Raw genomic sequence first — 57,671 nt, 5'->3', positions numbered from 1 at the left:
TCCCGTCGTTCATCCTCGACATCCGCGTCATCACCGAAGGCTACGACTCGCAGACCGGCACCCATCTCGAACGGCTGAAGTACCTGGCCGACGCGAACGGCTTCGTCTTCTATGTCGAACCCGGCCCCCTGCCCGGCCAGAGCATCGCCTACATGGGGCCGAACATCCGGGTGCCGGTGCCGCAGCCGGCGCTGTCGGTGAACATGGATGCGCACACCAACGTCGAATCCTTGAGCTTCTCGCTCGACGGCCTGGCGAAAGAGACGATGGTGGTGACGGTGCTCGACCCGATCACCAAGAAGATTCCGATCCCCCTGCCAATTCCCAACATCAGCATCTTCCAGCCGCCATTGGGCGCCCGCCCCACGCCGCCGGCCAAGATCAAGTTCACCAATGACAAGGCCGGCGTGGGCGTGCAGCGTGCGCTCAAGACGGTGGTGGGCCGCCTGCTGAAGGGCTCGGCCAATGCCATCACCGCGTCCGGCTCGCTGGATGTGCTGCGCTACGGGCATGTACTGCGTTCGAAGGCGCTGGTGGGTGTGCGCGGGGCCGGCATCGCCTATGACGGCCTCTACTACGTGGACAGCGTGACCCACAACCTCAAGCGCGGCGAATTCAAGCAGAGCTTTCAGCTCAGCCGCGACGGCCTGATCTCGATCACCCCGAAGGTGCCGGTATGACAGAACGCCAAACCTATCCTGGCCTCTACCGTGCCACGGTCACCTTGAACGTCGACCCCGAGATGCGTGGCCGCTTGATGCTCAGCGTGCCGGATGTGCTCTCGTTTTCTCCGTCGAGCTGGGCCGAGCCCTGCACGGCGCTGGCCGGGCCCACCGGGCCACCGATGGGTGTGTACATGGTGCCCCCGATCGGTGCCGGCGTGTGGGTGATGTTCGAGCATGGCGACGTCGATCGGCCGGTGTGGATGGGATGCCGCTTCGACATGACGGCCAACGTGCCGCCGCTCGCCCTGGCCGGCAACCCGGCGGATCCGAACATCTGCATCCAGTCGCTGCTGCAGCACATGGTGATGATCAGCGACATGCCGCCGTCGCCTGTGACGGGCGGGATCATCCTGAAGAGCACGACGGGGGCGATGATCGTCGTCAACGACTCGGGCATCTACATCTCCAACGGCAAGGGCGCCATGATGACGATGGTCGGACCGACCATCGACTTCAACCTCGGCGCGTTGACGATCACCTGAAGGGGAACGCAGCCATGCCCGGGTTCCTTCTTCACACCGGCGCTGTCGTGCAGTGCACACACGGCATCCCGGCGCAGATCCCGCCGGTGCAGCCGCGGGTGCTGGTCAGCGGCCAGCCGGTCGCCACGATGTCGAGCCAGATGCTCGTCACCGGCTGCCCCTTCACCATCCCCGGCCCGAAGCCGCAGCCTTGCCTGACGATCAAGTGGCTGATGCCCACCGCCCGCGTGCTGGTGATGGGCCAGCCCGGCATCGTGCAGCCCTCGCCCGGCACCGGCCCTGGGTTGTGCCTGAGCCCGGAGCAGATCCCCAACGGCCCGCCGATGGTGAGTTTCGTGCAGCCGCGCGTGTTCGCCACCTGATGCCGCCGACCGGAGGCCACCGCCATGGACATCGACTTTCCCCTGCACTTCGACGCCCGCGGCCGCACGGCCAGCGCCGACTTGAACGAGCACGTGCGCGACATGATCGAGCAGCTCATCTTCACCAACCACGGCGAGCGCGTGAACCGGCCCGATTTCGGCAGCGGTGTGATGCAGCTGGTGTTCGCGCCGAACAGCCCCGAGTTGGCCGCCACCGTGCAGTTCACGCTGCAGGCGGCGCTGCAAATGTGGCTGGGCGATGTGATCGAGGTGTCCGACCTGAGCGTGACGGCGGACGACGCACGGCTGACCATCGATCTGGCCTACGTGGTCAAAGCTACGGGCGAAACGCAGAACGCCAGCTTCAACCGCGGCTTTTGAGCAGGAGCAACCATGGACACCACCTGCCTCACCGATCTGCGGCGCCAGGCTGTACGCCGCACCGAGGGCTGGAACGGGCTGGACTATGTGGAGGTGGGCGATGACCCGACCACCTTGGTCGCCTACTTCCTCGGCAAACTGCCGCCCGAGCTGGCCGCGGATGCACCCGACCTGCCACGCCATCTGGCCATCGACGGCGGCGAAGTGATCACCGGCCTGCGCATCCTCGACGCCGATCCGCACGTGGACCCGGACCCGGAGCGCGATGACTACCTGGTGATCCATCTCGACCGCGAAGGCGACCGGTCGCGCTACAGCCTGCGGCTGGTCGACATCGAGCAGATCGACCCGAACTACGCCAGCGCTGATTTCCACTTCCGCATCGATTGCCCCGGCGAGATCGACTGCCGGCCAGTCTGCGAAGCGAGCGCCGCGCCCGCCGATGAGCCGCGCCCGAACTACCTGGCCAAAGACTACGGCAGCCTGCGCCAGCTGATCCTCGACCGGCTCTCGCTGCTGGTGCCCGGCTGGAAAGAGCGCCATGTACCCGATCTGGGCATCACGCTGGTCGAGCTGCTGGCCTACGTGGGCGACTACCTCAGCTACTACCAGGACGCGGTGGGCACCGAGGCCTACCTCGGCACGGCGCGCCAGCGCATCTCGGTGCGGCGGCATGCGAGGCTGGTCGACTACCGGCTGCACGAAGGGTGCAATGCGCGAGCCTGGGTGCAGGTGGAGGTGAGCGCGGACACGCCACCGCTGGCGTACGGTGAGCTCGCCTTCCTCACCCCCTGGCGCAACGATCTGGCAGACCTGCCCCGTCTGCTGAGCCCCGAGCAGCTCGACAACGTGGCGCCATCGGCCTTCGAGTGGTTCGAGCCTTGCGGGGCAGACCCGGCCGCCACCGCGGTGTTTCGCGAGGCGCACAACCGCATCCCGTTCTACACCTGGGGCCAGCGCTCCTGCTGCCTGCCGGCCGGCGCCACCGGCGCCACGCTGCGCGATGCCTGGCGATCTGATGGCACCCGCGCCCTGCAGTTGCAGGCCGGAGATGTGCTGGTGCTGGCCGAAGTGATGGGCCCTCGCACCGGTTTGCCCGGCGATGCCAACCCCACCCGCCGCTGGGCGGTGCGGCTCACCGAGGTGACGGCCGATGAAGACCCGCTGTACCCGCAGGTGATCGGCGGGGGCGAGTTCCCGGTGGAGCGGCCCACGCCGGTGCTGCGCATCCGATGGAGCCGTGAAGACGCCCTGCCCTTCCCGCTGCCCTTGTCGGCTGTGGGGCAGGCGCCAGAATGCCGGTACCTCGAATCGGTGTCGGTGGCGCTGGGCAACATCGTGCTCGTGGACCACGGGCGGCGCCAGCAGCCCGAGGCGCTGGGCCCCGTGCCTGCGCAGCCCGGCGAAGCCTGTTGCGAGTGCGAGGGCGAGCCTTCAGAGGTGGCTTTGAAGCCGGCGGCCTTCCGCCCAACGCTGGGCCGAGGCCCGCTGGTGCATGCGCAGGGGGCCCCCGGCGTCGATCGGGCGGCGGCGGCCTCCCTCGCGCAAGACCCTCGCGGCGCAGCGCCCGCGCTGTGGCTGGCCGAGGACGAAAGCGGCCCGGTGTGGACAACCCAACCCGACCTGCTGGCCAGCGGAAGCGACGACCGGCACCTGGTGGCCGAGATCGACAACGAAGGCGTGGCCCAACTGCGCTTTGGCGACGGTGAGCTGGGCCGCCGCCCCACGCCTGGCTCAACACTGCTCGCGCACTACCGGGTCGGCGGTGGCAGCGCCGGCAACGTCGGGGCCGGCGCCATCTCGTTCATCGTGTGGAGCGGTGGGCGGCTGGACGGCATCACCTTCACGCCGTGGAACCCGCTGCCGGCGCAGGGTGGCATCGACCCCGAGCCGATCGAACAGGCGCGGGAGTTCGCCCCGCTCGCCTTCCGCCGCCTGCTGCGCCGCGCCATCACGGCAGACGACTACGCCACCATCGCCGCCCAGCATCCGGACCTGCAAGGCGCGCAGGCTGCGCTGGTGTGGACGGGCAGCTGGTACGAGGCCGATGTGGCCCTCGATCCGTGGCGGCGCGAGGCGGACGATCCGAACCTGCTGGCCGAAGTCGAGGCAGCGCTGTACCGGGTGCGCCGCATGGGACACGACCTGCGGGTGCAGAAGGCCGCCTACGTGCCCATCGCGCTGTCACTGCACGTGTGCGCCTTGCCCGGCCACGAGCGCGGCCATGTGAAGACCGCCCTGCTGCAGCGCCTCACCGGGCCGGGCGGGCTCTTTGATGCCGACAGCCTCGGATTCGGCCAGAGCGTGCACCTCTCGCGCATCGTCGCCGCGGCGATGGCGGTTCCCGGCGTCATGTGTGTGGAGGTGCTGTCGTTCCACCGCCAGGGTCAGGCGCCGAATCAGGAAATCGAGAACGGCGTGCTGCCGCTGGCCGCGCACGAGATCGCCGAGCTGGCCAACGACCCCAATCACCCCGAACGCGGCGTGCTCGCGATCAGCGTCGAAGGAGGCTTGTGATGCGCCCCAGCCCCTGCTGTGCCCGCTGCGGCTCGGCTTGCTCGCCCAGCACCCCCTGCGGCTGCGGCGAGACAACGCCGACCACGCCGGCCCCCATCCACAACCGGGCCGGCCTTCCTAGCCTGGCCTACCGCGTCGGCACGCATTCGAGCTTCTTCGAGACGATGATCTCGAAGCTGGCGACCACCACGCTCGAAGATGGACAACGCCCGCTCGATGCCCTCACCACCCGAGACCGCAGCGACTTTTCCATCGCGCTGCTCGATGGCTGGGCCACGGTGGCCGACCTGCTGTCGTTCTACCAGGAGCGCATCGCCAACGAAGGCTACCTGCGCACCGCCACCGAGCGCCGTTCGGTGCTCGAACTGGCGCGGCTGGTGGGCTACACCCTGCGTCCTGGCGTGGCATCGAGCGTCTACCTCGCCTACACGCTGGACGACAACCAGATCGAGCCCACGGTCATCGCCGCCGGGGCGCGGTCGCAGAGCCTTCCTGGCCCGGGCGAGAACCCCCAGTCGTTCGAGACCAGCGAAGACCTGGATGCCCGGCGCGAGTGGAACAACCTGCAGGTGCGCATGACGCGGCCGCAGAACATCACCCTCGAGACCTCGCTGCTGATCGACCGCGTGGTGGTGTCCGACACGGTCAATGGCCTGAGAGCCGGTGACCCGCTGATGCTGCTGTTCGCCGAAGACGGCAGCCTGGCCGCGGTGCGCAACATCCGCGCCACCACCGCCCCATCGGCCGACGGCAAGTCCACCATCTTGCTGGACCCGGTACCCGAGGAGGTGGCGTTGACGATCGGCCTGCTGATCGCCACCGCCGCCGCCATGCCGACCCACCTGCCCAAGGCCGACGTGCCCACGGCGCGCGTCATCCTCGGATCGGCCGAGGTGCTGAGCAGCGTGCTGCTCGACCCGGCCATCACCGACCCGCGCGACTGGGCCTACGAGATCCAGAGCTACGACTGGGAAAGCGACATCGACGACGACGTGCAGGCGCTGATCGATACCCTGCGGGACGATGTGAACGACCTGCTGGAGGTGCCTGCGCCGCCTCCACCACCGCCCGTGCCGGCCAGCCCCGATCGCTTCGTGAAAGACCTGCTCAAGCCGCGCGTGCTTCAGGCCCGCAACAGCCTGCAGCTGCGCCGCGACCTGGGCCGTGCCTTTGCCCGCGGGGCCGACAGCGCGCCGCAGATGCTGCTGAACTTTGCGCCACCGCTGCGAGACACCTACTACCGGGCCTGGTCTGGCGCCAGCGAAAACCTGGTCCAGGCCGAGCTGGTGGGTGTCTTCGTGCTGAAGACCAGCGCCTCGCTGTTTGGCGCCAACGTGCCCAAGCTGGTCACCGTCACCAACGGCAACGTGCCGCCGCAAGACCAGTGGGTGGAGTGGACGCTGCAGGGCGAGACGAAGGACGGCCTCTACCTCGACCAGATGCACACCGAGGTCACTGCGCCGGGATACGCGATCGTGCGCCGGATGGAACGCTCCGAGCCTCTGACCCGCGTCTACCGCATCCAGCAGGCCACCACCACGCCGCGCACCGCCTACGGCATCAGCGGCAAATCAACGCACCTGAAGTTCGACCGCGAGTGGTGGGAGGCCCGCGTGCCGGACCCGGGCAGTGGATGGCCCAACGACATGCCGGTGCTGCGCGCCACCCAGGTGTGGGCGCAAAGCGTGCCGCTCTCGCTGGTGGAAGAGCCGATCACCGACGTCATCGGCAGCCCGCCGGATGACCCGGCCAATCTCACCATCGAGCTCGCGGCCCTGCACAAGGAGCTGCCCTCGGGCCGCTGGGTGATCGTGCACGGCGAGCGCTCGGACATCGAAGGCGTCAAAGGCGTGAAGGCCGCCGAGCTGATGATGGTGTCGAGCCTCGTCCACGGCTACGACGCCCATCTGCCCGGCGACAAGATCCACACCACGCTGCAACTGGCCACTCGCAGCGCCTTCCGCTACAAGCGCGACACCGTCACGGTGTTCGGCAATGTGGTGCGCGCCACGCACGGGGAAACCCGCCAAGAGCTGCTGGGCAGTGGCGACGCGACCCAGGCGCTGCAGAGCTTCACGCTGAAGCAGCCCCCGCTGACCTTCGTTTCCGCTCCCACCGCCGCGGGGGCCGAGAGCACCCTCTATGTCTATGTGGACGACGTTCGCTGGCACGAAACCGGCTCGCTCGCCTGGCTGGGGCCGAAGGACCGCGGATTCGTCACCCGCACGGACGACGCCGGCGCGACCCACATCACCTTCGGCGACGGGGAGCATGGTGCCCGCCTGCCGACCGGCGTGCAGAACGTGCGCGCCGTCTACCGCAGCGGCATCGGTGCTCCCGGCAATGTGAAAGCCGAGCAGATCAGCCTGCTGGCCACGCGGCCGCTGGGCGTGAAGGCGGTCATCAACCCGTTGCGCGCGTCGGGCGGCGCCGACCGCGAAGACCGCGACCTGGCCCGCTCGAACGCGCCGCTGGCGGTGATGGCGCTCGACCGGCTGGTGTCGGTGCGTGACTATGCCGACTTCACCCGCACCTTCGCCGGCATCGCCAAGGCCACCTCGCAGCGGGTGAGCGACGGCCAGCAGGAGCAACTGCTGCTGACCATCGCGGGGGTCGACGACACACCGATCGACCTCACCGGAGATCTCTACCGCAACCTGCTCGCCGCGCTGCGCGACCTGGGCGACCCCGACCTGCCCCTGCGCGTGCTGCCGCGCGAACTGCTGACACTGGTGCTGCAGGCCAAGGTGGCCCTGCTGCCCGATTTCGATTGGGAGCCGGTGGCTGCCACGGTGCGCAGCACCTTGCTCGACCGGTTCGGCTTCCACCAGCGCGCGCTCGGGCAGAGCGCACGCCTGGCCGAGGTCATCAGCGTCATCCAGGGTGTGCGCGGGGTGGCGTATGTCGATGTGGATGCCTTCGGCGCCGTGCCCGAGAAACGATCCCAGGCCGATGGCACGCGACAACTGGTCACCCAAGGCGACGTCACCAGCGCCGTCACCGCCATCTTGCACACCGAACAGATGAAGGGCCGACGCCGCGGCGGGCTGGCGCGGCAACTGCCGCCGGATGTCATCGCCTTCCCCGGCGGCCATGACCGCGGCGTGTTGCGCCCGGCCGAACTGGCCATCTTCACGGCCGCCGTGGCCGACACCCTCATCCTCAATCCGCTGTCATGAACATGACCACCACCGCCACCGACCCGGCCCGCGCCGACCGGCTGTACGCGCTGTTGCCGGTTGTGCATCGCATGCGCGATGCGGAGCGCGGCTACCCGCTCAAGGCCCTGCTTCGAGTGATCGCCGAGCAGGTGCAGGTCGTGGAAGACGACATCACCCAGCTCTACGACAACTGGTTCATCGAAACCGCCCAAGAGTGGGCCGTGCCCTACATCGGCGACCTGGTGGGCCACGTGCCGCTGGCCGAAGGCGGCCTGCCGGCCGACACCCCGGCCTGCGACAACGCCCGCGTGCTCGTGCCCCGGCGAGAGGTGGCCAACGCCATCCGCCATCGGCGCGCCAAGGGCACCCTCGCGCTGCTGGAACAACTGGCCCAGGACGTGGCCGGCTGGCCGGCACGGGCGGTGGAGTACTTCAAGCTGCTGGGCCGGCACCAGAACATCAACCACCTCTACCCCGAACGGCACCGGGTGGTGAACCTGCGCGACATGGACGCGCTCGATCGCCTGGGCGGGCCCTTCGACTCGATCGCCCATGGCGTGGATCTTCGCCGCATCGACTCGCATCGATCGACCGGGCTGTTCAACATCCCGAACGTCGGCGTGCACGTCTGGCGGCTGCTCAGCCTGCCCGTCACCGACACGCCCGCCTGTTGTGTGGAAGAGGTCGGCCCGCACTGCTTCACCTTCAGCGTGCTGGGCCAGGACGCGCCGCTGTTCGTGGCACCGCAGCCTGAACCCGAGCCCACCCACATCGCCGACGAGTTGAACCTGCCGGCGGCCATTCGACGCCACGCCTTCAATGCCGACCCCGGCGCCTTCTACGGCGAGGGGATGAGCCTGGCCATCCGGGCCGAAGGCTGGGCCGGATCGGCGGGCAGCGCGTGGGTGCCGCTGGCGCAGATCGTGCCGGCCGATCTGAGCCACTGGGCCTACGTGCCCCGCCTGAACCAGGTGGCGGTCGACCCGGTGCTGGGCCGCATCGCCTTCCCGCCGAACCAGTTGCCGCGCAAGGGGGTGCGCGTCAGCTACCGGTACGGCCTGCCTGCCCGCCTGGGCGGCGGAGAGTACGAGCGGCCGCTGCACCAGCCCGCCTCGGCCCACGCGCTCTACCGAGTGGGCGAAGGCGACGGCTACCTCTTCCACCGCATCGGCGATGCCCTGGCCCAGTGGCGGCAAGACGACCCGGACGACGCGGTGATCGAGATCGGCCACAGCGGCGTGTTCGTCGAGCCGATCGACATCACACTGCGCGACGGCCAGTCGCTTCAACTGCGAGCCGCCCAGCGTGCGCGCCCCGTGCTGCGGCTCATCGACTGGCAGACCGACCTGCCCGATGCGCTGACGGTCTCGATGGGCCAGGGCAGCCGCATCAGCCTGGACGGCTTGCTCGTCACCGGGCGCCCACTGCGCGTGCAGGGCCGCGCCGACGCCGACACGAGGGCCGATGTCTGCGGCGCCCGCGTGGTGATCAGGCACTGTACGCTGGTGCCCGGCTGGGCCCTGGAGGGTGATTGCCACCCGCGCCGCCCGGCAGAGCCCAGCCTGGAGATCAGCAACCTGCGCGCGTCGGTGAAGATCGAGCACAGCATCGTCGGCACCCTTCGCGTCATGCAGGACGAGGTGGGCCTGGACCCGATGCCGATCGAGATCTGCGACAGCGTGGTCGACGCCACGGCCCGCGATCGCCAGGCCATCGGCGGCGCGGGCGACGGCATTGCACCGGCGCAATTGACACTGTCGGACACCACCGTGCTCGGCATCGTCGACGTGCACGCCATTGCGCTGGCCGAGAACTGCATCTTCACCGGCTGCGTGAACGTGGCGCGGCGACAGATCGGCTGCCTGCGGTTCTGCTACGTGCCCTGCGGCTGCCGCACCCCGCGCCGCTACCGATGCCAGCCCGATGAGGTGCTGGCCGCGGTGCGCTCCCGCATCACCGACGCCGATCGGCTCTACGACGAGATCCTCAGCGAGCAACTGAGGCTGCGGCCGCAGTTCACGGCCGAGCGCTACGGGCAGCCCGGCTATGCCCAGCTCGCCACCACCTGCGCGCCCGAGATCACCCGTGGCGCTGACGACGACAGCGAGATGGGCGTCTACCACGACCTCTTCCAGCCCCAGCGTGCCGCCAACCTGCGCGCCCGCCTGAACGAGTTCACGCCGGCCGGCATGCATGTCGGCCTGCTGTTCGCGAATTGACCCGACACCCTCCAGGGAGCACCCCATGAAAGGCGACTTCACCCGCTTCGGCTTCGACAAGAGCAAGCACTTCAGCCGTGTGCTGCACCAACAAGGGCGCGTGACCCTGGACGCCGACCAGAACGACGCCACCCACATCCTGCTGCACCACCTGCGCACGTTGACGCGCGACCTGTACGGTGGCAGCGGCGGCCCACCCGACAGCGGCTTTGCGCTGAGCCTGGACACCTCGCGCAGCCCCGGGGTGCTGTCGATCTCGCCGGGCCACTACTACGTGGAGGGCATCCTGTGCGAGAACGAAGCCTGGGTCGACTACGCCCACCAGCCCGACCACATCCCCCCACCCGGTGACGACCAGCACCCGGGCGACCCGCTGCTGAATTGGCTGGAGAAGCCGCAGTACGGCCAGTTCTTCTGGGTGTACCTGGATGTGTGGGAGCGGCACGTCTCGTGGATCGAAGACGACTCGATCCGCGAGCCCGCCTTGGGCGGCCCCGACACCTGCACCCGCGCGCAAGTGGTGTGGCAGGTCAAGGCCCTGGCGTGGGACGAGAAGCAATGGGGTGACCCGCGGCAAAGCAACGACGCCTGCGGCACGCCGCTGGGATCGCTGAGCGGCCTGGGCACCGGCCGCATGAATGCGCGGCTCGACCCGGGCACGCCCTACACCGACGCCTGCATCGTCTCGCCCGAAGCCGCCTACCGGGGCACCGAGAACCACCTGTACCGGGTGGAGGTGCACCGAGGCGGCACCGCCGGGGTGCCCGGTGGCGCCACCTTCAAGTGGTCACGCGAGAACGGCAGCGTGGCCACCCGCTGGACCGGGGTGGGCAGCAGCGGCGATGCGACCACGCTCAGCGTGTCCAGCATCCGCGGCTTCGCCGCGGGCGACTGGGTCGAGCTGTCTCACGATGCGCTTGAGCTGGCTGGGCTACCTGGCCAGTTGGTGCGGCTCTCGTCGGTGGAGGGCGACCAACTGGTCGTGGACAGCGCCAGCATCCCGGGCGGCACGCTGATGGCCTGGTCGGAAGCGCTGCACAACCCCAGGCTGCGCCGCTGGGACCAACGCAGCAGCGACATCGTCGGGCTGGATGCCGGCGCCGTGCCGATCGTCGAATCCAAAGACGCCTCGGCCACCTGGCTCGACCTGGAAGACGGCATCCAGGTGGCGTTCGAAGCCGGCGGCCACTATGTCAGCGGCGAATACTGGTTGATTCCGGCCCGGGTGGCCACGCAGGGCATTCTCTGGCCCGCGCAGGGCACCGAAGACGGTCTGCAGAGCCCGCAAGGCATCAAGCACCACTACGCCCCGCTCGGCGTGCTGACCATCGACGACGCCGGCGGCGCGCAGATGCTGAGCAACTGCCGGCGCTGCATGAGCCTGGGCCAGACCGAGTGCGCCGTGATCGCGCCCCCGCCACCGTCACCGCGCGAAACACCACCGCCGGGGCGCCGGCCCACCAAGCCGCCACAGCCGCAAACTGACCGGGTCATCGACCGCACCAAGGCGGTGAAGCGGCGCAAGGCCGGCGGGTGAAGCGAAACCAGGTCGGCCTGGCGGGCAGCGCGGTGGCCCCCCGTCAGGCCACCATGTTGGACACGCGCAGGAAGCTGCCGTCGGTGATCTGCAGGAAGTCGCCCGGGGTGCCGGTGCGAGCGGCGACAAAGATCTTCTCGCCCGCCTGCAACATCACTGGCCCAGAGTTCAGGTAGCACCACGCGTCGTTGTTGTTGCCTGCGCTGGCCACTGCCGATTCAACCAACACGTTCATGCTGCCGCGCGGAACGTTGACCTTGCGCTCGCCGTACCGGTTCTCGATCAAGACGCGCGCCACGCCAGGGCCGACCATGCGGGCCGAGATCTGCAAACCGACGTTCTTGGCGCCGAGCAGGTCGTCGGCCAAGCTGCTGTGGCTGACCCGGACCAGATCTCCGACGGTGGGTACGAAACTGCCGGCCGGAAGCTGAAGATCGATGTACACCATCGAACCGGGCTGGACGGCGCCGGGCTCCCACTCGAAGCTGGAGCGCAAGGACTTCGGGGCACTGGACCCTGGCAGATCGTTCGCCGCCAGGCGATCGAATGGGCGCGTGTCCTTGATGGCGGTGACCTGCCCCTGGACGTACGGCGGCGGCTTCACGCCGACCCGCGCCCGCATGATCATCAGCTTGCGCATGTCGACGTCGTAGCCGTCCTGGCCCGAGCCGCGCGGCTGCGCGGGCCAGTCCATGTTGGTGGTCAAGTGGTAGAGATCGTCTTTCAAGATCGTCACCGTGCCATCGCCGCTCGTGGCGAATTTCGCGCCGTTGGATTCATCGAATACGCGTTTGGTGAGCGGGATCATGTACAGGCAATCGGCCTCGGGCAGGCGGATCACGTCGTATTCCTCGATGTGATCCGTCGCGGTGTACGTGAACATTCCGCGCTGGATGCCGCGAGTGCCGCCGGGTACGAAGTGCTCGTTGGGCTGGCCCTGCGGGACGGCCCTGCGGCTTGCGCCGGGCGTTCGAGCGCTCACCAGCGGCGCGGCCAGGGCTGCGGCCGCGGCGGCGGCCGCGAGAAAGGTTCTGCGGTGTGTCATGGTGTGTCCTTGGGTTCGGATGAAGGTTCATCAAAGCGCCATGAAGACGCGCCTGCGCTGCAGCGAAGGATTGCCAAGACGGTGATCGACATCGTGGTGTCTATGCGGCACTCCATATGCCGCCACACTAATTCGTTATGTCAATCCTCGTCTCAATGAATCAGACGCAAAATCCAGCGCGTCGACGACATCCTGGTGATCAGGCCTTCGCACTTCGCTCCAGCGCCGGAACACGCCTCCAGGCCGGCGCAGACATCTCTTTTGCAGACGGGGCCCGCCAGCGCCCCAAACGACACGGAGCGCGGTAGGCTTGCGCCATGAGCACCGAACACCTTCATGACGTGGCCATCGCCGGCCTGGGCGCCATGGGCAGCGCGGCGGCCTACCAGTTGGCCAAACGCGGCCTGGAGGTGATCGGCTTCGATCGGCACACGCCGCCCCACCCCTGGGGTTCATCGCATGGCGATTCCCGCATCATCCGCGAGGCGTATTTCGAGCATCCGGTGTATGTGCCGATGGTGCAGCGGGCGTATGAGCTCTGGCATGAGTTGGAAGCCTTGTCGGGCCACACGCTGCTGCACTCCACCGGTGGCCTGATGATCGGCCGGCCCGACAGCGTGCTCGTGCAGGGCGCCCGGCACAGCGCCGAGACCCACGGCCTGCCGCACCAGGTGCTTTCGGCCAGCGAGTTGAGCGAACGCTTTCCACTGCTGCAACCCGAGCCGGACATGGTCGCCGTGTGGGAGCCCCGCGCCGGTGTGCTGTCACCCGAAGTCGCCGTCTCGGCCATGGCCTCACAGGCACGCAGACAGGGAGCTCGGTTGCACCTGGGCGAAGCGGTCGAGCGCTGGCGTGCCCACGCGGACGGCATCCACATCGAGACGGCGGCCGGCAGCTACCGTGCTCGGCAACTGATCATCAGCGCGGGCGCCTGGGCAGCCTCGCTGCTTCAGGCGCAGGCGGTGCCGTTGCAGGTCGAGCGCCAGGTGCTGCACTGGTTCGAGCCATCGGCATCGCCAGAGGCCTTCACCCCGGCCCGCTGCCCAGTGCACCTGTGGCAGTTTGACGGCCATCGTTTCTTCTACAGCATCCCGAACATGGGGGCAGGCGTGAAGCTCGCGTTCCATCACGGCGGTGCGCTGAGCCCAGTCGACCAGGTACGGCGCGACATCGATGCGGCGGAGATCGACGACATCCAGGCCGCGATCCGCCGCTTCGTGCCCACGGCGGACGGGCGCTACCTGAATTCGGCTGTCTGCCTGTACACGAACACGCCGGACGAGCATTTCTGGATCGACCGCTGCCCGGGTCAGCCCGCCGTCTGGCTGGCCAGCCCGTGCTCGGGACACGGTTTCAAGTTCGCGCCGGTGATCGGGGAGGTGCTGGCCGATCTCGTGCAAGGTCGGCCGCCGGCATTCGACCTGGGCCTGTTCCGCTGGCGCTGAAGCCTCTCAGGCACTCAGCGCTCGTCGCGAAGACCTTGCCGCCTGTCTGGACGGGGCGCTTGCCTACACTCACGTCGACGTTCGGGCCGTGGTGCGGCGAGCCGCTGAAAGGTCTGGGCCGTCTGGAACGACCAAGCCCTGAGCTTCGGCGCTTTTCGCCGTACCGCCCGCTGGGCATTCTTGTTGAAAGAGCAGTGTTCGATGAGCCGCGATTCCTCTTCGCATCCGCATGACGACTCCCGCTACCCGGTTCGCAAGACCGACGCCGAGTGGCGCGCGCAGCTGGACCCGGTCGAATACCAGATCGCCCGCCATGCCGCCACCGAGCGCGCCTTCACCGGCCGCTTCTGGGACCACTGGGACAACGGCGTCTACAAGTGCATCGGCTGTGGCGAAACCCTGTTCACCTCCGACACCAAGTTCGACGCCGGCTGCGGCTGGCCGAGCTACTGGCAGGCGGTGGACGACGGTCGCATCGAGCGTGTGGTCGACCAGTCACACGGCATGACGCGCGTCGAGGTGCGCTGCGCCCGGTGTGGTTCGCACTTGGGCCACGTGTTCGACGACGGCCCGGAGCCGACCGGCGAACGCTTTTGCATCAATTCGGCCGCGATCAGCTTCGACGCGCAGAAATAAGGACGTCGAAAGGGCACAGGCCGGGCCAGGATTTGAGCCGAGTAGACTCCGGCCCGCGCCTGCCGCCGGTGGGCGAATTGCCCTGTCCATGAAGCTGTTGCTCGATTTCCTGCCGCTGGTCCTGTTCTTCGCGACCTTTCGCTACACCGAGGGCCACCCCGAGGCCGCTGCTGCGTTCGCCAACGAGCATTTCGGTTTCTTGATGGCGGGCGGCACCGTCGGCCAGGACCAAGCGCCGGTACTGCTGGCGACCATCGTGGTGATACTCGCCACCATCGCACAGATCGTCATCCTGAAGCTGCGCGGCCGCAAGGTTGATCTGATGCTGTGGGTGAGTTTCGTGATGGTCGTGGTCTTGGGCGGCCTGACCATCTATTTCCACAGTGAGACCTTCATCAAGTGGAAACCCAGCGGCGTGTATTGGACGCTGGGGCTGGCTTTCTGGATCAGCCAGGCGGTATTTGGTAAGAACTTGTTGAAAACGTTGATCGGTCAGCAGATCGAATTGCCGGACCAGGTCTGGCGGCGGCTCAATCTCGCCTGGGTGCTGTTTTTCGGATTCATGGGCGTGTTGAACCTGTGGGTCGTCTATCACTATTCCACCAGCACCTGGGTGAGTTTCAAGGCCTTCGGCACGACGGCGCTGATGTTCGTTTTCTTCCTCGGTCAGGGGCTGTATTTGAACAAGTACCTGCCCGATGAAAGCCAGCCTGCCAACCCGTCAGACAAACCCCGCTCCGAATCATGAGCCGGACCGACGTTTCCGCGGCCGCCGTGCAGGCACGGCTGGTTGAAACCCTCGAGCCGATCGAGCTGCAAGTGCACGACGACAGTGCGGCCCATGCGGGTCACGCTGGCGCGCGCGAAGGCAGCCATCTGTCCGTGCAAATCGTCAGTCACCGCTTCACGGGTTTGACACGATTGGCCCGACATCGCCTCGTGTATGATGCTTTGAGCACTTTGATGCCGCAGGGAATTCACGCGCTGGCGATCGACGCACGCGCACCCGGTGAAACCCTGAAGTAGTAGCTGGCGCAAACCGCCTGGAGTCGACGCGAGTCCCGTGTCGCGCGTTGTCCCCAGGTCGCGATTGACGCGGCATGCCTGACAAGCAAACCCCTTTTTCTCACAACCTTGACCCTGTCACGAGTCACCACTTGAAGGCGACACGCATGAACCTGAAATCCACCGCCGCCCTGGCCGCCGCTGCCATCCTGCTGCCCCTCGCCGTTCAGGCGCAAAACGTGGCCGTCGTGAATGGCAAGCCCGTTCAAAAGGCCCGCGTCGACATGCTGATCAAGCAAGCGACCAAAGGCGGCCAGCCGGCCACGCCCGAGCTGCAGGCCCGTGCGCGCGACGAAGTCGTGATGCGCGAGATCTTCGTCCAGGAAGCCGAGAAGAAGGGCATCCTGACCAGCGCCGCCTACAAGGAGCAGATGGAACTGCTGCGCCAGACGGTCCTGATCCGCGAGCTGTTCGAAGACTACAAGAAGAAGCACCCGGCCACCGAGGAAGAAGCCAAGGCCGAGTACGAGAAGGTCAAGGCCGCCCAGTCGGGCACCGAATACCGTGCTCGCCACATCCTGGTCGAGAACGAAGACGACGCCAAGAAGCTGATCGCCCAGATCAAGGCTGGCGGCAGCTTTGAAGAGCTGGCCAAGAAGAACTCGAAGGACCCCGGCTCGGCCGAGAACGGCGGCGACCTCGACTTCGCCAAGCCCGACAGCTATGTGCCCGAGTTCAGCGCCGCGATGACCGCCCTGAAGAAGGGTGAGATCACCGAGACCCCGGTCAAGACGCAGTTCGGCTACCACATCATCAAGCTCGAAGAGAGCCGCGAGGCCAGCTTCCCGGCCTTCGACGAAGTGAAGCCCCAGCTGATGCAGCGTGTCGAGCAGACCAAGCTGCAGAAGTACCAGGACGACCTGAAGAAGGCCGCCAAGACCGACTACAAGTGGGCCCAGCAGTAAGCGAAGCCGCTCGTTGAGCCAAGAGGGCGCCCCGCGGGGCGCCTTTTTCTTGGCCTCTTTGTTGGCCTCTTTGTTGGCCTTTTTGTCGGCCACCAGTCAAACACTTCGACGCACCGCACTGCAACGCACGGGGCCCGCACCATGCCCACCGACCACGCCGCTCAGACGCCTGCTCCCTCACAAGTCCTTTGGCGCGAGGCGTTCGCCTTCTGGCTCAAGCTCGGCTTCATCAGCTTTGGCGGGCCAGCAGGGCAAATTGCCATCATGCACGAGGAGCTGGTCGAGCGCCGCCGCTGGATCAGCGAGAAGCGCTTCCTGCACGCGCTGAACTACTGCATGGTGCTGCCCGGCCCGGAGGCGCAACAGCTGGCCACCTACATCGGCTGGTTGCTGCACCGCACCGCCGGCGGGCTGGTGGCCGGGGGCTTGTTTGTCCTGCCCTCGCTGTTCATCCTGATCGCGTTGTCGTGGATCTACCTCGCCTACGGCCAGGTGCCCGCGATCGCAGGCATGTTCTACGGCATCAAGCCGGCCGTCACGGCGCTGGTGGTGCACGCGGCCTGGCGAGTGGGCTCGCGCGCCTTGAAGAATGCGTGGCTCTGGGCCATTGCCGCGGCAGCCTTTGTGTCCATCTTTGCGCTGCAGGTGCCCTTCCCGCTGATCGTGCTCGCCGCCGGCGTGGTCGGCTACCTGGGCGGCCGCATCGCGCCACAACACTTCGCGGGCGGTGCCGGCCATGGGTCCGCCCAGGCCGCGTCAGGGCCGGCGCTGATCGACGATGACACGCCGACGCCCGCGCATGCGCGTTTCAGCTGGCGCCGGCTCACTCAGGTGGCGATCTGGTTCGTCGCGCTGTGGGGTGCGGCCATCGGCGCACTGGCCGTCGCCTACGGCTGGGATGCGGTGCTGACGCAGATGGCCTGGTTCTTCACCAAGGCGGCGCTGCTGACCTTCGGTGGTGCCTACGCGGTGCTGCCCTACGTCTACCAAGGCGCCGTCGATCAGCACCAGTGGCTGACCGCCACGCAGATGATCGACGGCCTCGCGCTCGGCGAGACCACCCCAGGGCCGCTGATCATGGTGGTGTCGTTCGTCGGCTTCGTCGGCGGTTGGACGAAAGCGATCTTCGGGCCAGATGCGCTGTCCGCCGCCGGCGCCGTGGCAGCCTGCGTCGTCACGTTCTTCACCTTCCTGCCATCGTTCTGCTTCATCCTGATGGGCGGGCCCTTCATCGAGACCACGCATGGCAACCTGAAAGTCACGGCGCCGCTCACGGCGATCACCGCCGCGGTGGTCGGCGTGATCGTCAACCTGGCCGTGTTCTTTGCCTGGCACGTGCTGTGGCCACAAGGCGCTTCGGGGCGATTCGACGGGGTCTCGGCGCTGATCGGGCTGGCGGCCGCGATCGCCCTGTTTCGCTTCAAGCTGGGCGTGATGACGGTGGTCTTCGGTGCCGCTGCGGCGGGCCTGGCCCTCCGATGGCTGCCGCCCCTTCTGGGCTGAACGCCTGGCGCCCCCCCGGTGGCGAGGGCCGATCAGGCGTCGATCAGACGTCAACCAGACGCCCGGCCTCGATGTGCAACTGGCGCTCGCAACGCTGCGCGAGCGCCCGGTCGTGCGTCACCATCACCAGCGTCGTCCCGACTTCGCGGTTGAGCTCGAGCATCAACGCCATCACCGTTTCGCCGGTGGCGAAGTCGAGGCTGCCGGTGGGCTCGTCGGCCAGCAACAGGCGCGGCTGCACCACGAAGGCCCGAGCCAGGGCCACGCGCTGCTGCTCGCCCCCGGACAAGACCCTCGGGTAATGCGACAGGCGCTGGCCCAAGCCCACCCGGCCGAGCATCTCGGTGGCCAACTGCCGCGCATCGCGGCGGCCGGCCAGTTCCAGCGGCAACATCACGTTCTCGAGCGCCGTGCGGTTGCCCAGCAACTGGAAGCTCTGGAACACGAATCCTAGCTTGCGGGCCCGCAGCGCGGCCCGCGCATCTTCGTCGAGCGCGAAGAGATCTTCGCCCTCGATCACCACCCGGCCCTCGGTGGGCACGTCGAGCCCGGCCATCAGCGCCAGCAGCGTGCTCTTGCCCGAGCCAGAAGCCCCCACGATCGCCGCAGACTCCTGCGGCCGAAGGGTGAAATTGATGTCGTGGAGAATCGTCAACGTGCCGGTTGAATCGGTCACCCGCTTGGTGAGGTGATCGACGGCGATGATGGGTTCGGACATGCGTGGATTGAAATTCTTTGTCGAGGCGTGGCAAGCCATCGCCCGCCGTCTGGTCGCCGACTGTAGCGTCTGCCTGTGGGTCGTGCTGGCTGTGCTGGCGGTGCCCGCACAGGCCGCGCCTGCCCCGAAGCTGCTGGTGGTCGGCGACAGCCTGTCGGCCGAATATGGGTTGGCACGCGGTACCGGCTGGGTCGCGTTGCTGTCGGAGCGGCTGGCGCGGGAAAAGTTCGCCGTCGAGGTCGTCAACGCCAGCATCAGCGGCGATACCACCGCGGGTGGGTGCAGCCGCCTGCCCGGGCTGTTGAAGACCCACACGCCCAAGGTGGTGGTGATCGAGCTCGGGGGCAACGATGCCTTGCGCGGCTTGCCGCTGGCGCAGACGCGCGACAACCTGGCCAGCATGGTGCGCAGCGCGCGCGCCGCCGGGGCCCAGGTGCTGCTGGCCGGCATGCAGGTGCCACCCAACTACGGCCGCCAGTACACCGCGGATTTCTCCAAAGGCTTCGAAGAGGTCGCTCGGGCCGAAGGCAGTGCCCTGGTGCCGTTTCTGCTCAAGGGCATCGCCGATCGCCCAGACGCCGACGAGTGGTTCCAAAGCGATCGCATCCACCCGCTGGCCAAGGCGCACCCGACGATCCTCGACAACGTGTGGCCCACGCTGAAGCCCCTGGTGCAGGCGGCCACGCGCTGAGCGGCTGAAGCGGCCTTCCCCGCCATGGCACCCACGCCACACGACATCACCGGCCTCGTGCTGGCCGGCGGCCGGGGTTCACGCATGGGCGGGGTCGACAAAGGCCTGCAGCTTCACCTCGGCCAGCCGCTGGCGCTGCATGCACTGCACCGGCTGCAGCCCCAGGTGGGCCGCACGATGATCAATGCCAACCGTCACCTCGACGCCTACGCCGCCATGGGCGTGCCGGTCTGGCCCGATGCCCTGCCCGATCATCCCGGGCCCCTGGCCGGATTTCTCGCCGGGCTCAGCCACTGCACCACGCCATGGCTGGTCACGGTGCCGTGCGACACCCCTGGCTTCCCGCTGGACCTGGTGGCACAGCTGGCGCAGGCCATAGACCAGCAGGGCACGGACATCGCCATCGCTGCCACGCGAGAAGCCGATGGCCGCATGCAGGCGCAACCGGTGTTCTGCCTGCTGAGGGCTTCGCTGCTCGATCGTCTGACCCGCGCCACAGAAGCCGGCGAGCGCCGGATCGAGCGCTGGGCCCGCCAGCAGCATTGCAGCGAAGTGCCATTCGACGACAACCACGCATTTTTCAATGTCAACACCCTGGCCGAGCTGCAAAGCATTCAGCGTTCCGCCGGCTGATTGGTGAGAGATGCAGCCCATGTGGCGCGTTAGCCATCGCCCCGGCTCCCCCACCCCATTGGCAAGGCGCGGGTCTCGCGCTTAGGATGGGTCGGCCGGGCAGACGGAAAGCAGTTGGTACGGTGTCTCAATCAGCCCGGCATGGAGGGTTACATTGAACTACGCTGAACAGCTTCGCACGCCCCAATCAGGGCGCCACACCGGCCTCGTCATCGTCGCAGCGATTCATGTGCTGCTCGGATGGGCGCTGATCCACGGTCTGGGCCAGCGGCACCACACGCCACCGCCCGCCCCGATCGACGTCGACTTCGTGCCCGTCGAGCCGGCCCCGCCACCACCGCCCACCCCGATGCTGCCGCAGCCGAGCACGCCGGTACAACCTCGGATCATGGTCGAGGTTCCCATCGTGCCGCCCATCGCCACGCCGACGGAGAACACGATCAGCGCGACCCATGAGGCGGTGACCGCCGAACGCGGCTGGACGGACAACACCGCGGCATCGGCCGCCTCGGGCGCCGGCACGCCCCCCGCACGCATGGTGGCCAAGCCGGCCATCGCGAACGTGCAGGGCTGCGCCCCCACCAGCGACGACTACCCGGCGGCCGCCCGCCGCGCCGAAGCCACCGGCACCACCCGCCTGCGCTTCACGATCGATGCCGCCGGCGCACTGGTGCGCTCGGAAATCCTGAAGTCGGCCGGCGTATCCCGCGAACACCGTCTGCTCGACAAAGTGGCCGAGAGCAAGCTGGCGGGTTGCTACTTCACCGCCGGCATCGACGAGAACGGCCGCGCCGTGGGCGGCACTTTCGAGGTCGACTACGTCTGGCGGCTCGAATAGCACCAGCGCCCGAGTCTTTCGCTGGGGTGTGCCCAGCCGGGCCTGCAGCCTCTGGGCGGCGGGCCCACAATGGGTCTCGACGCGCAGAGGCCACGTCGGTCACAGCTGCCGTCGATCGGCAAGTGAACGCACCATGGCCCACCCCGCTGACTCAGAGGCTGAGAGTTTTTCGGCGGTGCCCGAAAGGGGCACCCAGGCGACCCGGATCGAGGCGCAAAGCACAGCCATAGCTCGGGCTATGGCGAGCATTTGCAACGAAGAGCCGGGGCGTTTGGGGGGTCAAGACGGGCATCGGCGAAAGACTCTCAGCCTCTCGGATCGTCGCAAGCAACGCGACGCCTCCATCCGCACCCAAGACCAGGTGATCGCCGATCACTTGGCGCAGTCGTACCGCTCGGGCGAGCTGCAAAGCGCCGAGAGCTTCGGCAAGCCGATGAAAGAGTCGGAAGGCTACCTGGAGACGCCGGACGAGTTCCGCATGCCGTTCAAGGTGCTGAAGAACGCGGGCGTTACACCGCCTGAGGTTCAGCTGTTTCACCAGCGCGCCGAGCTTCGCGCCCAGCTGGAATCTGCCACGACAGACGACGCTCGCCGGGCATTGCAGCAACGCTTGAGCGAACTCGAGCAGATGCTGGCGCTGCGCCTCGAAGGCATGCGCGCCAGCGGCCGGCTCTGATACCCGGGCGGCGGCAGCTCCGTCCGTCAACGCATGCTCAGCGGGTCGGCCGACTGCGCCGCGGCACAGAAGCGACGCAGCCGGTCGGCCACCAGGGCGGGCTCTTCGGCCGGCAGCCAGTGGCCGCTGTCAGGCGCATATTCGATGCCTTGGGCGCCAAAGCGCTCGGCGAAGCGGCGGTCGATGTAGGGGTCGTGCTCGCCCCAGATCACCAGCGAAGGCACCCGTGCCGCCAGCACGCGCAGTTGATCGTCCCAGCCGGCGAAATGGCGCGGGTCCATGGCCCGATACCAACGCAGGATCATCCGCCGTGTGCCTGGGCCGATGGCGGCATAGGTCTTCTCGATCTGGGCGCGGCTCAGCCGGCGTGAGCCCCGGCGCATTTCATGGGCGAAGCCGCGCGGCGTGGTCAGTGCCTGCACGAGTTCGCCGACCAGCGGCATACGCCAAAGGCGTCCGAGACGGTGCCAGCGGTACTCCGCCGTGAACACGGTGTTGGTGATGAAGAGGCTGCGCACCTGGTGCGGGTGCTTCACCGCCCAGGCCAGGCCGAAGGGCCCGCCGATGTCATGCACCACCAGATGCACCGGCTCGTCGATGCCTGCGGCGCGCAGCAGCTCGTCCACGAAAGCGGCCATGCCATCGAGCGAGCAGTCGAACCCCGGCGAGGCCGTCGATCGACCAAAACCCGGCAGGTCTGGCGCCAGACAGCGCCAGCCGTCGCCCATCGCGCGGATGATGGGCACCCACAGCTCCGACGAGTCCGGGTTGCCGTGCAGGAACAAGACCGGAGCGCCCTCGCCCTCGTCGATCAGGTGCACGCTGGACGTGCCGAGCGACAGGCGCCGGCTGCGCAAGCCGACGGGCGCCGATGGGCCGGATTCAGTGGCAGACAGTGGAAGAGTGGCTGTGTTCATGATGGGCCCTGTAGGAGGTGGCGAAGCCATTGTGCGAATCGGTGTCGGCGCCGAGAATGGCAGAGACTGACTGGTTCTTGCTGATTCTTGCCATCCATGCCCAACACTGCCGCCGCCGCGCGCAGACCCCGCACGCTGAAGCTGGGGCTGGTGCTCTACCCGGGCTGCATGCCGGCCGGCCTGTTTGCCGCGGCCGACATGGTGCGGGCCTGCAATCTGCGATCGGGAAACGAGCGGGTGGCCATCGACTGGGTGGCCGCTGAGTCGGGCCCGATGGCGGTGGAAAACGGCCCCCCCATCCAGGCGGCCTCGCTGATGAACGAGACACACTGGGATGCCTTGCTGCTGCCGGGTCATTGGGCCACGTCAGCCGATGCGCTCGATGCATCCATGCAGGGTCAACGGGCGCTGATCGACGCACTGCGGCGCTTGCCGCGGCGTACAGCGCTGTGGAGCTACTGCGCCGGTGTGCCGTTGGTGGCAGCCAGCGGCCTGCTCGATGGCTTGATGGCCACCGCCACCTGGTGGCTGCAACCCTGGCTGGCCGAGCGCTACCCCGCCGTGCGGTGGCAAAGTGCCTCCACCGTGGCCGATGGCCGCATCGTCACGGCCGCCGGCCCGGGCGGCTACCTGCCCTTGTTGCTCGATCGGCTTGGCGGCCTTTTCGGCCTCGCCGTGCTGCGCGATGTGCAAAACGTGCTGGTGCTGCCGCACCCGCGCCAGCGCCACCCTGCCTTCGAGGCGGTCGAGCCGGTGGCGCTGCGCGACGCAGCGCTGCGCGAGCTGTTGTGGTTCGCGCAGAAAACCCCCGCCCATGCGCTGGACCTGCCCTGCGCCGCTGCGCAAATGAAGGTCTCGGTGCGCACGCTGTGCCGGCGCGTGCAAGACGCTACCGGCCTGTCGGCAGGCGACTGGCTGCGTCGCATCAAGCTGAGCCAGGTCGGCGAGGCGCTGCGCCACAGCCGTTCGCCGTTGAAAACGATCTGCGACGACCTGGGCTTCAGCAGCGAGTCCAGCCTGCACCGCGCCTTCAGGGATCTGACCGGCCTTGCCCCGGCGGCGTATCGACGCACCTTTGGCGAACCGCCGCCCTCGTCAGGGGCCCTCAGCCGGCCTTGACGGGGGCCGGCCCCGGCCACCACCGCCCACGCTCTACGGGGCGGCCTGGGCCAGGTGGTACGCGACGATGGCGTTCGCATGGCCATGGCCCAGGCCATGTTCCGCCTTGAGCCAGGCCACCTTTTCCATGTGCTTCATGCCTTCCAGGCCGGCCACCAGGTCCAGCCAATGCTGGATGGGCTGGCCATAGGTCTTTTCGATCGACGGAAAGTAGGACGCTGGGCCTTTCGGCTTGTCGGTCGCGGGCATGGGCATCTCCTCTGGTGCGTACGGGGTGGGCCGCGCTGTTCATCGGCCCGGCACAGCCACACGACGATGGGGCAAGCCCGATTTCGACACGCCATCGTCCACGGCGTCATGAGGATGCGCCACGGCCACAACCACCACCAGGCGCCAGCCAGCGCCCACCGTGTCGTGGCCCTCGCCAGTGGCCATGCGGGCCGCTTGCACCGCCTCATCCCAGGCGAGCGCGGCACGCGAATCCCGAACACTGAACACGGCTCGATCATCGGCCAGCCCCAGCGCCTCGCTGGCCTCGCGTCGCCAGCGCCCATGATCGGCATCGGCCGCCGACACGCCATGGGCGTTCAACACGGCTGCGGCCGCCTCCAGACCGCGGCGCAGCGTGTCGTCGTCGGCCCCTTCCATCTGCAGCTCGAGACGTGCAGCGGCGGGAGGCCCCCAGGGGACAGGCAAGTGCGCGGTTGGGGTGGCGGTCGGGCGGGCAGTCGGGCAGGTAGTCAATGGGGTCAGGCGGTTCGTCTGGCCACCTGGGCGGCGGCTGGTTCATTGAAGTACTGCAGCGATATGGGCTGCGCAGACGACAGATGTCCCGCGCGCCAGAAAACCTTTTCACTCTAGTGAGGGCGGCCCGCCACCGCCACGCCACCGCGACGAGCCAACATGTCGGATGGACGAACCGCCACCACGCGCGACGAAACGCCCCGGCGATCCACGCCGCCTGGCCCCGCCGACCCGCCGCGCCGGCGTATACCTCGTTACCAAATTCGGAGTGCCCCCATACAAGGTGAAAGCGATTTCACCCAGAATGCTTTGGCGCCGGTTTCTGCGAGGGCGGGGCCGCGTGAGCCTTCCTTTCCAACCCAAGAGGAGGCGGCGACCGACTTGCGCCGACCTCCATCCAGCGAGGAGTCAAGATGAACCAACTTCAAGCGGCGCCGCTCAGCCACGGCAGCCGGAAATGGATGTGGGCCGCGGCCCTGTGGGCCTTGTCGGCATCGGCGTTTTCAGCGGCCGATCTCGGGCCGAACGTGATCGTGTTCGACACCACGATGAGCGCGGCCACCGTGCAGGCCAAGCTCGACCAGATCTTCGCCCAGCAGGAGACCAATCAGTTCGGGCCGCAGCGCTACGCGTTGATGTTCAAGCCCGGCCACTACCTGGTCAACGCGAACGTCGGCTTCTACACCTCGGTGATGGGCCTGGGCCAGCATCCCGGCGATGTGGCCATCGACGCCGTGACGGTCGACGCCGGCTGGTTCGGTGGCAACGCCACGCAGAACTTCTGGCGTTCGGTCGAGAACGTCAGTGTCACGCCGATCAACGGCGGCACGCGCTGGGCGGTGGCCCAAGCGGCGCCGATGCGCCGCGTGTGGGTGAAGGGCAACCTGAACCTCGCGCCCACCAACTATGGCTGGGCCAGCGGCGGCTACATCGCCGACTCGAAGATCGATGCGCAGGTGCAGCCGTACTCGCAGCAGCAGTGGTTCACCCGTGACAGCCAGATCGGCGGTTGGCTCAACGGCGTGTGGAACATGGTGTTCACCGGCGTGGTCGGCGCACCGGCCAACAGCTTCCCGAACCCGGTCTACACGACGATCGACAAGAGCCCGGTCACCCGCGAGAAGCCGTACCTCTACCTCAACAGCGCTGGTGAGTACGAAGTGTTCGTGCCGTCGCTGCGCACCAACTCGTCGGGCACCACCTGGCTCAACGGGCAGACCCCGGGCCAGTCCATCCCGCTGACGAAGTTCTACGTCGCCAAGCCGGGCGTCACCGCCGCCGAGCTGAACTCGCAACTGGGCAACGGCAAGCACCTGCTGTTCACCCCGGGCGTCTATCACCTGGATCAGACGCTGCAGGTGAAGAAGGCCAACACCATCGTGATGGGCCTGGGCTACGCCACGCTGATCCCCGACAACGGCGTGACGGCGATGAAGGTCGCTGACGTGGACGGTGTCAAGATCGCCAGCCTGCTGTTCGACGCGGGCCCGGTCAAGTCGAAGCTGCTGCTGCAGATGGGCCCGAAGAAGGCCGACACGGCGCACGCCGACAACCCCAGCTCCATCCAGGATGTGTTCTTCCGCATTGGCGGCGCTGCCGTGGGCAAGGCGGTGACGAGCCTGGAGATCAACAGCAACAACGTGTTGGTCGACCATGTGTGGGCCTGGCGCGCCGACCACGGCACCGGCATCGGCTGGGACGTCAACACCGCGGCCACGGGCGTGGTGGTCAATGGCAAGAACGTGACGGCCTACGGCTTGTTCGTCGAGCACTACCAGAAGTACCAGGTGCGTTGGAACGGCAACGGTGGGCGCACCTACTTCTTCCAGAACGAGATGCCGTACGACCCGCCGACGCAAGACGCGTGGCGCACCGGCGCGAAGGGCTATGCCGCGTACAAGGTGAACGACAAGGTGACGAGCCACGAGGCGTGGGGCCTGGGCAGCTACTGCTACTTCAACGTCAACCCCACCATCCATGCCGATCGTGGCTTCGAGGTGCCTGACGTGGCGGGCGTGCGGCTGCACAGCCTGTCGACGGTGTCGCTGGGTGGTGTGGGCGTGATCGACCGCGTCATCAACCAGACCGGCGCGCCGGCGCAGGGCACGAACACCGTGCCCTCCACGGTGACGACGTACCCCTGAAACAAGCCGCCCCCGGCCGTTGCCCATGGCGCAACGGCCGGGGGCGGTTGACCCTTCGCATGCAGGGGCCGCAATGCGGTCCCGTGACTGGCGCCGAGGGCCTGTTCACACGACGGCAAGGATCCGTTCCGTCGTCCGAGCAGGCCCTAATTCAAGGTGGTGCCATCCCCCATCTGGGTGGTGCGCCGCGTGTCCGGTAATCCGGCCGCGTTGCGTATTTACGAGGGAGGCTGCTGAGCGCGAATCAGCGGTGCTCGCCACCTCACACCACTCCAGGGAGCCCCTGCATGAACACCCCTCTCACCCCCTCGCTGCCGCGGCGCCTCCTGCTGAGCGCGCTGATCGGCGCCGCGTTGCCGCTGGCCGCGAACGCCGCCGTTCCGTCACTGGCCGATTCGCTCGCACAGCTCGACAGCGAACAGATCAGCGAATTCATCGGACGGCCCGGCGCACGGGTGCGCGATGCCGCTCAGTTCGAGCGCATGAAGACCTACCTGCGCACGCACTATGAAGGCGTCGTCGCGCGCCACCACTTCGAGCTGTCGCCAGGCGAGGTGTTCGACTGTGTGGACATGCTGACGCAGCCCGGCGCACGCCGCCATGGCTTGACGGCCGCCAACTGGGTCAGCAAGCCGAGCCTGCTGCCGGTGGAGGCACCGGCTGCCGCCGACGAGGTCGCGCAAGAAGCCGCGCCGCAAGACCGGCCGCAACGCGACCCTGGCATCTTCCTGTCTGCCGCGCGCGGCGAGGTCGATGCCGAAGGCCACGCCAAGGCTTGCGCCAAGGGCACCATCCCGATGAAGCGGTTGACGCTGCAACGCCTGGCCGCGTTCGAATCGCTGGAGCACTTCCGCCACAAGCGGGGTCGCCCGCAAGGCGGCGACGGCTGGGGCACGCAAGCCAGCGTGCACGAATACGCCCACGCCTACGACTACGTCACCAACTGGGGCGCCGAGTCGACGCTGAACATCTGGCGCGCGTACACCGAGCTGAACTCGGAGTTCTCGCTGTCGCAGATCTGGGTCACTGGCGGCAGCCCGGTCGAGACGATCGAAGCCGGCTGGCAGGTCTACCCCGATCGCCAGTCTTCGCACAAGACCGACGCCCACCTCTTCATCTACTCGACGCAAGATGGCTATGCCAACACCGGCTGCTACGACCTGACCTGCGACGACTTCGTGCAGACGAACAACAGCGTCGCGATCGGCGGCTACTACACCAACCACAGCGTGGTGAACGGCACGCAATACGCGAGCAAGATCCTCATCCAGAAAGACGGCACGCTGGGCCATTGGTGGATCGCGGTCGACGGTGTCTACGCCGGCTACTACCCGCGCACGCTGTACGACACCTCGGGCATCCGCAACCAGGCCGCGAAGGTGGACTTCGGCGGCGAGATCATCAACAGCTCGCCGAGCGGCCGCCATACCCGCACCGACATGGGCAGCGGCTACAAGCCCTCGTCAGGCTACGGCTACGCGGCCTATCAGCGCACGATCCGCTACGTGAACACCAGCAACGTGTACGCGACCCCGAGCCTGACGGAAACCCGCACCAAGTCGGCCTGCTACGACATCGATGTGACGACCAGCACCGGCACGTGGAAGACCTACTTCTACTTCGGTGGCGAGGGCTACGGCACCGGCTGCTGAGGCCCACGGCCGGGCGCCAAGGCCCGGCCCGGTGTGCCTCGGCACACCCGCACGCCCCTGAGCGCGCAGGACCAGGGGTGCGCGCCCCGATCAGTCGTCAGCCAGCAGCACGCGAACGCCCAGCGCCTCGACTTCGGGCCACGGCCGGTCGCTCACCAGCGTGTGCACCTCGGGCCATCGCGCCACGCCGAACGGCGACACGTTGTGCTGCTTCGAGTGATCGGCCAGCACCATCGTTCGCGCCGCAGCGGTGATCATGGCGCGCTTGGTGGCGGCATCCGCCTCGTCGGTCACCGTCACGCCCATCGCCAGATCCACCGAACAGGCACCGGGCACCGCCCAATCGGCGCGACAGTGCATCAGCATGTCGCGCGCCGCCGGCCCCCACAGTGCCCGCGAGGCGGCCTGCCAGGTTCCGCCGGTCAGTACCAGTTGCACGCCAGGGTCTTTGTCGAACAGCGCCGCCACGTCCAGCGAGTTGGTGATGACGGTGATCGGCCTCACCGTCAGCGCCTGCGCGAGGCTGAGCGAGGTCGACCCCGCATCGATGATGACCGTCTGCCCCGGCTGGATCAACGCCGCCCCCACCCGGCCGATGGCCCGCTTGGCTTCTGCGAGCACCCCCGAGCGCTCGGCGAAGCTGAGCCGGGCGGTGTCGAGCGACACGGCACCGCCGTGCGTCTTGTGCAGCGCGCCCTGGGCCTGCAAATCGAGCAAATCCCGGCGGATGGTGTGCTCGGACACACCCAACATTCGAGCAAGACCGAGCACTTCCACGCGCCCTTTTTCCTGCAACTGCTTCAGGATCCGCGCGTGGCGCTCTTCGCTGAACCGGGGAGGCAACTTTGTCGGGCGGGTCATTCGGGCATTGTAGTTGGCGCGCCATGACTCACATGCTCTAATGTGCTCGATCTTGAACGAATTTGCTCGATCATTGATGAGCACGGAGCACGAATTGACCGCCCCCTCCCCCGCCGCACCGCGTGCCGAGCATGTGGCCACCGCCGTCGTCTTCTTCGTCAATGGCTTCGGTTTCGCCAGTTGGGTGTCGCGCATCCCCGCCGTGCGCGACAGCCTTCAACTCAGCGAGAGCCAGTTGGGCATGGCCTTGCTGGCCATGGGCGTGGGCGCCTTGCTGGCGTTCCAGTTGACGGGGCGTGGCCTCGGCTACTTGAGCGCACGGGGGCTCACGCTGGCCGTCGGGTTTCTCTATTGCTACGCGCTGCCACAGCCGGTGATGGTGGGTTCGCTGCCCATCCTGGCGCTGACCTTGTTCCTGATGGGCGCAGCCAACGGCTCGATGGACGTGGCCATGAATGCGCTGGCCGTCGAGGTCGAAGCACGCCAGCAGAAGTCGATCATGTCGCGCCTGCACGGCATGTGGAGCGCCGGGGGCCTGTGCGGTGCCAGCATCGGCGGCTTGATGGCCCAACGCGATGTGCCCGCCTCGGCGCATCTCATCGGCGCGGCGGCGTGCATGGCAACGGCCCTGCTGGTCGCTCGCCGATGGCTGCCCGATCTGCCCGCCAAGCCCCCGGAATCGAGCCCCCGGTTCGCCTGGCCCGAACCGGCCATGCTGGGCCTGGGCGGCATCGTGTGCTGCGCCTTCCTCATCGAAGGCGCCATGGCCGACTGGAGCGCTGTCTACCTGAAAGACACCCTCGGCACCACCGCCGGCAAGGCGGCGCTGGGATACGCCGCCTTCTCGTTCGCGATGATGGGCCTGCGTCTGGCCGGAGACCAGATCGTGGCCCGTTGGCGGGCGGCCAGCCTGCTGCGGGTGGGCAACGCCGCCGCCGCGGTGATGCTCGCCGTCGCGATCGCGACCCAGCACGCCGCGACGACCATGGTGGCCTTCGTGCTGGTGGGGCTGGGCGTGGCCGTGGTCGCGCCACTGGTCTTTGGGGCCGCGGCTCGGCGCTCGCGCCACAGCGCAGGCCAAGGCATCGCGGCCATGGCCACACTGGGTTACGGTGGCTTTCTGATGGGCCCACCGGTGATCGGCTGGTTGGCCCATCTGATCAGCCTGCGTGGCGCGCTGCTGCTGCTCGCCGTGCTGGCCGCGGGAATCGCGCTGCTGTCCCACCACCTGGACGAACCATCGCCCTCGGCGGCATGACCACCACACCACCTGCGGGCCGGCGCGGCCGCTGTCCGACGCTGTTATGCTGCGACTCGTGAACACCCGCCTGCACAGCCCGCTCTCGCTGCGACGAAACGCCCGACGACTGATCGTCGAGCGGACTCGTCCAGCCTGAACGTCGCCTCACCGCAATCCGGCGTTCACCCCACAGGCCACGAGACCCCTCGTGGCCTTTGTCTTTTCTGGCCCCCGGCGCCCTGCAACGCCGGGGCCCACCAGGGCAGCAACCGTCGCGATGGAGTCTGGTGGCCCTTGCCACCCCACCCACCCAAGGACTTCCATCGTGCTGACGACCACCGAGCCGCCCCCCGCCGCCCCCATCACCGCCGCCGGATCCCCCGGCAGGGCTTTCGACGACTACCCGGTTCAGGCCTTGATGAGCTTCACGCAACGCCCGTCCGTCGTCTTCACCGAAGGGCGCGGCAGTTGGCTGCAAGACTCGCAGGGGCGCCGATACCTCGATCTGGTGCAGGGCTGGGCGGTGAACACCCTCGGCCATGCCCCCGAGACCGTCGCACAGGCCATCGCCGCCCAGGCAGGCAGGCTGCTGCATGTGGGCCCGGGCCTGCACAACGCGCCGGCCATCGCGCTGGCCGAGCGCCTCACGGCCTTGAGCGGCCTGGGGCGCTGCTTTCTCGCCAGCAGCGGAGCCGAAGCCAACGAAGGTGCCATCAAGCTGGCGCGCAAGTTCGGCAGAAAGAAGCGCGGCGGTGCGCACGAGATCATCACCTTCCGAAACGCCTTTCACGGACGCACGCTCGCCACGATGAGCGCCAGCGGCAAGCCCGGGTTCGACACCCTGTTCGCGCCGCAGGTGCCGGGCTTCCCGAAGGCGACGCTGAACGACATCGAATCGGTGACCTCGCTCATCGGCCCTGGCACGGTGGGCGTGATGCTGGAGTCCATCCAAGGCGAAGCGGGGGTGATCGAGGCGCAGCCCGAGTTTCTGCGCGCACTGCGCAGGGTGTGCAGTGAACTGGGCCTGCTGCTCATCGTGGACGAAGTGCAGACGGGCATCGGCCGCACCGGCCCGCTGTTCGCTCACCAGCGCGCGGGCATCGTGCCCGACGTGATGACGCTCGGAAAAGGGCTCGGCGGCGGCGTGCCCATCGCCGCCCTGCTCGCTCGCGAAGAGGTGTGCTGCTTCGAGCCCGGCGATCAGGGTGGCACCTACACCGGCAACCCGTTGGTGTGTGCCGCGGCCCTGGCGGTACTCGACGTCGTCACCGCGCCGGGCTTTCTGAGCGACATGAGCAAGCGCGCCGCGCGCTTCCGCGAGGGCCTCGATGCCCTGGCCCGGCGCGAAGGCGCCCCGGCCTGCAGCGGCCAGGGCCTTCTGCTGGCGCTCGAGCTGCCGCAGCCGGGCCGCGCACAGCGTGTGGCCGACGCGCTGCGCGAACGCGCTGGGGAGGGCCTGCTGGTCAACGCCGTGAGACCGGAGCGCTTGCGGCTGATGCCCGCACTCAACGCCAGCGAGGCCGACCTGTCGCTCGCGCTGCAGTGGCTGGACGACATGCTGCGCCGGGTGAACTGAGCCTCGCTCCTGGCTGTTGTCGCTGCCATCGCCGTGGCGGTGGCGGGTCAGCTCACGCGCAGCAGGCGTAGTAGCCCGTGTACTCGGCGTGCTGCTGCGGCAAGCCGGGCACGAAGGTCAGGCGCTTGCCGTTCGACAGCGAGTTGAAGATCACCGGGTAGCCCACGCCCTTGATCGCTGAGTTGATCACCACATAGGCCGCGTTAAGGTTGTTCAGCTCGTCCCAGAAGTAACGCAGTACTTCGAAGGTGAGTGCGGGTCGGGTGCGGCGCGCCGATCCAGGCGCGACGCTGGCAATCAGCTCATGTGCCTGATCGGGGCGGATGCGGGCCTGCGAGGTCTCCACCAGGAAGATCGACGACACGTCGGGCTCCAGGGGCTCGTTGAAGGCCTCCTCGGCGAGCGCACTCGACTTGGCGGCGTCCAGGTTGCAGCGCATGTGTTCAGGCGCCTTCGTGTTGCGCTGGCGGACGAAGATCTGCCAATCCTTCGCGTCGAAGGGCAGCGGATCGACCGCCTGTTGAAACGCCAGTCCACCGCCTGGCAGTTCCACCACGCTGGGGGGCTCTCGCTCGGTGTCGGTCAACTCGGCCTGGCCCAAGGCGTACTTGAGGCCGAACTGAAGGTGCGGCTTGCTCTTGAGCAGGCGTTGCAGATGACGCTCATGGATCCCGATGGAACCCATCGTCGCGAACATTTCCTCGCAAAGGGCGGTGTGCATTGAAGCTGGCTCCGGCATTGGTCGACCCACGTGCACAGGGCTGCGCCCCGCGCGAACTCGAGTGACCAACCACACCAGGACGCCATACCGCCCAGCGCCCCGGGCCCTGCTGATCAGCCGCCCGAGAACCTGACATTCCCATGTCGACACCTCCCTGGTGCCGTACTTCTGTACTTGTGCCGCCAGTCTTCTCCAAACGCGAGCCGCTCGATCGCCGAAGTTGGCAGGCACTTTCCAGCCAATTCCATGCCGCAATTCGCTGCGGGGCGAGACTGCGGCCAAGAACGGAATGCTAGGTGCGCTGTTTCGCACGCTTTTTCGGCTCACCCACTGACGGCACCGGTCGATAAAGCAAACGATTGGGGTTCCCCCTTAGTTCTCGGGAGGCCCACCCATCCACCAAGCGCGTGAACACCGGGAGTGACGCGATGACTGCCTTTTTGAACCTGAAGATCGGGGCCAGACTGGGCCTGATGATCGGGACCGTGCTGCTGATGATGGCCTCGATCGCGGGCACCGGCATCTGGGGACTGAACGCGTTGCACGACATGACGCGGCGCACGCTCGATCAGGACGTGGCGTTGGCCCAGCGCGCCGCGGAGTTGCAGATCCTCGTGCTGCAGGAGCGCCGGTTCGAAAAGGACAGCTTCATCAACCTGGCCGATGCCGAGAAGCGCGAGAGCTACGTCAAGAAGTGGAAGGACGCCGGCGCCAAACTGCAGGCCGTGCTGGACAAGGCGAAGGCGCTGGACCTCTCCGAAGAAGACCGGGCCGAGCTGGGTCGCATCGGCGAAGGCTACAAGGCCTACGCCGATGGCTTCGCCAGCACCATCGCCGCGATCGAGGCGGGCCAGATCACTTCCACGCAAGATGCCAATGCCGCGCTCGGCAAATTCAAGCAGGCGGTGCACGGCATGGAGAAGGCGGTGGACGCGATCAACGAACACGCCATGGCCCGTGCCGGCACGGTGGTCGGGGCGGTCGAGGCGGTTCGCAACCGCAGCGCAGGCGTGCAGATCGGGCTGTCGCTGGCCGGCCTGCTGATCGCGGCCCTCGGATGCGTTTTCGTCACCCGCACCATCACCCGCCCGATCTCGCAAGCAGTGCAGGCGGCTGAAACGGTGGCGGCGGGCGACCTCAGCGGCCGCATCGAGGCGCGCTACCGTGATGAGCCGGGCATGCTGCTCGCCGCGCTCAAACGCATGAACGACAGCCTGGTCACGATGGTGACGAGCGTGCGCGAAGCCAGCGAATCGATCGCCACCGGCTCGTCACAGATCGCCAACGGCAGCGCCGACCTGAGCCAGCGCACCGAAGAGCAAGCGAGCAACCTCGAGCAGACAGCCGCTTCGATGGAAGAGCTGACCGCCACCGTCAAGCAGAACGCCGACACCGCGAGCCAGGCCACAGAGCTGGCCAGCAGCGCGTCGCAGGTGGCCACCCAAGGCGGCGAAGTCGTGGGCAATGTGGTGCGCACGATGGACGACATCAGCAACAGCTCGAAGAAGATCGCCGACATCATCGGCGTCATCGATGGCATCGCCTTCCAAACCAACATCCTGGCGCTGAACGCGGCGGTTGAGGCCGCCCGCGCCGGCGAGCAAGGCCGGGGCTTTGCGGTGGTGGCCGGTGAGGTGCGATCGCTGGCCCAGCGCAGCGCCCATGCGGCCAAAGAAATCAAGACCCTCATCAACGAAAGCGTCGAGAAGGTCGACAACGGCACCCGCCTGGTGGCCAACGCCGGCCAGACCATGGACAACATCGTCCGCCAGGTCAAGCACGTGAGCCAGCTGATCACCGAGATCAGCACCTCCAACCATGAGCAGAACAACGGCATCGGCCAGATCGGCCAAGCCGTCAACCAGCTCGACAACGTCACCCAACAGAACGCCGCCCTCGTCGAGGAAAGCGCCGCCGCCGCCGAGAGCCTCAAGCACCAGGCCGCCAAGCTCGCGGATCTGGTGCGGGTGTTCAGGGTCGAGGCCTGACGAGCCGCCAACGGGGCCCAGAACCGCCCGGTCGGTCTTCCGCTGCCGGCGGTGATGCCGGGTCGGGCTCGCGCGCCGGGGTTCACTCTGCATCGCGCTCACAACCCCGAGTCCGCGAGCGGCCATTCACCCCCTGAGGGCTGCCGAGGGTGCACCTCGTAGCCCAGCCCACGCCCTAATAAACCGGCAGCGGCGTGACGCCGCACGTACACACCGGGCCCTCGCCTTTCTGGGATTCAGGCCGCTCGACCTGATCACCACCGGCCATCCGGCCGCGCACAGGCCTGCAGGCTGGCAGAGGGACGTCCCCCTCTCCTGCCGTGGCGCTGCCGCGCGGCGCCCGCCCACCGCCGACGAAGCCACCCCGCTGGCAGGCAGGCTATGCGCCGCAGGCCTTGCCCGGGCAACGTTTCGCGTGGGACAGGCAGCGACAAGGATGGCTTCGAACCCTCTTCATCTCCAACGCGCCTCGTCGGCCATCGGGGCCCGGCCTGAGATCCACCGCCGATCCATCAAACGTGCATCATGCACATTTCTTGTAACTTAACGTATCACGACGATCAACACACTCGCTCCGACGTCGATAAAAAGGTAACCAGGCCGGCACCCACCGCCGGCCTCACGCAGCAGTGAAAGGACCCTTGATGAGCCAGTTCTTCTTCCGTCAGCCAGGCCTCGCAGCCGCCCTGGTCGAGTCGGAGTTCAACCCAGCCTATGTCGCCCCGCCCCAGCCGACCCACAACGCAGGTCGCGCCGTGGCTTTGTCCGCGGACGACGACGCGCCAGGCGAGGTTGAGGACGGCTCAGAGGACGATGACACGCTCGACGGTGGCGACGGCTCCGACGAGCTGCACGGTGGTGGCGGCCGCGATCACCTGCGGGGCGGTCTGGGCGACGACACGATCGACGGCGGAAGCGGCGACGATGACATGGACGGCGGAGACGGCGACGACAGCTACTTCGTCAACAGCGCAGGTGACCATGTGACCGAAAACGACGGCGAGGGGCATGACACGGTCGAAGCCGATGTCGACTACACCCTGGGCGCCAACCTGGAAGACCTTCGGCTCGGCTCCCACGCACACAACGGCGGGGGCAACCAACTGGACAACCGGATCGACGGCAACTCCGGCTCGAACCGGCTGACCGGCGCCGCCGGCGACGACACGCTTTCCGGCGGCCTGGGCAATGACAACGAGGACGGTGGAATCGGAGACGACTCGCTGGATGGCGGCGACGGCACCGATCAACTCACCGGTGGCTCCGGCAACGACGATTTGGACGGCGGCAAGGGCACCGATCGCCTGAGCGGCGGCGACGGCGCAGACTTGCTCGACGGAGGTGCTGGCGATGACACCGAAGACGGTGGCATTGGAGACGACGACCTGTCAGGTGGCGACGGAAACGACAAGCTGACCGGCGGCGCCGGAAGCGACGATGAAGACGGTGGCCTGGGCAACGACGTGCTCAGCGGTGATGATGGCAATGACCAGCTGGCCGGTGCGGGCGGGAACGACAACCTGAACGGCGGCACGGGCAATGACACCGAAGACGGCGGTACAGGCAACGACACGCTCAGTGGCGCCGACGGCGATGACTCCCTGACCGGGGGCGACGGAGTCGACAACCTGTCTGGCGGCGCTGGCGGCGACCTGCTCAACGGCGGAACAGGCGCCGACATGCTGCAAGGCGGGGCCGGAGACGACGTCTATGTCCTGGACTCGGCTGCCGATCGTGTCGTTGAATCCAGCAATTCCGGCGTCGACACCGAGCAGAGTTCGGTCAGTCGAGTGCTCGATAGCAACGTCGAGCGGCTGGTGCTGACCGGCAGCGCAGCCATCTCCGGAACCGGGAACGGGCTCGCCAACACGATCACGGGCAACTCGGGCAACAACAGGATCGACGGGGGGACAGGCAGCGACACGCTCTGCGGCGCCGGCGGCAGTGACACCTTCGTCTTTTCCAGCGATACCTTGGACCCGCGCAATGCCGATCACATCACCGACTTTGTGAGCGGCAGCGATCACCTGCAGTTGAACCACACCGCGTTTGGCCGCCTGGGTGCCACCGGCCAACTGAATGACGCCATGTTCCATGAGGGCACCACCGCGGCCAGCAGTACCGATCACCTGATCTACGACCAATCGACGGGTTCTCTCTACTACGACGCGGACGGTGCTGGCGGCCAGGCGGCACACTTGATCGCATCGCTTGGCGCAGGCACCGAGTTGCACGCGAGCGATATCTTGATCGGATGATGAAGCGATCGTCGCGAAGCCGTACCGAATGGAAATTTGGGCGGTGAACGCAGCCAACCCAAAGCAAAGGGGCGCCCCAACGGGCGCCCCCTTCTATTTGGCATTGACGACCTTGGTGGCGTCAGCCGCCATCCAAGACGCTGCCCAGGCGCTGATCAGCGCTTCTTTAGCAGCTCGTTGACGGCCGCCTCCAGCTGCAGGTCTCGGCCGCTGGCCAGCAGTGCCGGGTCATGGGGCACCTTCACGTCGGGCTCGACGAGTGCCTTCTCCATGAATTCACCCTTCGAGTCGCGGAAGCCGACTTCCGGGATGCCGAAGTACAGCGTGCTGTCCTGCAGCGTCTCCCACCAGACGGCCGTGCCCGTGCCGGCCACCGGCATGCCGACCAGCTTGCCGATGCCCAGCTTGCGGTAGGTCCACGGGAACAGGTGTGCGTCGGAGTAGTTGCTCTCGCTCATCAGCACCACCGACGGCTTCACCCACTTGCCGGTCGGCTCCCAGCCCAGCGACTGGCCACGAGGCAGGAACTCGAGGTAGGCCTTGCCCGAGAGGAAAGTGGCCAGCTCGTCGTGCAGGTTGCCGCCGCCATTGAAGCGGGTGTCGACAATCAGCGCTTCCTTGCCGCTGTGCCGGCCCAGCACTTCAGAGAAGACATCGCGGTAGCTTTCGTCATCCATGCCGCGCACATGCACATAGCCCAGCCGGCCATTCGACAGCTTCTCGACCATGTCGCGCTGCGTGCGAACCCAGCGCTTGTACAGCAGCTCGTTCTGCTCGGGTTGCGAGATGGGCTTGACGACCTGCTCGAAGCGCTTGTTCTTCGCGGGGTCGAACACCGACAGCTCGATGCGCTGGCCGGCCTTGCGGTTCAGCAGCGAATCAAAATCGGCGCCAGCACCAATCGCCACGCCGTCGATCTTCTCGATCACCATGCCGGCTTTCAGCGCCACCTTGGCGTTGACGAGCGGGCCGCCGTCGATGACCTCGGCCACCTTCACGCCTGCACCCTGGTAGCTCTCGTCGAAGAAGGCGCCCAGGGCTGCCGTGGCGTCGGCATCCTTCGGGTGAGGCCGGTAGCCTGAGCCGGTGTGCGACACATTCAGTTCGCCCAGCATCTCGCTCATCGCCTCGGCGAAGTCCCAGTTGTTGCTGATGAAGGGCAGTTGACGCTCATACACCTTGCGGTAGTAGCCCCAGTCCACGCCCTCCATGTCGGCCACGTAGAGCTTCTCGCGGGTCTGGCGCCAGATGTGCTCGAACATCTCCTGGCGCTCGGCCACGCGGTCCAGGCGCATGTCGGCGCTGAACTCCATCGGCTCGGCCTTCACCTCGCCCTCTTCCTTCGGCACCTTGAACTTGCGGATCGAGCCGCCCACCAGCACGATGGCGTTTTCGCCCTTGGCGTCGAGCTGAAGGTCGACGCCCTCGGGCTCACCGCGATCGACCTTGCCTGCCGGGAACTCGGCCACCTTCTTGACCGACTTGTGGCGCGCCCGCAAGGACCACAGCTCATACGACTCGGCCGTCTGGGCGAGGTAGTACAGGGTCTCACCATCCGGCGTCATCGCTGCGGCGCGTAGCGCCCCTGAATTCGGCGTCAGGCGAACGACCCGGTCTTCCAGCCCCTCGCGCTCGATCTTCACCGGTTCGGGCAGCTTGATTTCGTCGTCGTCGTCCTTGCCGTCCTTGCCCTTCTTGGCGCCGTCGGCCTTGGCCTTGTCTTCCTTCTTCTCGTCCTTCTTGTCGCCGTCTTTCTTCTCGTTGTCTTCTTCCTGCTTCTTCAGCAGCGCGAACTCGCTCTTCTCCAGGTTGAAGCGGTCGAACGCCTCCTGGGTGAAGAACATGGTGAACAAGTCCTGCTGCGCGGCACCGCCGGTGCCATGCAGGCCCATGCGGTCGCTGTACCAGAGCATGGCCTTGCCACCCTGGGTGAACACAGGGTGGAAGTCTTCGTAGCCGCTCTTGGTCAAGTTGAGCAGCGGCCCCTTGCCCTGCGCATCGATCAAGCCGACCTCGGTGCTCCAGCGGTTGTGGTCGACGAAGTTGACCAGCAGCGATTTGCCGTCCGGCGACCAGTCAAACCACTGGTCGCCGTCGGCGTACGAATAGTTCATGGCGCCCGGCAGCACCTCGCGCACCTTGCCGCTGGCGATGTTCAGCACCTTCAGCGTCGTGCGGCCTTCCAGGAACGCCACCTCCTTGCCATCAGGCGAATAGCGGGGCTGGAAGTTCTCCTTGCCGTTCTTCAGCAAGGTCTTCACCTGCACGTTCGACGCGCTGAAGAAGTACGGCACGTCCTTCTTCTTGCCGGGCAGGTGAGCCTCGTACAGATTCCACGACCCGTCGCGCTCGCCGGCAAACACCAGGCGGCGGCCGTCCGGGCTGAAGCTGACCGACCGCTCTTGCGCCGGCGTGTCGGTGATGCGGCGGGTGTCACCAAACTCGGTCGAGGCCACGAACACCTCACCGCGCACGATGAAGGCCACCTCCTGGCCATCAGGGCTGACGGCGATCTCGGTCACACCTTCGCTGAGCTTCAGGTGTTCGATGCGGTCCACACGCGTGTCCGCGGCGATCTGCACCGAGACTTTCTTCGGCTCGGTGGCGCCAGGCACCATCGTGTAGAGCTCACCGTCGTAGCCAAAGCTGAGCGTGCCGTCCTTGGCCACACTCAGGAAGCGCACCGGGTTCTTGGTGAAGCGTGTCACCTGGGTGGCCGCCTCGGGCTGGTTCAGCGGCATCTTCCAGACGTTGAACGAGCCACTCTTTTCGCTCAGGTAGTAGACGGCCTGCTCGTCCGGTGCCCAGACGGGGTTGCGGTCTTCGCCGCCGAACGAGGTCAACTGGCGGTGCTTGCCCGTCTTGGCGTCGTACAGCCAGATGTCGCGAGCCACCGGTGAGATGTGATGCTTGCGCCAGGCGTTTTCATAGCCTTTCCAGTCTTCATAGACGAGCAGGCTGCCCTGGCTGTTGAGCTGGCCGGCCATGGCCGGGGTGCTGAAGACCTGGGTGGGCCGCTTGCCGCCGTCCACCGACACCTTGTAGAGCTCACGCACCGCACCGCTGGGGAACTGCACATTGGTGCGAGCGTCCATGCGCTGGGCGCTGAACAGCACTTCCTTGCCGTCCGGCGTGAAGGTCAACGGCAGTTCACCGGCCGAGTGGGTGGTCAGCCGGCGCGACGGGCCACCGGCGGCGTCCACCACGTAGACGTCGAAATTGCCGTGCGTGTCGCTCGCGTAGGCGATCGTGCGGCCATCGGCCGACCAGACCGGCGAGAAGCTGTAGTGGCCGTTGCTCACCAGCAGGCGAGCCACGCCGCCGCCGGCTGGCACGACGAACAGGTTACCCTGGAACGCGAAGGCAATCTCCTGGCCGTTCGGCGAGATGGCCGAGTAGCGCAGCCACAGCGGGTCCTTCACCGGCCCCAGAGGCGCCGGGGCGGCGCTGTGGGCCTGCATGGCCACGGCCATCGAGATCGTCAATGCCGCCAGGCGGCCAGGGGTCAGTCGTCGTTTCATGAGGTCAAGCGCAGTCGACGGTTTTCGAAGCCCGCGAATATGCCTCAGCTTGGGCACCAGACGGGCGACTTCCGACGAAATGCCGCTTGGCGAGGATGAACCGCAGCGCCAGTCCGGGCTTCACGGCGAAGGCCAGCCGGCGCACAATCAGCCGCAGACGTCCCGCTCAGGATGGACGCCCAGGGAAGGCCGGTGCCGAAAACTGTTTTCGCACGGGGCGCCATCAGGCGCGTATCTCCGCTGCCACGCTGGTGGCCGCCAGTGTTGGCCTTCGCCATGGCCGTCGCTGCAGTGGGTGGCTGGGTGGTCTGGCGAGAGTTCCAGTCGCAGCGGCGCCAAGCCAGCGCCCACCTGCAATCGCTCGCCGAGCTGCGCACCACCCAGGTCGAATCCTGGGTCGAGCGACAGATGATGCTCGCACGGGTCATGTCCAGCGGGCCGGCGTTGGCCGAGCTGTTCAACCAGTGGCAGAAGACCGGCGATCCCGCCCATGTCGACCGCCTGCTGGCCCGCAGCATCGAGTTCCGGCAGGCGAATGACGGCGATGGCGTGTTGGTGATGGACGCCCGAGGACGCGTGCTCGCCAGCGAACACCCGCAGCCGTCCGGAACGAACCCAGAGCTGGACAGCCTGTTGAAGCAGGCCCTGGCCGCCGGCACGCCGATGCACACCGGCATCTACCGCCAGGAAGGGGCGCGCTTCGAACGGCAGTTCGACGTGGTGGTGCCTCTGGTGGGCACGGGCTCGCCGGCCCAAGGGGCGATCGTGCTGCAGGTCGACCCTGGTCGCGCCTTGTTCCCGATGCTCGTGACCTGGCCCGTACCCAGCGAGAGTGGCGAGTCCATCCTCTGGCGCCGTGTGGGCGACCAGTTGGTGAACCTGAGCGATGTGCGTCATCGGCCCGGCAGCGCAGGCCAGCTGGGCCAGTCGCTCAGGCATTCACCGGTCGCGGTGGCGCGCGCGCTGCGGGCCGAGGCCCTCCCTGGCGGCGTCATGCAGTCGGTGGACTACCGCGGGGAAGAGGTGCTCGCGTCGGTGCGGCCGGTGCGCGGCACCGACTGGTGGCTGGTGTCGAAAGTCGACGTCCGCGAGGTCGACCGCCCGGTGTGGACCACGGCGGCGTGGACGCTGCTGAGCGGTGCGCTGGCGTTGATCGGCTTCGGGCTCGCCAGTTGGCAGTGGCACCACCGCCAGCGGCTGGCACAGGCACGCCGCGATCGGGCACAAAACGAAGCGCGCATGGAGACATTGGGCCTGCTGGAGGCGATCGCCCACAGCTCATCCGATGCCATCTTCGCCAAAGACGGCCAGGGCCGCTACGTCTTCGTCAACCGGGCCGCCTGCATCGAATTTGGCAAGCGCGCGGACGAAGTCATCGGGCATGACGACGCCCGGATCTTCGGGCCGGAGCTGGCCGAGCAGTTGCAGGCCCACGACCGGGCCGCGCTGGCAGCGGGCTCGCCCCAGGTGTTTGACGAGCGGCTGCCCGGGCCCGACGGCGACCGGATCAACCTGTGCACCCGCGGGCCTTTGTATGGCGCCGATGGCCAGCAGATCGGCGTGTTCGGCGTCTCGCGCGACATGACCGATGCCCACCGCGCCCACCGTGCCCTGCGGGCCAGCGAGGCCCACTTCCGGACGGTCGTCTCGGTGCTGAACGAAGGCGTTCTGGTATGCGACCCGCGCGGCGTGGTGCTGAGCTGCAATCCGGCGGCCGAGAAGATCGCCGGCACCCGTCAGTCCGACTGGCAAGGACGCAACATCGTGGCGCCCGGTTGGACGATGCTGCGCGAGGACGGCTCGCCGATGCCGCCCGAAGAAACGCCGCCCGGCCGGGTGCTGCGCGGAGAGCCGGCGCTCGAGGGCGTGCTGCTGCACACCCGCAGCCCGCAAGGCGACAAGGTCTGGTTCGAGGTCAGCGCGTCACCCGTCTTGAACCCCGACAGCGGCGAGCTGATGGCGGTGGTGACTTCGTTCACCAACGTGACCAACCGCAAGGCTCAGGACGACGAGATCGCCCGCCACCGCGAAAACCTGGCCGAAGAGGTTGCTGCACGGACCCGCGAGCTGCGCGAAGCCGTCAGCCGTCTCGAAGAAATGGTGCGCTTCAACCGCACGCTCACCGACACGCTGCCGGGTCGGGTGGTGTACTGGGACCGGCACATGCGCTGCCGCTTCGCCAACCGCAGCTTCCTGGAGTGGTTCGAGAAGACGGAAGACGAGGTGATCGGCCACCCGTTGAACGACGTGTTCGAGGGCGAGTTCCTGCAACGGGTGCTGCCCCGCCTGCGGACGGCATTGCGCGGAGAAGCGCTGCACTTCGAACGCGAGCAGATCGAGCGCCACGGCCAAAGCCACTTCTACCAGTTGCACTACCTGCCCGATGAAGCGGTGCCGGGCGAGGTGCTGGGCGTCTACGTGATGGCCTTCGACATCACCCCCCTGAAGCGCGCCGAGAACGAGCTGCTGCGCGCCAATGCCGAGTTGGAGCATTCACGCAATGCGGCCGAGGCGGCCAGCCGGGCCAAGAGCGCTTTCCTGGCGAACATGAGCCACGAGATCCGCACCCCGATGAACGCGATCATCGGCCTGACCCACCTGATGTCGCAGGATTCGAACGACCCGGTGCAACTGGAGCGGCTGGACAAGGTCGACCACGCGGCCCACCACCTGCTGCAGGTGATCAACGACATCCTGGATCTGTCGAAGATCGAGGCCGGGAAGATGGTGTTCGAGATCACCGATTTCCGCCTGGAAGCACTGATCGCTCAAACGCTCGATCTGGTGGCGGGGCGCGCCCGAGAAAAAGGCCTGCAGCTGCGCTGCGACACTGCCGACCTGCCCTCTCGCATGCGCGGCGATCCCACACGCCTGTCCCAGGCGCTGCTGAACCTGCTGTCCAACGCGGTGAAGTTCACCCAGCACGGCTGGGTCCGGCTGTCGGGCCAGGTCGTGGCGCGCGACGGGCGGCGGGTGAAGCTGCGCTTCGAGGTGAAAGACACCGGCGAGGGCATCGCGCCCGAGCGCCAGGCCGCCCTGTTCACCGCCTTCGAACAGGCGGACAGCACCATCGCCCGCCGCCACGGCGGCACCGGCTTGGGCCTCGCGCTGACGCGCCATCTCGCCACCATGATGCAAGGCGAGGTCGGTGTGCAGAGCGAGCCGGGTGTCGGCAGCGCCTTCTGGATCACCGTGTGGCTCGAACAGGCCGACGAAACTTTTGCCCCCGCCGAGCCGCTGTCGCCTCTGGCCGAGAGCGAGTCCCGCCTGCGGCGTGCCCACGCCGGCCAGCGGGTGTTGCTGGTCGAGGACAACCCGATCAATCAGGAAGTGGGAGGCGAGCTGCTCGACCGGGTCGGGCTCGCCGTTGAGACGGCCGCCGACGGCCGCCGCGCGGTGGAGCTGGCCAGCACGCGGCCTTACGACCTGATCCTGATGGACATGCAGATGCCGGTGATGGACGGCCTGGCCGCTACCCGTGCCATCCGACGCCGCCTGGGGCCTCGGCCGCCGATCATCGCCATGACGGCCAATGCCTTCGGCGAAGACCGCATGGCCTGCCTGGAAGCGGGCATGAACGACCACGTGGCCAAACCCGTGGACCCCGCGAGCCTCTACACCACCTTGCTGCGCTGGCTGCCACCGCCTTCGCCGCGCGATGGCACCGGCCCGACAGCGCCTTCCGGGCAGCCCTCTTCTCGCACGGCGCCTGCGCGCACGCTGTCGCCACCGCCCGCCGCGCCATCCGCCACCCCGATCGCCGCGCCTGCGCGGTTCGACCCGATTCCAGGGTTGAACATCGATCAGGCCCTGGCCCAGGTCGCCGGCCACTGGCCCACGCTCGAGCGGGTGCTGGAACGCTTCGTCCAGGCGTATGGGCCCGGGCTTCCGGCGCTGATGGAGCCGCCGACCCCTTCCACGAACGCGCAGTGGGCGGCGGTGTGCCATTCGCTGCGCGGGGCCGCCGGCGCGATCGGTGCCGAGGCGCTGACGCAGTCCGTGCGCCAGCTCGAACACCAACTGCACCTGCCGTTCGACGCCGCCACCCTGGCGGCGATGGGGCAAGGGCTTCATGAAGAACTGCTCGATTTGGTCCAGCGGATGAGGGCCCAGTTGGCCGACGGGCCGCTACGCTGATGCGCCCGCTGCGCGGCCCAGGTGGCCGCAACTACCCCACACCATCCAGAACCTGCACCGAGGAGCCGACATGTGGCGCTTGCTGTTCCTGTGTTTGATCGCGTCGGCGCCCGCGCTGAGCGAGGCGCAGGCCACGTGGCGGCGCCCGATCACCGCGCCGCAGGATTTCCTGGCGCACGAGCCCGAGCAGGCCCTTGAACTGAGCGCTGCCTGCCGCGCCACCGTGGCCCCGCGCCTGGCCGCGGCCCGCGTGGTGCGCCTGGCCGCCGCCGACATCAGCGCGCTCGAAGCCTGCACCAAGGCACCCGTCGCCCAGGGCGGCAAGTTGATCCACGCCGTGCGCGCCGTGCGCATCGGCGGCAGCGGGGGCGATTACCAGGTCTATTTCAACAAGACCGAGGTCTTTGTCTTCCACGGCTCGTTCGACAAGCTGCCGATGGCCGACGCGGTCGTGCTGGTGGCCGCCGATGTGGAGCTGACCGACGCTTTCGCTGACGCGGCGACGCTCGACTGAACGTCGATCACACCTGGCAACCGGCCTCCGGCCCGGCCGGCCCCGCGCCGAGGAACACCGGCTCCGGAATGCGCCAGCCGTAGCGAACGGCCGTCAGCTCGGCGAGGATCGACACCGCGATCTCCGGCGGCGTGCGGGCCCCATTCTTGATTCCGACCGGCCCGTGCAGCCGCGCCAGCGTGGCCTCGCCGATGTCGAAGTGTTCGGCCAGACGCTGCTTGCGCTTGGCCTGGTTCACCCGCGAACCGATGGCGCCCACATAGAAGCACGGCGAGTTGAGGGCTTCCATCAGCGCCAGGTCGTCGAGCTTCGGGTCGTGCGTCAGCGCGATCACGGCGGTGTGGGCGTCCGGCCTCAGCGCCTGCACCGCGTCATCCGGCATGTCGCGCAGGTAGCGCACGCCCGGTAAGGGCTCGGCAGGTGTGTACTCGTCGCGCGGGTCGCACACCGTCACCTGGTAGTCGAGCGCCTGGGCCATCTGGGCCAGGTAGTGCGTCATCTGGCCCGCCCCCACGATCAGCAGCCGCCAGTTCGGGCCGTGGGTGGTGATCAGCCGGTGCTCGTCCAGCACCACCACGTCAGCGCCCTCGGGCTCGCTCAACGCCACCGCGCCGGTGGCAAGCGTCAACTCGCGCCGCACCTGCTGGCCATCGACCAGCCGGTCGAGCAATGCCTCGACCTGGCTGTGATCGGCCAGCGGCTCCAGCACCAGCTCGAGCGTGCCGCCGCAAGGCAGGCCGAAGCGCGCTGCCTCGTCGCCCGATACCCCGTACCGAACCACCTGCGGAGCCGTGGCCGCCAGTGCCTGCGCCTTGGTGCGCTGGATCAGATCGTCTTCGATGCAGCCCCCCGACACCGAGCCGGCGATTGCGCCGTCGTCACGCACCGCCACCACCGAGCCCACCGGCCGCGGCGCCGAGCCCCAGGTGCGCGTCACCGTGCCCATCACCACCCGGTGCCCGCCTGCGCGCCAGGCCACGACCTGCCGCAGGATATTGAGATCCACGTTGTCCATGACGCCAGTGTGGCGGATGCGGCTTGTCCGTGCAGGGCCACGGATTCCCTGAGCCCGCGGGCCGGCTGTTCCGTTTTGGAACAGCCCCCGGGTGAACCCCGATGCCGCCGGGGTCATCGTGCCGGACATTGCTAGGTGTTTGTGGCACCAGCCAGCCGACTGTCCGATGCCTAAGATGCAGCGCACTCCGGGGCGTCGCCTGTCGGGCGTTCATCTCCAGGGCCCATTTGCACTACTCGAAGCAAGGAGACGACATGACCACGCTGACGCTGAAGGTCAACGGCCGCGAAGTGACACGCGACGTCGAACCTTCGACACTGCTCGTGCAGTTCATCCGAGAAACGCTGCAGTTGACCGGCACCCACGTCGGTTGCGACACCGCCCAGTGCGGCGCATGCACCGTGCACCTGGATGGCCGTGCGATCAAGAGCTGCAACATGCTCGCCGTGCAGGCGGCCGGCCGCGAGCTGACCACCATCGAGGGCCTGGCCAAGGCCGATGGCACGCTGCACCCGATGCAGAAGGCCTTCAACGAGTGCCACGGCCTGCAGTGCGGCTTCTGCACGCCCGGCATGGTCATGAGCGCGGTCGATCTGGTGAAGCACCATGACTGCGGCAGCGACCAAGCCATCCGCGAAGGGCTCGACGGTAACTTCTGCCGCTGCACCGGCTACCAGAACATCGTCAAGGCCGTCCAGCAAGGCGCCGCAGCGATGAACACCCCCGCGGCCTGACGAGGAGACGCCATGAACGCACCGACCGAGACCCGTGGCTTCATCGGCCAGGCTGTCAAGCGGCGTGAAGACGCGCGCTTTCTCACCGGCACTGGCCGCTACACCGACGACATCACGCTGCCGGGCCAGACCTATGCGGTCTTCGTCCGCTCGCCCTATGCCCACGCCTCGCTCAAGAGCGTGAACACCGCCGCCGCCGAGGCCGCGCCCGGGGTGCTGGGCGTCTTCACCGGCGCACACTTCAAGGAGGTGGGCGGCCTGCCCTGCGGCTGGCTGATCAACTCGATCGACGGCACGCCGATGAAGGAGCCCAAGCACCCCATCCTGGCGGATGGCAAGGTGCGCTATGTGGGTGACCGCGTCGCGATGGTCGTCGCCGAGACACTGCAGCAGGCCAAGGACGCCGCACTGCTGGTGGAGGTCGATTACGACGAGCTGCCCGCTGTCGTGGACGTGACCGAGGCCCTGAACGCCACAGGCCAGGTGCACGCCGAAGCCCCGGACAACCGCTGCTATCAATGGCAGATCGGCGATGCAGCCGGCACCGAGGCTGCCCTGAAGAGCGCGGCCCATGTCACCACGCTGAGCTTCCGCAACAACCGTCTCATTCCGAACGCGATCGAGCCACGCGCTGCCAATGCGGCGTACGACCGCGCCGGCGACAGCTACACGCTGTATGTGGCCAACCAGAATCCGCACGTCGAGCGGCTGCTGATGTGCGCATTCGTGCTCGGCATTCCAGAGCACAAGATGCGGGTCGTGGCGCCCGATGTGGGTGGCGGCTTCGGCTCAAAGATCTTTCTGTACGGCGAAGAGACCGCCCTGGTCTGGGCCAGCAAGCGCGTGGGCCGGCCCATCAAGTGGACGGCCGAACGCAGCGAATCGTTCCTGTCGGATGCGCACGGCCGTGACCACGCCACCACCGCCCAGCTGGCGATGGACAAGGACGGCACCTTCCTCGCGCTGAAGGTCGACACCACCGCCAACCTGGGCGCGTACCTGTCCACCTTCTCCAGTTGCGTGCCCACCATCCTGTACGCCACGCTGCTGGCCGGCCAGTATCGAACGCCCAAGATCAGCTGCACGGTGAACGCGATGTTCACCAACACCGCGCCGGTGGATGCCTACCGCGGCGCCGGTCGGCCCGAGGCCACCTACGTGGTCGAGCGCATGGTCGAGACGGCCGCACGCGAACTGAACATGGATCCGGGCGAGATCCGGCGCAAGAACTTCATCCACGAGTTCCCTTACGCCACGCCGGTCGGCCTCACGTACGACACGGGCGACTATGACGCGACCCTGAACCGCGCCGAGCAATTGGCCGATGTCAAAGGCTTCGCGGCTCGAAAGCAGGCCAGCGAAGCCAAGGGGCTCAAGCGCGGCATCGGCTATTCGGCCTACATCGAGGCCTGCGGCATCGCGCCTTCGAGCGTGGCGGGTGCGCTGGGCGCCCGCGCGGGCCTGTTCGAAGCCGGCGAGGTGCGGGTGCATCCGACCGGCAAGGTCACCATCTTCACCGGCAGCCACAGCCATGGCCAGGGCCATGAGACGACCTTTGCCCAGGTGGTGGCCGACAAGCTGGGCATCTCGATCGACGATGTCGAGATCGAGCACGGCGACACGGGCAAGATCCTCTTCGGCATGGGCACTTACGGTTCCCGTTCGCTGGCGGTGGGCGGCACGGCCATCGTCAAGGCGCTCGACAAGGTCATCGCCAAAGGCAAGAAGATCGCCGCGCACCTGCTTGAGGCGGCCGACACCGACATCGAGTTCGAAGGCGGCCAGTTCAAGGTGGCCGGTACCGACAAGGCGGTGCCGTTCGCCTCGGTGGCGCTCACCGCCTACGTGCCCCACAACTTCCCGCACGACAAGCTCGAGCCGGGCCTCAACGAAAACGCGTTCTACGACCCGAGCAACTTCACCTACCCGGCCGGCACCTACATCTGCGAAGTGGAGGTCGACCCCGCCACCGGCGTCACCCGAATCGACCGCTTCACCGCCTGCGACGACTTCGGCAACGTCATCAACCCGATGATCGTCGAAGGCCAGGTGCACGGAGGCCTGGCGCAAGGCATCGGCCAGGCACTGCTCGAACACGGCGTGTACGACAAGGAAACCGGCCAGTTGCTCAGCGGCAGCTACATGGACTATGCGATGCCGCGCGCGGACGACCTGCCCACCTTCACGGTCGAAACGGTCAAGGGCACCCCGTGCACCCACAACCCGCTGGGTGTGAAGGGCTGCGGTGAGGCGGGTGCCATCGGCTCGCCGCCAGCCCTCATCAACGCGATCTGCCACGCCATTGGCGTGAAGGACGTGCCGATGCCCGCCACGCCATACGCCGTCTGGCAAGCCATCAAGAGCAACCGCTGAAAGGGCCACCACCATGCAAGCCTTTGCTTATCAAAATCCCACCTCGGTGGCCGATGCGGTGCGTGCCGGTTCGGCCGGCGGCGCCAAGTTCGTGGCCGGAGGTCAATCGCTGCTCGCGGCGATGAAACTGGGCCTGTCGGCGCCCGACGCCCTGGTCGACCTGGGCCAGGTGTCGGGCCTGCGCGGCATCACCGTGGCCGGCGGCACGGTGACCATCGGCGCGATGACCACCCACGCCGAAGTGGCGGCGTCGAAAGAAATCCGCCAAGCCATCCCGGCGCTGGCGCATCTGGCCAGCGAGATCGGCGACCGGCAGGTGCGCAACCGCGGCACCATCGGCGGCAGCCTGGCCAACAACGACCCGGCCGCCGACTACCCAGCTGCGGTGCTCGGCCTGGGTGCGACCATCCAGACCGACCAGCGCACCATCGCGGCCGACGACTTCTTCAAGGGCCTGTACGAAACCGCGCTGCGCGATGGGGAAATGATCACCGCCGTGAAGTTCCCCGTGCCCGACAAGGCCGGGTATGAGAAGTTCAAGCAGCCGGCCTCGCGCTTCGCCACGGTCGGCGTCTTCGTGAGCAAGGGTGCGGGCGGCGTGCGCGTGGCGGTCACCGGTGCCAAGGCCTGCGTATTCCGCGCTGAGGCGCTGGAAGCCAAGCTCAAGGCCAGTTGGGATGCGGCGTCTTGCCAAGGGGCAACCCTCTCGCCGACCGACATGACGACCGACCTGCACGGCTCGGGCGAATACCGCGCCGCGCTGATCCCGGTGTTGGCGGGCCGAGCGGTCGCCGCCAGCTGAGCCTTTGCCGCCCCACTGAAACGCCGCACTCGCTGCGGCGTTTCTCTTCCAGCCCTATGACCCACCCCACTGCCCTGCCCGAATCGATCGATGCCACCGTGCAGGCGCTGTTGGCGCACGATTACGTCGCCGAGCGCGAGCTGGCCACCACCACGTTCCTGGCGCTGAAGCTGCAGCGACCGCTGTTTGTCGAAGGCGAGCCCGGCACGGGCAAGACGGAGATCGCCAAGACGCTCGCCCGCATGCTGGATCGCCCACTGATCCGCTTGCAGTGCTTCGAAGGGCTCGATCTGGCGGGCGCCGCCTACGAATGGAACTACGCGCGGCAGATGATGGCCATTCGCCTGCGCGAGCTCGGGCCACCTGAAGCCGCCACCGCCGCCGCACCTGGCATCACGAGCCGCGGCAGTGCGCTCGAAACCGAGTTGTTCAGCGAACGTTTCCTCATCAAGCGCGCCCTGCTTCAGGCGATCGATCCCGCCAACCCGGTGGCGCCGGTGCTGCTGATCGATGAGCTCGATCGCGCCGACGAGCCGTTCGAGGCGTTCCTGCTGGAGGTGCTGTCAGACTTTCAGATCACCATCCCCGAGCTGGGCACCGTGCACGCGACGCAGCCGCCGGTGGTGGTGATCACGTCGAACCGCACCCGCGAGATCCACGACGCGGTCAAGCGCCGCTGCCTCTACCACTGGGTGGGGTTCCCCGATGCTGCGCGCGAGCGGGCCATCCTGGATCGCCGGGTCCCCGGCGCGCCCGAGCGGCTCTCCGCCGAGATCGTCGCCTTCGTGCAGCGCTTGCGCGGGGTGGATCTCTACAAGTTGCCCGGCGTGGCTGAAACCATCGAGTGGACGCGCGCCCTGATGGCGCTGGATGCGATGGTGCTGGATCCGCAGACGGTGCAGCACACGCTGGGCGTCATCTTGAAGTACCAGGACGACATCGCCCGCATGCAAGGCGGTGAGGCGGCACGGCTCTTGGCCGAGGCGCAGGATGCGATGCGAAGCGCTGGGCGCGCCTGAAATGGACGTTGAACCGGTCGATCGCTGCGCGCTGCGGGTGCTGGGTAACCGGCTCCGTTCATGTCCCCCGGCGCTGGCCTTCGGCCATCACCTCCTCCTGATACTTCACTGCGCCGGTCACCCAGCACCCGCAGCAATCCCAGTGGTCTGCCTCTCGTTGATCAGCCAACACGATGCCAGATCAGGACGGCGGGGTGCTGTGTGAAGCGAAGTATCAGGAGAAGCCGGCAGCCGCAGGCTGGCGGCGGGGGACATGAGCGGAACAGAGTACCCCGCAGGCCTGATCACGCTCCACGCCAGCGACAGCGCGAGTGACATGTTGCCGGCAGCATCCACACCAAACCTACCCGGCCACCTCGCCGACAACGTGCTGCACTTCGCACGGGTGCTGCGCGATGCCGGCCTGCCGGTGGGCACCGATCGTGTGCAGCTCTCGTTGCAAGCGCTGGCCGCAGGGGCCCTGCAATCGCGGCGCGATTTCAAGGCCGCGCTCGCCGCCTGCCTGATCGACCGCGCAGAGCACCGCGCCCTGTTCGACCAGGCCTTCGAGCTGTTCTGGCGCGATCCCGATCTGCTGGGTCGCATGATGGCGATGCTGCTGCCCAAAGTCTCGGCGCGTGACGGCGGCGCCCCGCCCGCGCCGCAGCGTGAAAACCGGCGCCTGGCCGATGCGCTGTTTCCGCCAGGCTCGGCGCCACCGCCCGCGATGGCCGCGCCACCACCCGACGAGGTGGAGATCCACGCGCCGTTCAGTGCCAGCGAACGCGAGGTGCTGCGCCACCGCGACTTCGAAACGCTCACCGCCGCGGAGTGGCAGCAGGCCAAGCGCCTGGTGGCGCGCATGGGCGCCTTCATGCCACCGCTGCCCACCCGCCGCCACGCGCCGGATGCGCGACCGGGCCGGGTCGACTGGCGTGCCACGCTCGCCGCCATGGCACGCCACGGGGGCGACCTGCCCACCATCCGCTGGCAGCGGCCGCGCGAGCAGCCGGCCCCGCTGGTGGTGCTGGCCGACATCTCGGGCTCGATGAGCAACTACTCACGCATGCTGCTGCACTTTGCCCATGCGCTGGCGCAATCGGATCTGCGGATCACCAGCTTTGTCTTTGGCACCCGGCTCACCCCCATCACCCGCTCACTGCGGCAACGCGACCCCGACATCGCGATCGCCCATGTGACCCGTCAGGTGAAGGACTGGTCAGGCGGAACCCGCATCAGCGACAGCCTGCATGAGTTCAACCGACACTGGGCGCGGCGGGCGCTGGGCGGCGGGCGCGCCACGGTGCTGCTCGTCACGGATGGGCTGGAGCGCGGCGACACCACCCAGTTGGCGTTCGAGACCGAGCGGTTGGCGAAGAGTTGCCGTCGGCTGGTGTGGCTGAACCCGCTGCTGCGCTACGCCGGCTTCGAGGCGAAGGCCGGCGGCATCCGCGCGATGCGTCCGCATGTGGACCTGTTCTTGCCCGCCCACAACCTGGCCAGCCTCGAAGCGCTGGCCACCGTGCTCTGCGAGGCCGGGCCGCGACGCGGGCGTCGCCAGCCCACGACGGCCCGTGCGGTTCCCCCTGTGCCACCTGCGCAGACCTCGGTCTGATGGCAGCCCCCCATCCCTCCACACACTTCGACATCCCCGCATGGAACTCACCAGCCAACAAGCCCTGCCCGTTGCCCAGGCGACGGCCTGGCAGGCACTCAACGACGTGTCCATCCTGCAAGCCGCCATCCCCGGCTGCGAATCGATCACCCCCACCGAGCCCAACCACTTCGAGCTGGCCGTCATGGCCGCCGTGGGGCCAGTGAAGGCCCGCTTCAAAGGCAAGCTGCGGCTGGAAGACGTGCAGCCCCCCAACAGCTACACGATTCACTTCGAAGGCCAGGGCGGGCCAGCTGGCCATGGAAAAGGGCACGCCACCGTGCGCCTGGAAGCCAATGGCCCGGCGGAGACTGTTTTGCACTACACCGCGCATGCCACGGTTGGCGGCAAGATCGCCCAGATCGGCTCCCGCCTGGTGGACATGGCCGCCCAGAAAATGGCCACCGAGTTCTTCGAGAACTTCACCGTGGCGCTGGTGGAGAAATACGGCCCACCGCCGCAGCCCACCACAGCCGAGGCCGAGGCCGCGCCGGGCGGCGCGATGGCCCGATTCGTGGCATGGCTGAAGCGCCTGTTTGGCGCCGGCGCCTGACGCTTCGTTCATCATCGGCGGCCCCTCCAAGGAGAAGCCTCCGATGATCGAACCACGTGAGCTGGGCCGCAGCGGCCTGAAGGTATCGGCCCTGGGCCTGGGCTGCATGGGCATGACCCACGCCTACTTCCCCAAGCCCGATTGGCAGGCCATGGTGTCGTTGCTGCGCACCGCTGTGGAGCGCGGCGTGACCTTCTTTGACACCGCCGAGATCTACGGCCCCTTCACCAACGAAGAGCTGCTGGGCGAGGCCTTGGCGCCCGTGCGCGACCAGGTGGTGATCGCCACCAAGTTCGGCTTCCGCGTGGATGCCATGCCCGGCGTGGACAGCCGGCCCGAGCACATCCGCGCGGTGGCACACGCCTCGCTGCGCCGGCTGAAGATCGACACCATCGACCTGCTCTACCAGCACCGCCCCGACCCCGAGGTGCCGATTGAAGACGTGGCCGGCACGGTGAAAGACCTGATCCGCGAAGGCAAGGTGAAACACTTCGGCTTGTCCGAGGCCAATGCGCAGACCATCCGCCGCGCCCACGCCATTCAGCCCGTGACAGCCTTGCAAAGCGAATACTCGCTGTGGACGCGCGAACTGGACGATGAGATCCTGCCCCTGCTCGAGGAACTCGGCATCGGCCTGGTGCCCTTCAGCCCGCTGGGCCGTGGCTACCTGACCGGGCAGATGAACGAATCCACCTCGCTCGACCCGGCGGACTTTCGCGCCGGCCTGCCGCGCTTCACCCCCGAGGCCCGCAAGGCCAACGCCGCCCTGGTGGACCTGCTCAAAGGCGTGGCCCAGCGGCACGACGCCACGCCGGCCCAGGTGGCACTGGCCTGGTTGCTCGCCAAGAAGCCGTGGATCGTGCCCATCCCCGGCACGACCAAACTGCACCGGCTGGATGAAAACCTGGCCGCCACTCGGCTGCATCTGTCTGCCGCCGACGCGCAAGCGATCGAGAGTGCTGCGGCACAGATCCAGATCCACGGCGCGCGCTACCCCGAAGCGCTGCAGAAGATGGTGGGGCGCTGAATGAAGTCAGACCCGGCCTACAGGCGTTACCGGGCCCGTCCTTCACCGCGCATTGCCCTCCCCGCCTAGGATGACTCCAACGCGCCAAGGCTCCGGTCCACAGGACGAGCTTGGCGGGTCACCCTGTATCAACCACGAAGGAGCAATGTATGAACGAGAACCAAGTGAAGGGAAGCCTCAAGGAAGTGGCCGGCAAGGTTCAGCGCAAGACGGGCGAGTTGATCGACAGCCCCAAGCAACAGGTGCAAGGCGCCACCCGCGAAGTGGCAGGCAAGGTGCAAAAGCAGATGGGCGATGTCGAAGAAAACCTCAAGGATGCGCAGAAGGGTGAGCGCTGATCGCGCTTGACCTCGTCATCACGAGAGAGCCGCAACTCGCTGTCTCCAGCGCCCGCCGGGCTGTCTGGGACAGGCGGTTGCGGCCACCTTCATTGCTGAAAATCGTCTAGGGCGTGTTCACACTACGCAGCCCCGTGCGAACGGGTTGTCCCTTGCGCGCATGAGCGGTCAGCTGCGCGTGATCCGTGAACTGCGCGTGAGCGGTGAGCTACTTGGCAGCGTTGACGACAGCGCTGATCACACCCGTGTGCACCTGCGCTCCGGTTGAACGGTCGAACAGGCCCATGGTGTGGTCACCACCCGTGTAGCCGTGATCCCAATAGACCGGAACGATGCCGCGCGCTGCCGCAGAGCGGGTGATCGTCTCGTCCCAGTAGGTGCGGTAGCGCTGGCTGCTGTCGACGGACAGACGCGAGATGGCAGCGTACTCTCCCATCAGCACGCCCATGCCCAAACTGTCCATGAAACGGGTCTTCATCTTGTCCATCTGCGCGTCGACATAGGGCTCGTTCGCCCACGTCTCCGTGTGCGCCGGGTTGTCGGCGATCGCACCCCACTGCCAGATGTTGTCGCTGGAGCCATTCAAGGTGAAGTTGTACGGATCGTAGTAGTGCACCTCGACCATCAGCTTCTTGGCCGCCGGGTCTTTCGGCACCGAGAAGTAGGCGACGGTGTAGTCGATGTTGGTGTTGAAGCCCTGCACGATGAGGTGCCGACTCTTGTTGTAGCCGCCGGTGGCCCGCACCGCGTCCACAAAGGTCTGGTTGAAGCTGTTCTGCACCGTGTAGTACTCCACCGTGGGTGGGCCGTAGTCGCCGTCGACCATCACCTCGTTGGTGCCTGCGAACAGCAGGTAATCGTCGTAGGTCTTGAAGTTGTTGGCGATCTGGGTCCAGAACTTGGCGATTCGCGCGTTGACCATCGCCTGCTGGGAGTAGGTCGGTTGCATCCAGCCGCCATCCCAGTGGATGTTGATGATGGTGTATAGCCCCGCGTTGCGGGCGTAGTTCACCACCTCGGTCACGCGGGCCATCCAGCTGGCGCTGATGTTGTCGTTGGCATCCGCGTATTGCTTCCAGGACACGGGGATGCGCACACTCTTGAAGCCGGCGGCCTTGATGCCGTCCATGATGGCTTGGTTTGCCTTCGGGTTGCCCCAGGCCGTTTCGCCGCCGATGGCTTCGAGGGTATTGCCCAGGTTCCAACCCGGCGCCATCTTGGCCGACAGCTGCAGACTGGTCATGTCGCGCATGCCCGCTCGGGCTGTCGCGGCGGCATTCGAGTCGTACGACTGGCCGTCGACACTGAATTTGATCCAGTACCAATACGGCTTGCCCGCCACCGCGCCCTCGTCCACATAGTTGCGGACGTTCTTGCCCACCTTCGCCAGCCGCTTGCGGCCATCAGGGTCGCTGTCTTTGTCGCGAAGAATCTGCACATTCGTGATGGGCTTGTCGGCTGTCCAGCTGAGCTCGACATGGCTCGCCGTGCCGGTGGCGGTGAGGCACACCGTCACACCGCCGCCGGTGCCACAGCCTTGCGCATACGCGCCGATGCTGGCGCCCAGCGCCAGCGTGCTGATCACGCTCGATGTCCAGCGTTTCATCTCAATCGGACCTTTCTCTGATGGGGTGGCCTTCCCCGAGCCGCGCTGAGGGGGCCGTCTTGGGTTCGATGATGGACGCCCACGGCGCGGACTGCCTGGAGGCCAAAGGCTCAGCGTCCGTCGCGTGCGGGCAATGCCGTGATTGGGCGGCGAACACCGCCCTCGCGTGCCGCGCGCCAAGCGTTCGCGAGGGGCACGCCGTGGTCGGTCAGGGCCGCCACTGCCAGCGCTTGTTCTTGTTGATGTCGGTGGCCGAGCCGACCTGCGAGGTGGCATCGACGAAGCCCGTGCGATGCCCGTTGGTCAGCGTCAGCCCGGTGCCCCGGTATTCGACATCGCCGTAGAGATCGAGCGTGCCGCCCGCACCCTGGCCGGCCTCGAAGAAGCCCAGCGGATAGAACGAGGTGCGCACCTGGGCCGAGCCCGAGATATTGAAATCGTTGTTGCCGAACGGGCTGCCCGACATGCCCACCACCGTCAGCCCGCCGACCACGCCGCCCGACACGAGGCCGTTGACCACGGTGGCCTGGTCCTCGATGCGGGCAGAGCCACTGGCGCGGCCGTTCGGCATGATCCGCGCATAGGGCGCCACATACACCGATGCGGGGGTGCTGGCCGGGGCGCAGCCGCCGCCGTTGCTGTGCACCACGGTTCCGGCCGGGCAGGCATCGCGCCGACCATCCTGGAAACCTTGCGGCCACGCATTCGCCAGTTCGATCATGTACGGGTAGCGCCAGATCGTGCGGTAGTCCTGATCCCAGGTGATCGACTGGTGCACCTTGGGCGTGGCGGCCACCACCAGGAACAACGGTTCGCCCGGATGGACGCGGAACTTCACCTGGCCGTCCAGGCCGCGCTGCAGCGCGCTGTAACGGGCCGAGGTGAAGCCGGTGTTGGTGGCAACGAGGCCCCAGCGAAAGCCCGCATCAGAGCCTTTCTGGTCGATGCCGCGGAACTTGACCGTCACGGTGCTGGCGTCGCTGGCGGGATAGAGCCGGATGACGTTGTAGCCGAAGCGCTGCGGCGCCCCGTAGTAGGGCGACACGAAGCGCCGGTTGGTGGCCCAGTTGTCATCCAGCGCTTCGAGCGGCATCAGTCGATGCAGGCGCTCGGCCCGATCGGTGCGGGTGATGTCGCCATAGGTGGCGCGGAAGGCCGTGGGCGTGGCCTTGTAGTCCCAAACCACGTTGTGCATCGCCCATTCGCCAATGAAATCGCTCAGCCGCGACGTCGACCAGCCGCGCGACTGCTGCAGGTTCAGGAAGGGATCGGAGCCCGGTGTCGTCCAGATGCCGGTGACCGCCGCCGGACCGTGCCGATCCTTCAGGTACTCCATGAACTGCCAGTTGCAGTAGCGATCGCGCGTCGAGCCCAGGTACAGGTGCGGCGCGTTGGCCAGCATCTCCGAGCAGTGCACGTTGCTCTGGTACTCGGGCAACTGGTGGGGCGTGAAGTTGGCGTGGCTCTCGTAGATCCAGCCGCAGGTGTTGCTCTGGTTGCAGGTCATGCCACCGTCGTAGGCAGCCCATGATTGCCAGCCGTGGGTGAACTCGTGGGTCAGCCCCCAGTGGTCGCGCAGCGCACCCGGCGCGATCCACATGCCCAGGTGGATGGCACCCTGGCCGTCCACCCAGGCGCCG

General features: G+C 67.4%; 46 protein-coding genes (2 of these 46 only partly in view). 35 read left to right on the top strand and 11 right to left on the bottom strand.

All coding sequences use genetic code 11. The features are described from left to right. The 8 genes in view from AACH06_RS22070 to AACH06_RS22035 are tightly spaced (at most 25 nt apart) and all read left to right on the top strand, a layout consistent with a single transcriptional unit that may run on beyond the window. Positions 1–680 carry the 3' portion of a hypothetical protein gene (locus AACH06_RS22070; protein WP_341427937.1) on the top strand. It extends 448 nt beyond the left edge of the window, so 680 of the gene's 1,128 nt are visible here — the last part of the coding sequence; its start codon lies beyond the left edge, outside the window; it ends in the stop codon at positions 678–680. Then, the gene (locus AACH06_RS22065; RefSeq protein WP_341427936.1) at positions 677–1,207 is read left to right on the top strand and encodes a phage baseplate assembly protein V; all 531 of its coding nucleotides are present in this window, start codon (positions 677–679) and stop codon (positions 1,205–1,207) included. The genes AACH06_RS22070 and AACH06_RS22065 overlap by 4 nt, the downstream gene beginning before the upstream one ends. Before the next feature lie 14 nt (positions 1,208–1,221). Further along, positions 1,222–1,569 carry a hypothetical protein gene (locus AACH06_RS22060; RefSeq protein WP_341427935.1) on the top strand — a complete coding sequence of 116 codons (348 nt, stop codon included), beginning with the start codon at positions 1,222–1,224 and terminating at the stop codon, positions 1,567–1,569. A gap of 24 nt (positions 1,570–1,593) precedes the next feature. Further along, a complete protein-coding gene (locus AACH06_RS22055) occupies positions 1,594–1,950 on the top strand; it encodes a GPW/gp25 family protein (RefSeq protein WP_341427934.1) in 357 nt (118 codons plus the stop codon). A gap of 12 nt (positions 1,951–1,962) precedes the next feature. After that, positions 1,963–4,467 carry a putative baseplate assembly protein gene (locus AACH06_RS22050; RefSeq protein ID WP_341427933.1) on the top strand — a complete coding sequence of 835 codons (2,505 nt, stop codon included), beginning with the start codon at positions 1,963–1,965 and terminating at the stop codon, positions 4,465–4,467. After that, positions 4,467–7,646 (top strand): putative baseplate assembly protein, encoded by a 3,180-nt coding sequence (locus AACH06_RS22045; RefSeq protein WP_341427932.1) that lies wholly within the window; start codon positions 4,467–4,469, stop codon positions 7,644–7,646. The genes AACH06_RS22050 and AACH06_RS22045 overlap by 1 nt, the downstream gene beginning before the upstream one ends. Continuing rightward, entirely contained in the window at positions 7,643–9,847 is a 2,205-nt protein-coding gene (locus AACH06_RS22040) for a hypothetical protein (protein WP_341427931.1), read from the top strand. The genes AACH06_RS22045 and AACH06_RS22040 overlap by 4 nt, the downstream gene beginning before the upstream one ends. A 25-nt stretch (positions 9,848–9,872) precedes the next feature. Further along, on the top strand, positions 9,873–11,384 hold the full coding sequence (locus AACH06_RS22035; RefSeq protein ID WP_341427930.1) for a DUF6519 domain-containing protein: 1,512 nt from the start codon (positions 9,873–9,875) through the stop codon (positions 11,382–11,384). A 43-nt stretch (positions 11,385–11,427) separates the two neighbouring features. Here the strand turns inward: AACH06_RS22035 and AACH06_RS22030 are convergent, their stop codons facing one another. After that, complete coding sequence (locus tag AACH06_RS22030; protein WP_341427929.1) at positions 11,428–12,429, bottom strand: hypothetical protein; 1,002 nt, start codon at positions 12,427–12,429, stop codon at positions 11,428–11,430. Between the two features lie 317 nt (positions 12,430–12,746). Here AACH06_RS22030 and solA point away from each other — a divergent pair, with 317 nt between their 5' ends. The 6 genes from solA to chrA all read left to right on the top strand — a co-directional run bounded on the left by solA (position 12,747) and on the right by chrA (position 17,983). Beyond that, positions 12,747–13,874 (top strand): N-methyl-L-tryptophan oxidase, encoded by a 1,128-nt coding sequence (solA, locus tag AACH06_RS22025; protein WP_341427928.1) that lies wholly within the window; start codon positions 12,747–12,749, stop codon positions 13,872–13,874. 201 nt (positions 13,875–14,075) lie between these two features. After that, positions 14,076–14,510, top strand: coding sequence for a peptide-methionine (R)-S-oxide reductase MsrB (msrB, locus tag AACH06_RS22020; RefSeq protein WP_341427927.1), 435 nt, complete (start codon positions 14,076–14,078; stop codon positions 14,508–14,510). An 88-nt stretch (positions 14,511–14,598) separates the two neighbouring features. Beyond that, positions 14,599–15,258, top strand: coding sequence for a septation protein A (locus tag AACH06_RS22015; protein ID WP_341427926.1), 660 nt, complete (start codon positions 14,599–14,601; stop codon positions 15,256–15,258). After that, positions 15,255–15,536 carry a BolA family protein gene (locus AACH06_RS22010; protein ID WP_341427925.1) on the top strand — a complete coding sequence of 94 codons (282 nt, stop codon included), beginning with the start codon at positions 15,255–15,257 and terminating at the stop codon, positions 15,534–15,536. The genes AACH06_RS22015 and AACH06_RS22010 overlap by 4 nt, the downstream gene beginning before the upstream one ends. A gap of 146 nt (positions 15,537–15,682) precedes the next feature. Continuing rightward, the gene (locus AACH06_RS22005; protein ID WP_341427924.1) at positions 15,683–16,480 is read left to right on the top strand and encodes a peptidylprolyl isomerase; all 798 of its coding nucleotides are present in this window, start codon (positions 15,683–15,685) and stop codon (positions 16,478–16,480) included. 141 nt (positions 16,481–16,621) lie between these two features. Next, the gene (gene chrA, locus AACH06_RS22000) at positions 16,622–17,983 is read left to right on the top strand and encodes a chromate efflux transporter (protein WP_341427923.1); all 1,362 of its coding nucleotides are present in this window, start codon (positions 16,622–16,624) and stop codon (positions 17,981–17,983) included. Positions 17,984–18,026: 43 nt separating this feature from the next. Here chrA and AACH06_RS21995 read toward each other — a convergent pair whose 3' ends face one another. Next, a complete protein-coding gene (locus AACH06_RS21995) occupies positions 18,027–18,701 on the bottom strand; it encodes an ABC transporter ATP-binding protein (RefSeq protein ID WP_341427922.1) in 675 nt (224 codons plus the stop codon). Here AACH06_RS21995 and AACH06_RS21990 point away from each other — a divergent pair. The 4 genes from AACH06_RS21990 (at position 18,700) to AACH06_RS21975 (ending at position 21,539) form a co-directional block, all read left to right on the top strand. Continuing rightward, complete coding sequence (locus tag AACH06_RS21990) at positions 18,700–19,392, top strand: arylesterase (RefSeq protein WP_341427921.1); 693 nt, start codon at positions 18,700–18,702, stop codon at positions 19,390–19,392. The genes AACH06_RS21995 and AACH06_RS21990 overlap by 2 nt on opposite strands. A gap of 24 nt (positions 19,393–19,416) precedes the next feature. Continuing rightward, the gene (gene mobA, locus AACH06_RS21985) at positions 19,417–20,025 is read left to right on the top strand and encodes a molybdenum cofactor guanylyltransferase MobA (protein WP_341427920.1); all 609 of its coding nucleotides are present in this window, start codon (positions 19,417–19,419) and stop codon (positions 20,023–20,025) included. Between the two features lie 154 nt (positions 20,026–20,179). After that, complete coding sequence (locus tag AACH06_RS21980) at positions 20,180–20,863, top strand: energy transducer TonB (RefSeq protein ID WP_341427919.1); 684 nt, start codon at positions 20,180–20,182, stop codon at positions 20,861–20,863. Positions 20,864–21,224: 361 nt separating this feature from the next. Then, the gene (locus AACH06_RS21975) at positions 21,225–21,539 is read left to right on the top strand and encodes a DnaJ family domain-containing protein (RefSeq protein ID WP_341427918.1); all 315 of its coding nucleotides are present in this window, start codon (positions 21,225–21,227) and stop codon (positions 21,537–21,539) included. 26 nt (positions 21,540–21,565) lie between these two features. Here the strand turns inward: AACH06_RS21975 and AACH06_RS21970 are convergent, their stop codons facing one another. Next, positions 21,566–22,456, bottom strand: coding sequence for an alpha/beta fold hydrolase (locus AACH06_RS21970; RefSeq protein WP_341427917.1), 891 nt, complete (start codon positions 22,454–22,456; stop codon positions 21,566–21,568). A 96-nt stretch (positions 22,457–22,552) separates the two neighbouring features. On the opposite strand from AACH06_RS21970, the gene AACH06_RS21965 reads away from it, so the two are divergent. Then, on the top strand, positions 22,553–23,575 hold the full coding sequence (locus AACH06_RS21965) for a GlxA family transcriptional regulator (protein ID WP_341427916.1): 1,023 nt from the start codon (positions 22,553–22,555) through the stop codon (positions 23,573–23,575). A 33-nt stretch (positions 23,576–23,608) separates the two neighbouring features. Here AACH06_RS21965 and AACH06_RS21960 read toward each other — a convergent pair whose 3' ends face one another. Together AACH06_RS21960 and AACH06_RS21955 are read right to left on the bottom strand one after the other, a co-directional pair. Continuing rightward, entirely contained in the window at positions 23,609–23,824 is a 216-nt protein-coding gene (locus tag AACH06_RS21960) for a DUF4287 domain-containing protein (protein WP_341427915.1), read from the bottom strand. 39 nt (positions 23,825–23,863) lie between these two features. Next, positions 23,864–24,271: a hypothetical protein gene (locus AACH06_RS21955; RefSeq protein WP_341427914.1), complete on the bottom strand. Its 408-nt coding sequence runs from the start codon at positions 24,269–24,271 to the stop codon at positions 23,864–23,866. Between the two features lie 461 nt (positions 24,272–24,732). Here AACH06_RS21955 and AACH06_RS21950 point away from each other — a divergent pair, with 461 nt between their 5' ends. Then, on the top strand, positions 24,733–26,463 hold the full coding sequence (locus AACH06_RS21950) for a hypothetical protein (protein ID WP_341427913.1): 1,731 nt from the start codon (positions 24,733–24,735) through the stop codon (positions 26,461–26,463). 287 nt (positions 26,464–26,750) lie between these two features. Then, positions 26,751–28,115, top strand: coding sequence for a neprosin family prolyl endopeptidase (locus AACH06_RS21945; RefSeq protein WP_341427912.1), 1,365 nt, complete (start codon positions 26,751–26,753; stop codon positions 28,113–28,115). Between the two features lie 90 nt (positions 28,116–28,205). Here AACH06_RS21945 and AACH06_RS21940 read toward each other — a convergent pair whose 3' ends face one another. Beyond that, a complete protein-coding gene (locus AACH06_RS21940; protein WP_341427911.1) occupies positions 28,206–28,976 on the bottom strand; it encodes a DeoR/GlpR family DNA-binding transcription regulator in 771 nt (256 codons plus the stop codon). A gap of 94 nt (positions 28,977–29,070) precedes the next feature. Between AACH06_RS21940 and AACH06_RS21935 the strand changes: the two genes are divergently transcribed. After that, positions 29,071–30,234 carry an MFS transporter gene (locus AACH06_RS21935; protein WP_341427910.1) on the top strand — a complete coding sequence of 388 codons (1,164 nt, stop codon included), beginning with the start codon at positions 29,071–29,073 and terminating at the stop codon, positions 30,232–30,234. Positions 30,235–30,634: 400 nt separating this feature from the next. Next, entirely contained in the window at positions 30,635–31,792 is a 1,158-nt protein-coding gene (locus AACH06_RS21930) for an aminotransferase class III-fold pyridoxal phosphate-dependent enzyme (protein WP_341427943.1), read from the top strand. Between the two features lie 52 nt (positions 31,793–31,844). Here AACH06_RS21930 and AACH06_RS21925 read toward each other — a convergent pair whose 3' ends face one another. Beyond that, positions 31,845–32,513 (bottom strand): hypothetical protein, encoded by a 669-nt coding sequence (locus AACH06_RS21925; RefSeq protein WP_341427909.1) that lies wholly within the window; start codon positions 32,511–32,513, stop codon positions 31,845–31,847. Positions 32,514–32,941: 428 nt separating this feature from the next. Between AACH06_RS21925 and AACH06_RS21920 the strand changes: the two genes are divergently transcribed. Together AACH06_RS21920 and AACH06_RS21915 are read left to right on the top strand one after the other, a co-directional pair. Further along, on the top strand, positions 32,942–34,501 hold the full coding sequence (locus AACH06_RS21920; RefSeq protein WP_341427908.1) for a methyl-accepting chemotaxis protein: 1,560 nt from the start codon (positions 32,942–32,944) through the stop codon (positions 34,499–34,501). 644 nt (positions 34,502–35,145) lie between these two features. Next, a complete protein-coding gene (locus AACH06_RS21915) occupies positions 35,146–36,759 on the top strand; it encodes a calcium-binding protein (protein ID WP_341427907.1) in 1,614 nt (537 codons plus the stop codon). Between the two features lie 155 nt (positions 36,760–36,914). On the opposite strand, the gene AACH06_RS21910 is transcribed toward AACH06_RS21915, so the two are convergent. Then, the gene (locus AACH06_RS21910) at positions 36,915–40,280 is read right to left on the bottom strand and encodes a S41 family peptidase (protein WP_341427906.1); all 3,366 of its coding nucleotides are present in this window, start codon (positions 40,278–40,280) and stop codon (positions 36,915–36,917) included. 276 nt (positions 40,281–40,556) lie between these two features. Here AACH06_RS21910 and AACH06_RS21905 point away from each other — a divergent pair, with 276 nt between their 5' ends. Beyond that, entirely contained in the window at positions 40,557–44,417 is a 3,861-nt protein-coding gene (locus tag AACH06_RS21905) for a PAS domain-containing protein (protein WP_341427905.1), read from the top strand. Positions 44,418–44,487: 70 nt separating this feature from the next. Next, positions 44,488–44,931 carry a hypothetical protein gene (locus AACH06_RS21900; RefSeq protein WP_341427904.1) on the top strand — a complete coding sequence of 148 codons (444 nt, stop codon included), beginning with the start codon at positions 44,488–44,490 and terminating at the stop codon, positions 44,929–44,931. Positions 44,932–44,938: 7 nt separating this feature from the next. Here the strand turns inward: AACH06_RS21900 and AACH06_RS21895 are convergent, their stop codons facing one another. Further along, positions 44,939–45,946 (bottom strand): XdhC family protein, encoded by a 1,008-nt coding sequence (locus AACH06_RS21895; protein WP_341427903.1) that lies wholly within the window; start codon positions 45,944–45,946, stop codon positions 44,939–44,941. A 254-nt stretch (positions 45,947–46,200) separates the two neighbouring features. Between AACH06_RS21895 and AACH06_RS21890 the strand changes: the two genes are divergently transcribed. The 8 genes from AACH06_RS21890 (at position 46,201) to AACH06_RS21855 (ending at position 54,425) form a co-directional block, all read left to right on the top strand. Beyond that, positions 46,201–46,680, top strand: a complete 480-nt coding sequence (locus AACH06_RS21890; RefSeq protein WP_341427902.1) for a (2Fe-2S)-binding protein — start codon at positions 46,201–46,203, stop codon at positions 46,678–46,680. 12 nt (positions 46,681–46,692) lie between these two features. Then, the gene (locus AACH06_RS21885) at positions 46,693–49,053 is read left to right on the top strand and encodes a xanthine dehydrogenase family protein molybdopterin-binding subunit (protein ID WP_341427901.1); all 2,361 of its coding nucleotides are present in this window, start codon (positions 46,693–46,695) and stop codon (positions 49,051–49,053) included. Between the two features lie 13 nt (positions 49,054–49,066). After that, positions 49,067–49,855, top strand: a complete 789-nt coding sequence (locus AACH06_RS21880) for an FAD binding domain-containing protein (RefSeq protein ID WP_341427900.1) — start codon at positions 49,067–49,069, stop codon at positions 49,853–49,855. 56 nt (positions 49,856–49,911) lie between these two features. Beyond that, positions 49,912–50,874 carry an AAA family ATPase gene (locus tag AACH06_RS21875; RefSeq protein ID WP_341427899.1) on the top strand — a complete coding sequence of 321 codons (963 nt, stop codon included), beginning with the start codon at positions 49,912–49,914 and terminating at the stop codon, positions 50,872–50,874. 253 nt (positions 50,875–51,127) lie between these two features. Then, positions 51,128–52,468 (top strand): vWA domain-containing protein, encoded by a 1,341-nt coding sequence (locus tag AACH06_RS21870; RefSeq protein WP_341427898.1) that lies wholly within the window; start codon positions 51,128–51,130, stop codon positions 52,466–52,468. A 40-nt stretch (positions 52,469–52,508) separates the two neighbouring features. Further along, entirely contained in the window at positions 52,509–53,060 is a 552-nt protein-coding gene (locus AACH06_RS21865) for an SRPBCC family protein (RefSeq protein ID WP_341427897.1), read from the top strand. 46 nt (positions 53,061–53,106) lie between these two features. Continuing rightward, positions 53,107–54,087 carry an aldo/keto reductase gene (locus AACH06_RS21860; RefSeq protein WP_341427942.1) on the top strand — a complete coding sequence of 327 codons (981 nt, stop codon included), beginning with the start codon at positions 53,107–53,109 and terminating at the stop codon, positions 54,085–54,087. A gap of 149 nt (positions 54,088–54,236) precedes the next feature. Beyond that, on the top strand, positions 54,237–54,425 hold the full coding sequence (locus tag AACH06_RS21855; protein ID WP_341427896.1) for a CsbD family protein: 189 nt from the start codon (positions 54,237–54,239) through the stop codon (positions 54,423–54,425). 208 nt (positions 54,426–54,633) lie between these two features. On the opposite strand, the gene AACH06_RS21850 is transcribed toward AACH06_RS21855, so the two are convergent. Next, entirely contained in the window at positions 54,634–56,031 is a 1,398-nt protein-coding gene (locus tag AACH06_RS21850; protein ID WP_341427895.1) for a glycoside hydrolase family 5 protein, read from the bottom strand. A gap of 208 nt (positions 56,032–56,239) precedes the next feature. Beyond that, positions 56,240–57,671, bottom strand: partial view of a DUF6055 domain-containing protein gene (locus tag AACH06_RS21845; RefSeq protein WP_341427894.1) — the 3' portion only. The gene runs 389 nt beyond the window's last position; 1,432 of the gene's 1,821 nt are visible here — the last part of the coding sequence; its start codon lies off the right edge, out of view — the gene reads right to left on this strand; it ends in the stop codon at positions 56,240–56,242.

The organism is Ideonella lacteola (assembly GCF_038066555.1).
In the GTDB taxonomy this organism is placed as follows: domain Bacteria; phylum Pseudomonadota; class Gammaproteobacteria; order Burkholderiales; family Burkholderiaceae_C; genus Ideonella; species Ideonella lacteola.
The sequence above is the reverse complement of the archived record's forward strand: the minus strand, read 5'-3'. Positions and strand labels throughout refer to the sequence as shown.

What these genes read in the sequence shown, in the direction of transcription:
- AACH06_RS21970 (WP_341427917.1), bottom strand. Translation starts at nt 22,456, where the DNA reads ATGAACACAGCCACTCTTCCACTGTCTGCCACTGAATCCGGCCCATCG.
- solA (WP_341427928.1), top strand. Translation starts at nt 12,747, where the DNA reads ATGAGCACCGAACACCTTCATGACGTGGCCATCGCCGGCCTGGGCGCC.
- AACH06_RS21880 (WP_341427900.1), top strand. Translation starts at nt 49,067, where the DNA reads ATGCAAGCCTTTGCTTATCAAAATCCCACCTCGGTGGCCGATGCGGTG.
- AACH06_RS21915 (WP_341427907.1), top strand. Translation starts at nt 35,146, where the DNA reads ATGAGCCAGTTCTTCTTCCGTCAGCCAGGCCTCGCAGCCGCCCTGGTC.
- AACH06_RS21905 (WP_341427905.1), top strand. Translation starts at nt 40,557, where the DNA reads ATGGCCGTCGCTGCAGTGGGTGGCTGGGTGGTCTGGCGAGAGTTCCAG.
- AACH06_RS22035 (WP_341427930.1), top strand. Translation starts at nt 9,873, where the DNA reads ATGAAAGGCGACTTCACCCGCTTCGGCTTCGACAAGAGCAAGCACTTC.
- AACH06_RS22015 (WP_341427926.1), top strand. Translation starts at nt 14,599, where the DNA reads ATGAAGCTGTTGCTCGATTTCCTGCCGCTGGTCCTGTTCTTCGCGACC.
- AACH06_RS21925 (WP_341427909.1), bottom strand. Translation starts at nt 32,513, where the DNA reads ATGCACACCGCCCTTTGCGAGGAAATGTTCGCGACGATGGGTTCCATC.
- AACH06_RS22065 (WP_341427936.1), top strand. Translation starts at nt 677, where the DNA reads ATGACAGAACGCCAAACCTATCCTGGCCTCTACCGTGCCACGGTCACC.
- AACH06_RS21960 (WP_341427915.1), bottom strand. Translation starts at nt 23,824, where the DNA reads ATGCCCGCGACCGACAAGCCGAAAGGCCCAGCGTCCTACTTTCCGTCG.
- AACH06_RS21945 (WP_341427912.1), top strand. Translation starts at nt 26,751, where the DNA reads ATGAACACCCCTCTCACCCCCTCGCTGCCGCGGCGCCTCCTGCTGAGC.
- AACH06_RS21885 (WP_341427901.1), top strand. Translation starts at nt 46,693, where the DNA reads ATGAACGCACCGACCGAGACCCGTGGCTTCATCGGCCAGGCTGTCAAG.
- mobA (WP_341427920.1), top strand. Translation starts at nt 19,417, where the DNA reads ATGGCACCCACGCCACACGACATCACCGGCCTCGTGCTGGCCGGCGGC.
- AACH06_RS21850 (WP_341427895.1), bottom strand. Translation starts at nt 56,031, where the DNA reads ATGAAACGCTGGACATCGAGCGTGATCAGCACGCTGGCGCTGGGCGCC.
- AACH06_RS22050 (WP_341427933.1), top strand. Translation starts at nt 1,963, where the DNA reads ATGGACACCACCTGCCTCACCGATCTGCGGCGCCAGGCTGTACGCCGC.
- AACH06_RS21865 (WP_341427897.1), top strand. Translation starts at nt 52,509, where the DNA reads ATGGAACTCACCAGCCAACAAGCCCTGCCCGTTGCCCAGGCGACGGCC.
- AACH06_RS21965 (WP_341427916.1), top strand. Translation starts at nt 22,553, where the DNA reads ATGCCCAACACTGCCGCCGCCGCGCGCAGACCCCGCACGCTGAAGCTG.
- AACH06_RS21910 (WP_341427906.1), bottom strand. Translation starts at nt 40,280, where the DNA reads ATGAAACGACGACTGACCCCTGGCCGCCTGGCGGCATTGACGATCTCG.
- AACH06_RS21875 (WP_341427899.1), top strand. Translation starts at nt 49,912, where the DNA reads ATGACCCACCCCACTGCCCTGCCCGAATCGATCGATGCCACCGTGCAG.
- AACH06_RS21855 (WP_341427896.1), top strand. Translation starts at nt 54,237, where the DNA reads ATGAACGAGAACCAAGTGAAGGGAAGCCTCAAGGAAGTGGCCGGCAAG.
- AACH06_RS22045 (WP_341427932.1), top strand. Translation starts at nt 4,467, where the DNA reads ATGCGCCCCAGCCCCTGCTGTGCCCGCTGCGGCTCGGCTTGCTCGCCC.
- AACH06_RS21995 (WP_341427922.1), bottom strand. Translation starts at nt 18,701, where the DNA reads ATGTCCGAACCCATCATCGCCGTCGATCACCTCACCAAGCGGGTGACC.
- AACH06_RS21920 (WP_341427908.1), top strand. Translation starts at nt 32,942, where the DNA reads ATGACTGCCTTTTTGAACCTGAAGATCGGGGCCAGACTGGGCCTGATG.
- AACH06_RS21940 (WP_341427911.1), bottom strand. Translation starts at nt 28,976, where the DNA reads ATGACCCGCCCGACAAAGTTGCCTCCCCGGTTCAGCGAAGAGCGCCAC.
- AACH06_RS22060 (WP_341427935.1), top strand. Translation starts at nt 1,222, where the DNA reads ATGCCCGGGTTCCTTCTTCACACCGGCGCTGTCGTGCAGTGCACACAC.
- AACH06_RS22005 (WP_341427924.1), top strand. Translation starts at nt 15,683, where the DNA reads ATGAACCTGAAATCCACCGCCGCCCTGGCCGCCGCTGCCATCCTGCTG.
- AACH06_RS21870 (WP_341427898.1), top strand. Translation starts at nt 51,128, where the DNA reads ATGAGCGGAACAGAGTACCCCGCAGGCCTGATCACGCTCCACGCCAGC.
- AACH06_RS21890 (WP_341427902.1), top strand. Translation starts at nt 46,201, where the DNA reads ATGACCACGCTGACGCTGAAGGTCAACGGCCGCGAAGTGACACGCGAC.
- AACH06_RS21930 (WP_341427943.1), top strand. Translation starts at nt 30,635, where the DNA reads ATGAGCTTCACGCAACGCCCGTCCGTCGTCTTCACCGAAGGGCGCGGC.
- AACH06_RS22055 (WP_341427934.1), top strand. Translation starts at nt 1,594, where the DNA reads ATGGACATCGACTTTCCCCTGCACTTCGACGCCCGCGGCCGCACGGCC.
- AACH06_RS22010 (WP_341427925.1), top strand. Translation starts at nt 15,255, where the DNA reads ATGAGCCGGACCGACGTTTCCGCGGCCGCCGTGCAGGCACGGCTGGTT.
- AACH06_RS21950 (WP_341427913.1), top strand. Translation starts at nt 24,733, where the DNA reads ATGAACCAACTTCAAGCGGCGCCGCTCAGCCACGGCAGCCGGAAATGG.
- AACH06_RS21900 (WP_341427904.1), top strand. Translation starts at nt 44,488, where the DNA reads ATGTGGCGCTTGCTGTTCCTGTGTTTGATCGCGTCGGCGCCCGCGCTG.
- AACH06_RS21990 (WP_341427921.1), top strand. Translation starts at nt 18,700, where the DNA reads ATGCGTGGATTGAAATTCTTTGTCGAGGCGTGGCAAGCCATCGCCCGC.
- AACH06_RS21895 (WP_341427903.1), bottom strand. Translation starts at nt 45,946, where the DNA reads ATGGACAACGTGGATCTCAATATCCTGCGGCAGGTCGTGGCCTGGCGC.
- AACH06_RS22040 (WP_341427931.1), top strand. Translation starts at nt 7,643, where the DNA reads ATGAACATGACCACCACCGCCACCGACCCGGCCCGCGCCGACCGGCTG.
- msrB (WP_341427927.1), top strand. Translation starts at nt 14,076, where the DNA reads ATGAGCCGCGATTCCTCTTCGCATCCGCATGACGACTCCCGCTACCCG.
- chrA (WP_341427923.1), top strand. Translation starts at nt 16,622, where the DNA reads ATGCCCACCGACCACGCCGCTCAGACGCCTGCTCCCTCACAAGTCCTT.
- AACH06_RS22030 (WP_341427929.1), bottom strand. Translation starts at nt 12,429, where the DNA reads ATGACACACCGCAGAACCTTTCTCGCGGCCGCCGCCGCGGCCGCAGCC.